Origin of the sequence: uncultured Thiocystis sp. (assembly GCF_903866365.1) — a bacterium.
Classification (GTDB): Bacteria; Pseudomonadota; Gammaproteobacteria; order Chromatiales; family Chromatiaceae; genus Chromatium.
The window spans coordinates 1-57,671 of the sequence record NZ_CAIPNF010000054.1 but is presented as its reverse complement, the minus strand read 5'-3'; the positions used below and the strand labels follow the sequence as shown (position 1 = coordinate 57,671).

44 protein-coding genes, 1 tRNA gene and 1 pseudogene (1 of these 46 running past the window's edge) are annotated in these 57,671 nt (G+C 62.7%); 30 read left to right on the top strand and 16 right to left on the bottom strand.

Annotated elements, in window-relative coordinates; all coding sequences use genetic code 11:
* The 3 genes in view from QZY07_RS03285 to QZY07_RS03275 are tightly spaced (at most 58 nt apart) and all read left to right on the top strand, a layout consistent with a single transcriptional unit that may run on beyond the window.
* Positions 1-658 carry the 3' portion of a diguanylate cyclase gene (locus QZY07_RS03285; protein ID WP_295399687.1) on the top strand. The gene continues 263 nt to the left of window position 1, outside the view, so 658 of the gene's 921 nt are visible here — the last part of the coding sequence; its start codon lies beyond the left edge, outside the window; the stop codon is at positions 656-658.
* 31 nt (positions 659-689) lie between these two features.
* The gene (locus QZY07_RS03280; protein WP_295399686.1) at positions 690-2,174 is read left to right on the top strand and encodes a cobyric acid synthase; all 1,485 of its coding nucleotides are present in this window, start codon (positions 690-692) and stop codon (positions 2,172-2,174) included.
* Positions 2,175-2,232: 58 nt separating this feature from the next.
* Complete coding sequence (locus tag QZY07_RS03275) at positions 2,233-3,864, top strand: c-type cytochrome (protein WP_295399684.1); 1,632 nt, start codon at positions 2,233-2,235, stop codon at positions 3,862-3,864.
* A 60-nt stretch (positions 3,865-3,924) separates the two neighbouring features.
* Here the strand turns inward: QZY07_RS03275 and QZY07_RS03270 are convergent, their stop codons facing one another.
* The 9 genes from QZY07_RS03270 to QZY07_RS03230 all read right to left on the bottom strand — a co-directional run bounded on the left by QZY07_RS03270 (position 3,925) and on the right by QZY07_RS03230 (position 17,406).
* On the bottom strand, positions 3,925-4,227 hold the full coding sequence (locus tag QZY07_RS03270) for a PTS transporter subunit EIIB (protein WP_295399682.1): 303 nt from the start codon (positions 4,225-4,227) through the stop codon (positions 3,925-3,927).
* Positions 4,228-4,363: 136 nt separating this feature from the next.
* The gene (locus QZY07_RS03265; RefSeq protein ID WP_295399680.1) at positions 4,364-6,175 is read right to left on the bottom strand and encodes a retron system putative HNH endonuclease; all 1,812 of its coding nucleotides are present in this window, start codon (positions 6,173-6,175) and stop codon (positions 4,364-4,366) included.
* A 233-nt stretch (positions 6,176-6,408) separates the two neighbouring features.
* Positions 6,409-7,092, bottom strand: coding sequence for a hypothetical protein (locus tag QZY07_RS03260; protein ID WP_295399678.1), 684 nt, complete (start codon positions 7,090-7,092; stop codon positions 6,409-6,411).
* A gap of 23 nt (positions 7,093-7,115) precedes the next feature.
* Positions 7,116-8,054, bottom strand: a complete 939-nt coding sequence (locus QZY07_RS03255; RefSeq protein ID WP_295399676.1) for a hypothetical protein — start codon at positions 8,052-8,054, stop codon at positions 7,116-7,118.
* The gene (locus tag QZY07_RS03250; protein ID WP_295399674.1) at positions 8,047-9,774 is read right to left on the bottom strand and encodes a DUF3696 domain-containing protein; all 1,728 of its coding nucleotides are present in this window, start codon (positions 9,772-9,774) and stop codon (positions 8,047-8,049) included. Before QZY07_RS03250 ends, QZY07_RS03255 begins: the two co-directional genes overlap by 8 nt.
* A 91-nt stretch (positions 9,775-9,865) precedes the next feature.
* Positions 9,866-11,380, bottom strand: a complete 1,515-nt coding sequence (locus QZY07_RS03245) for a sigma-54 dependent transcriptional regulator (RefSeq protein ID WP_295399672.1) — start codon at positions 11,378-11,380, stop codon at positions 9,866-9,868.
* A 58-nt stretch (positions 11,381-11,438) separates the two neighbouring features.
* A complete protein-coding gene (locus QZY07_RS03240; RefSeq protein ID WP_295399670.1) occupies positions 11,439-13,520 on the bottom strand; it encodes a PTS transporter subunit EIIC in 2,082 nt (693 codons plus the stop codon).
* Between the two features lie 22 nt (positions 13,521-13,542).
* Positions 13,543-16,074: a phosphoenolpyruvate--protein phosphotransferase gene (gene ptsP, locus QZY07_RS03235; protein ID WP_295399668.1), complete on the bottom strand. Its 2,532-nt coding sequence runs from the start codon at positions 16,072-16,074 to the stop codon at positions 13,543-13,545.
* A 24-nt stretch (positions 16,075-16,098) separates the two neighbouring features.
* The gene (locus QZY07_RS03230; protein ID WP_295399666.1) at positions 16,099-17,406 is read right to left on the bottom strand and encodes a carbohydrate porin; all 1,308 of its coding nucleotides are present in this window, start codon (positions 17,404-17,406) and stop codon (positions 16,099-16,101) included.
* A gap of 311 nt (positions 17,407-17,717) precedes the next feature.
* On the opposite strand from QZY07_RS03230, the gene surE reads away from it, so the two are divergent.
* From surE to QZY07_RS03180, 10 genes are all read left to right on the top strand, one after another.
* Positions 17,718-18,467, top strand: a complete 750-nt coding sequence (gene surE / locus QZY07_RS03225) for a 5'/3'-nucleotidase SurE (protein WP_295399664.1) — start codon at positions 17,718-17,720, stop codon at positions 18,465-18,467.
* Positions 18,468-18,616: 149 nt separating this feature from the next.
* Positions 18,617-19,444, top strand: coding sequence for a peptidoglycan DD-metalloendopeptidase family protein (locus tag QZY07_RS03220; RefSeq protein WP_295399662.1), 828 nt, complete (start codon positions 18,617-18,619; stop codon positions 19,442-19,444).
* A gap of 31 nt (positions 19,445-19,475) precedes the next feature.
* Entirely contained in the window at positions 19,476-20,489 is a 1,014-nt protein-coding gene (gene rpoS / locus QZY07_RS03215; protein WP_295399660.1) for an RNA polymerase sigma factor RpoS, read from the top strand.
* A gap of 259 nt (positions 20,490-20,748) precedes the next feature.
* Positions 20,749-22,182 carry a cytochrome-c oxidase, cbb3-type subunit I gene (ccoN, locus tag QZY07_RS03210; protein ID WP_295399658.1) on the top strand — a complete coding sequence of 478 codons (1,434 nt, stop codon included), beginning with the start codon at positions 20,749-20,751 and terminating at the stop codon, positions 22,180-22,182.
* Positions 22,183-22,199: 17 nt separating this feature from the next.
* On the top strand, positions 22,200-22,949 hold the full coding sequence (ccoO, locus tag QZY07_RS03205) for a cytochrome-c oxidase, cbb3-type subunit II (protein ID WP_295399656.1): 750 nt from the start codon (positions 22,200-22,202) through the stop codon (positions 22,947-22,949).
* Positions 22,942-23,157, top strand: coding sequence for a cbb3-type cytochrome c oxidase subunit 3 (locus QZY07_RS03200; RefSeq protein WP_295399654.1), 216 nt, complete (start codon positions 22,942-22,944; stop codon positions 23,155-23,157). Before ccoO ends, QZY07_RS03200 begins: the two co-directional genes overlap by 8 nt.
* Positions 23,144-24,040, top strand: coding sequence for a cytochrome-c oxidase, cbb3-type subunit III (gene ccoP / locus QZY07_RS03195; protein WP_295399652.1), 897 nt, complete (start codon positions 23,144-23,146; stop codon positions 24,038-24,040). The genes QZY07_RS03200 and ccoP overlap by 14 nt, the downstream gene beginning before the upstream one ends.
* A gap of 347 nt (positions 24,041-24,387) precedes the next feature.
* On the top strand, positions 24,388-25,815 hold the full coding sequence (ccoG, locus tag QZY07_RS03190) for a cytochrome c oxidase accessory protein CcoG (protein ID WP_295399696.1): 1,428 nt from the start codon (positions 24,388-24,390) through the stop codon (positions 25,813-25,815).
* A 14-nt stretch (positions 25,816-25,829) separates the two neighbouring features.
* Positions 25,830-26,339, top strand: coding sequence for a FixH family protein (locus QZY07_RS03185; protein ID WP_295399650.1), 510 nt, complete (start codon positions 25,830-25,832; stop codon positions 26,337-26,339).
* A 32-nt stretch (positions 26,340-26,371) separates the two neighbouring features.
* The gene (locus QZY07_RS03180) at positions 26,372-26,593 is read left to right on the top strand and encodes a UPF0175 family protein (RefSeq protein WP_295399695.1); all 222 of its coding nucleotides are present in this window, start codon (positions 26,372-26,374) and stop codon (positions 26,591-26,593) included.
* A gap of 37 nt (positions 26,594-26,630) precedes the next feature.
* Here the strand turns inward: QZY07_RS03180 and QZY07_RS03175 are convergent, their stop codons facing one another.
* Complete coding sequence (locus QZY07_RS03175; protein WP_295399648.1) at positions 26,631-27,044, bottom strand: PIN domain-containing protein; 414 nt, start codon at positions 27,042-27,044, stop codon at positions 26,631-26,633.
* Positions 27,041-27,295, bottom strand: a complete 255-nt coding sequence (locus QZY07_RS03170) for a hypothetical protein (protein WP_295399647.1) — start codon at positions 27,293-27,295, stop codon at positions 27,041-27,043. The genes QZY07_RS03175 and QZY07_RS03170 overlap by 4 nt, the downstream gene beginning before the upstream one ends.
* A gap of 297 nt (positions 27,296-27,592) precedes the next feature.
* Here QZY07_RS03170 and QZY07_RS03165 point away from each other — a divergent pair, with 297 nt between their 5' ends.
* From QZY07_RS03165 to QZY07_RS03150, 4 genes are all read left to right on the top strand, one after another.
* Positions 27,593-27,910 (top strand): hypothetical protein, encoded by a 318-nt coding sequence (locus tag QZY07_RS03165; protein WP_295399646.1) that lies wholly within the window; start codon positions 27,593-27,595, stop codon positions 27,908-27,910.
* A 19-nt stretch (positions 27,911-27,929) separates the two neighbouring features.
* On the top strand, positions 27,930-30,467 hold the full coding sequence (locus QZY07_RS03160) for a heavy metal translocating P-type ATPase (RefSeq protein ID WP_295399645.1): 2,538 nt from the start codon (positions 27,930-27,932) through the stop codon (positions 30,465-30,467).
* 79 nt (positions 30,468-30,546) lie between these two features.
* The gene (gene ccoS / locus QZY07_RS03155) at positions 30,547-30,747 is read left to right on the top strand and encodes a cbb3-type cytochrome oxidase assembly protein CcoS (RefSeq protein WP_295399644.1); all 201 of its coding nucleotides are present in this window, start codon (positions 30,547-30,549) and stop codon (positions 30,745-30,747) included.
* Positions 30,748-30,780: 33 nt separating this feature from the next.
* Entirely contained in the window at positions 30,781-31,707 is a 927-nt protein-coding gene (locus QZY07_RS03150) for a sulfotransferase (RefSeq protein WP_295399643.1), read from the top strand.
* Between the two features lie 33 nt (positions 31,708-31,740).
* Here QZY07_RS03150 and queG read toward each other — a convergent pair whose 3' ends face one another.
* Positions 31,741-32,790, bottom strand: a complete 1,050-nt coding sequence (gene queG, locus QZY07_RS03145; protein WP_295399693.1) for a tRNA epoxyqueuosine(34) reductase QueG — start codon at positions 32,788-32,790, stop codon at positions 31,741-31,743.
* Between the two features lie 146 nt (positions 32,791-32,936).
* On the opposite strand from queG, the gene QZY07_RS03140 reads away from it, so the two are divergent.
* From QZY07_RS03140 to mutL, 4 genes are all read left to right on the top strand, one after another.
* Positions 32,937-34,436 carry an NAD(P)H-hydrate dehydratase gene (locus QZY07_RS03140; RefSeq protein ID WP_295399642.1) on the top strand — a complete coding sequence of 500 codons (1,500 nt, stop codon included), beginning with the start codon at positions 32,937-32,939 and terminating at the stop codon, positions 34,434-34,436.
* Positions 34,436-34,906, top strand: a complete 471-nt coding sequence (gene tsaE, locus QZY07_RS03135; RefSeq protein ID WP_295399641.1) for a tRNA (adenosine(37)-N6)-threonylcarbamoyltransferase complex ATPase subunit type 1 TsaE — start codon at positions 34,436-34,438, stop codon at positions 34,904-34,906. The genes QZY07_RS03140 and tsaE overlap by 1 nt, the downstream gene beginning before the upstream one ends.
* A gap of 211 nt (positions 34,907-35,117) precedes the next feature.
* Positions 35,118-36,539 carry an N-acetylmuramoyl-L-alanine amidase gene (locus QZY07_RS03130; protein WP_295399640.1) on the top strand — a complete coding sequence of 474 codons (1,422 nt, stop codon included), beginning with the start codon at positions 35,118-35,120 and terminating at the stop codon, positions 36,537-36,539.
* 42 nt (positions 36,540-36,581) lie between these two features.
* Positions 36,582-38,432 carry a DNA mismatch repair endonuclease MutL gene (gene mutL, locus QZY07_RS03125; protein ID WP_295399691.1) on the top strand — a complete coding sequence of 617 codons (1,851 nt, stop codon included), beginning with the start codon at positions 36,582-36,584 and terminating at the stop codon, positions 38,430-38,432.
* A gap of 101 nt (positions 38,433-38,533) precedes the next feature.
* Here the strand turns inward: mutL and QZY07_RS03120 are convergent, their stop codons facing one another.
* Both QZY07_RS03120 and QZY07_RS03115 read right to left on the bottom strand, forming a co-directional pair.
* Entirely contained in the window at positions 38,534-38,719 is a 186-nt protein-coding gene (locus QZY07_RS03120) for a hypothetical protein (protein ID WP_295399639.1), read from the bottom strand.
* A 69-nt stretch (positions 38,720-38,788) separates the two neighbouring features.
* Positions 38,789-39,460 carry a Bax inhibitor-1/YccA family protein gene (locus QZY07_RS03115; RefSeq protein WP_295399638.1) on the bottom strand — a complete coding sequence of 224 codons (672 nt, stop codon included), beginning with the start codon at positions 39,458-39,460 and terminating at the stop codon, positions 38,789-38,791.
* A gap of 215 nt (positions 39,461-39,675) precedes the next feature.
* Here QZY07_RS03115 and QZY07_RS03110 point away from each other — a divergent pair.
* The 8 genes from QZY07_RS03110 (at position 39,676) to QZY07_RS03075 (ending at position 52,974) form a co-directional block, all read left to right on the top strand.
* A tRNA-Ser gene (locus QZY07_RS03110) sits at positions 39,676-39,763 on the top strand.
* 192 nt (positions 39,764-39,955) lie between these two features.
* Positions 39,956-40,657, top strand: coding sequence for a response regulator transcription factor (locus QZY07_RS03105; RefSeq protein WP_295399637.1), 702 nt, complete (start codon positions 39,956-39,958; stop codon positions 40,655-40,657).
* Between the two features lie 349 nt (positions 40,658-41,006).
* Positions 41,007-42,236: an EAL domain-containing response regulator gene (locus QZY07_RS03100; RefSeq protein ID WP_295399636.1), complete on the top strand. Its 1,230-nt coding sequence runs from the start codon at positions 41,007-41,009 to the stop codon at positions 42,234-42,236.
* Positions 42,237-42,450: 214 nt separating this feature from the next.
* A complete protein-coding gene (locus tag QZY07_RS03095) occupies positions 42,451-47,319 on the top strand; it encodes a PAS domain S-box protein (RefSeq protein WP_295399635.1) in 4,869 nt (1,622 codons plus the stop codon).
* A gap of 142 nt (positions 47,320-47,461) precedes the next feature.
* Complete coding sequence (locus tag QZY07_RS03090) at positions 47,462-48,406, top strand: response regulator (protein ID WP_295399634.1); 945 nt, start codon at positions 47,462-47,464, stop codon at positions 48,404-48,406.
* Positions 48,407-48,472: 66 nt separating this feature from the next.
* Positions 48,473-51,463, top strand: a complete 2,991-nt coding sequence (locus QZY07_RS03085) for a PAS domain S-box protein (protein WP_295399633.1) — start codon at positions 48,473-48,475, stop codon at positions 51,461-51,463.
* Positions 51,464-51,526: 63 nt separating this feature from the next.
* Positions 51,527-51,943, top strand: a complete 417-nt coding sequence (locus QZY07_RS03080) for a response regulator (protein ID WP_295399632.1) — start codon at positions 51,527-51,529, stop codon at positions 51,941-51,943.
* A 377-nt stretch (positions 51,944-52,320) separates the two neighbouring features.
* The gene (locus QZY07_RS03075; RefSeq protein ID WP_295399631.1) at positions 52,321-52,974 is read left to right on the top strand and encodes a response regulator; all 654 of its coding nucleotides are present in this window, start codon (positions 52,321-52,323) and stop codon (positions 52,972-52,974) included.
* 47 nt (positions 52,975-53,021) lie between these two features.
* Here the strand turns inward: QZY07_RS03075 and QZY07_RS03070 are convergent.
* Positions 53,022-53,150: pseudogene (locus tag QZY07_RS03070) on the bottom strand (agmatine deiminase); the annotation flags it as partial.
* A 27-nt stretch (positions 53,151-53,177) separates the two neighbouring features.
* Positions 53,178-53,945 (bottom strand): metallophosphoesterase family protein, encoded by a 768-nt coding sequence (locus tag QZY07_RS03065; RefSeq protein WP_295399630.1) that lies wholly within the window; start codon positions 53,943-53,945, stop codon positions 53,178-53,180.
* Positions 53,946-54,158: 213 nt separating this feature from the next.
* Here QZY07_RS03065 and smc point away from each other — a divergent pair.
* The coding region (gene smc / locus QZY07_RS03060; RefSeq protein ID WP_295399629.1) for a chromosome segregation protein SMC at positions 54,159-57,671 on the top strand (3,513 nt) is incomplete at its 3' end.

The following is a 57,671-nucleotide window of genomic DNA, read 5'->3' as shown; positions in this document are numbered from 1 at the left end:
GACCGCCGTCTCCGAGGTCATGGACGCCACCCGCGGCTTCGCCGCCGGCGCCGTGGATTACATCACCAAGCCCTTCCATCCGCCGATGGTCAAGGCGCGCGTGCGGCTGCACCTGGATCTGAAGAGCAAATACGACCTGCTCGAATCCTATGCCTTCATCGACGCGCTGACCGAGGTCAATAACCGCCGCCGCTTCGATCTGGTGCTGGAGGACGAATGGAATCGGGCGCGGCGTTCCAAGCGTCCGCTGTCGCTCATCTATCTGGACGTGGATCACTTCAAGCCCTTCAACGACACCTACGGCCATGGCGCGGGCGACGACTGTCTGCGCCGTCTGGCGGCGGCCATGGCGGGCGCGCTGCACCGTTCGGGCGACTTCATCGCGCGGCATGGCGGCGAGGAATTCATGATCCTGTTGCCCTACACCGATCCTGAAGAGGCCCTGGCCATCGCCCAACACCTGAACCAGATCATTGACGGTCTGGCCATTCCTCATGTCTCCTCGCCGGTGGCCGCGCGGGTGACCGTCAGCATGGGCGTGGTTTCGGTGGATCCGGACGCCAAACTGAGTCCTCGCCAGATTGTCGACGCCGCCGACCGGGCGCTCTATGCCGCCAAGCATGCCGGCCGTCATCGCATCGAGCAGGTCGCGATTTGAACCGCGGTTCACTCGAAACCGAGCGACAGCCATGACCGCGCGGACCCTGATGGTCCAGGGCACCACCTCGGACGCCGGCAAGAGCGTGCTGGTCGCCGGACTGTGCCGTGTCTTCGTGCGCCGTGGTCTGCTTGTCGCGCCCTTCAAGCCGCAGAACATGGCCCTGAACAGCGCCGTGACCGTCGACGGCGGCGAGATCGGCCGCGCCCAGGCGGTCCAGGCCCAGGCGTGCGGGATCGCCCCGACCGTGGACATGAATCCGGTTCTGCTCAAGCCCAACACCGATCGCGGCGCCCAGGTCATCGTCCAGGGCCACGCGGTGGGAAACATGGACGCGGTCGCCTATCACGACTACAAAGGCATCGCCCGTTCGGCGGTGCTCGACTCCCACGCCCGTCTGTCGGCAGCCTATGACCTGATCCTGGTCGAGGGCGCCGGCAGCCCGGCCGAGATCAATCTGCGCGCCAACGACATCGCCAACATGGGCTTCGCCGAGGCGGTCGACTGTCCGGTGATCCTGATCGCGGACATCGACCGGGGCGGGGTCTTCGCGCATCTGGTCGGCACCCTGGCGCTGCTCTCGCAGAGCGAACGGCGGCGCGTCGCGGGCTTCGTCATCAATCGCTTTCGCGGCGACCTCGCGCTGTTGCAGCCGGGACTCGACTGGCTGGAACGCGAGACCGGCAAGCCGGTGCTCGGCGTCCTGCCCTATCTCCAGGGCTGGCATCTGGAGGCGGAGGACGCGGTCGCCACCCAGCAAGTCGAAAAAGACCGCGCTGCACTGCGCGTGCTGGTCCCCGTGTTCCCCCGGATCAGCAATCACACCGATCTCGATCCGCTGCGCCTGCACTCACAGGTCGATCTGCGCTATGCGCGGGCCGGAGCGCGCCCGCCGTCCGCCGATCTCATCATCCTGCCTGGATCGAAATCGGTGCGCGCGGATCTGGACTGGCTGCGGCGTGAAGGATGGGAGTCGGCCATCGCGCGTCATCTGCGCTACGGCGGTCGGCTGATTGGCATCTGCGGCGGTTTTCAGATGCTCGGAACCCGCATCGAGGATCCGCTAGGTCTGGAGGGCGAGCCCGGTTCCAGTCCCGGTCTGGGGCTGCTGGATCTGGAGACGCGCTTGGCGCCGGAGAAGATTCTGGCCAATGTTCGCGGACGCCTGACGCTGGAACAGGCGTCGGTCGTTGGCTATGAGATTCATGCCGGCGTCACCGCCGGGGCCGCGCTCGACCATCCCGCCGCGATCTTGAGCGATGACGGAATCACGCGCGCCGACGGAGCGATGTCGGCGGACGGACAGATTCTCGGCACCTATCTGCACGGTCTGTTCGAGTCTTCCACAGCCTGCGCGGCGCTGTTACGCTGGGCTGGACTCAGTGTCCGCGAGACCCCCGATTATCAGGCTCAGCGCGAGTCCGCAATCGATCGGTTGGCGGACGCCATCGAGACACATCTGGATCTGGAGCGGATTGCATCGCTGACGAAGGAGGTCGGCGATAATGTCGGTTAGATTAGCGTTGCTTCATCTCACGCCATCGAACGCGCCCAAACGGAGAATCTCCAACGCGATGTTAGTCCGCATACAGTTCGCGATCCTCATTCTGCTGATCAGCCTCGTGACCGCGGCCTCTGCCGATGACGTCGCCAAGCGCTTGGTCACCCTGGGCGACCCGGCGCGCGGTATCGAGCCCTGCGCCACCTGTCATCAGGCGAATGGCGGTGGCAGCGAGTCGATCGGCGCGCCGCGCCTGGCGGCGGTGAATGCTTTCTACCTGGCCCAACAGATCGACAATTTCAATGACGGCAACCGCAAGCACTCCATCATGCAACCCTGGGCGGAGTTGCTGACCGACGCTGAAATCGCGGCGCTGAGCGAGTACTTCGCGGCATTGCCGCCCGCCAGCAATGCCAGGGTTCCCGCCGATAGCGATCCCAAGGACGGCGAGTGGCTGGCGCTTGATGGCGACTGGACCGAACGTCGGCTGCCCGCATGCGGGCAGTGCCACGGCCGGCTGGGTAGTGGGGTCGGCCAGCATTTCCCCGCGTTGGCGGGTCAGCCCTACAGCTATCTGGTCCGACAGATGGCGGCCTGGACCACCGGCGAGCGCACTGGCGATCCGCTCGGCATGATGGGCGCGGTCAACGCCAAGCTGTCGGTGGCCGAGATACAGGCCGTGGCGGCCTTCTATGCGTCGCTGCCGGTCGCGGACAGCGCCGTCGCATCGGGCGCGAGCTCGCCGGGGTCGAGCGCGACGGCGATGTCCCCGCCACAGCAGAGTTCCGAGCCGGCACCGATGGCTCACAAGAAGCCGCTGCCGCATCAAGGCGAGGTACCCTCTGGTCGCCTGCCTGGTAAAGCCGGGCATTTCAATCCGCCGGCTCGCGGCGACAAGCCTGGCGACGCGTTCGGCGAGGAGGTTGCCCTCGGCGAACGCATCTTCACGCAGACCAACAGCCACGAGATTTCAGGCAAGTATGTCGGCAATCAACAGACCTGCGAGGGCTGCCATCTCGACGCTGGCAGACTCGCCGACGCGGCGCCGATGTGGGCCGCCTGGGTGGCGTATCCGGCGTATCGCAGCAAGGACAAGCAGGTCAACACGATCACCGAGCGCATCCAGGGCTGCTTCAACTATTCCATGAACGCGCAGGCATCGGAAGTTGGCCATCCACCGGCCGCCGAGAGCCCCGTCATCCATGCGCTGGAGAGCTATCTGTATTGGCTCGCCACCGGAGCGCCCACTGGCGACAAGGCGATGCCCGGCCGTGGCTATCCGAAACTGGCCGAGACCGAGCAGGGTTTCGATCCGCAACGCGGCGCGGCGATCTACGAAAAGAACTGCGCGATTTGCCATGGCGCCGACGGCACAGGTGGCGATGCCAGCGACACGATGGTCTTTCCGCCGCTGTGGGGTGCGCGGAGTTACAACTGGGGCGCTGGGATGCACAGGATCGACACCGCCGCCGCATACATCAAGACCAATATGCCACTCGGAAACTTCCTGGAACTGACCGACCAACAGGCATGGGACGTAGCCGCCTTCATGAACGCTCATGAGCGCCCGCAGGATCCACGATTCGCCGGTGTTGTCGCGGAGACCGCTGAGCAGTTCCATGGGAGTCAATTTGACTACTATGGCAAGCGCGAGGGAGCAGACGGAAAGCTACTTGGCACATCGTCGCCGGGTTCTGCTCAATAGCGTGGCGATCGAACATGGCGCCCGCCGACCAAGTTGCCGGCGGGCGTCCCCTTCGCTGGCTTATCCCGCCATCGCCGCCTTCATCTCCGCCGCATACTGATCGGCATTCAGGCCGACCAGCAGATGCAGGACGTTGTCCGGCAGCCGCAGGATGCCCTGGACACCCGCTGCCGCCAGGGCCGTTTCATCGAGACTCGCGCCGTCGCTGACCCTGACCCGCACGCGGGTCTCGGCGCAGGCTTCGGCGACCTGGACGTTCTCGCGCCCGCCCAGGCCGGCCAGGATGGCGCGGGCGTTCTGTGGTGCCAGGGCGACGCGGGCACGTTCGGCCATGCTCGGGTTGCGTCGCTGGTCAGAGGTCATGATGAAATCCACTCATTGGCTGGCTGTCTTGGCCCGATCTGTACTCGGAAGTTTCCTCACTCCCTATCCGACTTCTGCCGTCTCGTCGGCGTTGCCGGGAGCGCTGATCAGGCCCCACTTCCTCGCTTGCCCAACATTAAAGCAGTTCCGGGGCTTCATCTCGAAGAACTTGCTCGGCGACACGGCCGAAAAACTGCCGGGTCGCGGTGAAGAATGGACTCAGGCGCCCATTCGTCGGCAGCAAGTCGACCGCCGCAAGGTGATAGACATTTTGATCTTCGTCGATGTGCTGTTGCAGCAGCTTGTCGAGTTCGTCCCACCACCGCCGGCGACGGTTGACGAGGAACGGGCAGTTCAGGTTCAGCAGATCCCTGGTATAAAGCGCCCGGTCGCGATCCGCCGAATCGAGTCCGAGAGCAGGCTCCACGCGCCCGTCGGAGAGATAGGCGAACAAGCGCGGGCAGTCGGGATCAAGACACGACACGAACAGCGCGCTGTCGTATGTGCTGCGCTTGGCATGTCCACCAAAGACCTCTGCGGCAGGGAGTGCCTTGAGGTCGCTGTCGGCCAAGGCGCTGGCCACCAGATTACCGTAGAGAAAGGTCTCCGCGGGGAACTGGCTCTTTGGCCTGAGGTGCTCGATGTGATAGCCGAATCCCTCCGGCTCGGCTTGGATCTCCGAATAGGCGCACAGCCTGTACTGCTCGCGGAGGAGTTTTTCCATGAGCGCGGGCTTATGCCGTCGAAAGCTCCTCCAGCGTTCCAGCACGTCGCTGCTGATCTCGCCGTAAGAGGCGGCGAGCGGCTCGCTGGCGACATATTGTCCCTCGGCCGTTCGTCCCAGGGTGCGAATCTGTTCCTTGTGGATGGATGTCAGCACTTGCGGACTGTGCGTCGTCACAATGAATTGGATCTTCGGAAATGCCTCCCGCAAACTGGCGATGACAACCTGTTGCCATTGCGGGTGGAGGTGCATGTCGATCTCGTCGATCAACACGATTTCATCGGTTTCCAGCGGTGCGCGGATGCCTAGCGCGGGGTTCAATTTGACGCAGCGATAAGCGATATCGCCGACCATGGCGATCATGTTGCGCTGACCGTCGCTGAGTTGATCCACTTTCAGTTCGCCAAATTCCGGATGGGACATGACCAGGGTTTGGTTGCTTGGGCTGTATCGCAGCCCCGTCCAACCCGAGCCGCTCATCATCCGGTCAACCGATGTGGAAACCGCTTTCAGGATTTCCCCATGATTCGTTGAATCGAATACGCCATGAAAACCCTGGCGTTCGAGCGTCTTGGTCTTATGTTCGAAATCGGCGGCGAAATTGAAAAAGAACCAGTCCAGGAAAGAGCTGTAATCCGACGTGGATTCCAGGCAACCATGGTAGGCATAGGTGCGCGAGAACAGCGCGTTTTTCTGCTTACGCTGGAGCCTAAGTTTGCGCTGCTTCCAAAGCCGGCCGGTCCCATAATATGCAATGACTGGCAGCTTCAAATCGGAGTGGTCGTCCTCGCTGTCGTGCTCATCCTGGAGCCTGATCCGGGCCTGATAAGCCGTCCCGATTTCAGCCAGGGGCTTGGCGTCTCTGATTGTCGTCTTCGACCCGCGACTGACCTTGTCGCGCGACCGCGACCAGACGACCTCCCGTCCGTCGATCACCGCCGTAGCGGAGATCACCGAAGGCAGCCGAGGCTCCATAACCATGGGAGCCGTCGCAGCGACTGGACGCATCGTCACATCGTCGATTTCGATCCCGGTCCCAGACTGCGTCCCGCTCACCACATCGAAGGCGCTGGCGTAAGGCCACAAGGCAATGCGGATCGCATCGAGAATCGCGCTTTTCCCTTGACCGTTCGGCGCGACCAGGACTGTCAGAGACTCATCCAGCGCAATGGTGAGTGTGTCGAAACAACGATAATTCGTCAGCGACAACCGAGTCAGTTTCATACGAGCGATCTCTGGCTGTCTCCACGGGCGCGTTCAGAATTCTTTGTCATATTTCGTGGTAGGCCGCCGGCTTGCCTCTGGATGATTCGGTTGATCGCGCAATAGAGCGCCTTCGGCAGAAAGGTCTTGCCGGTCCCGTGTCGCCCGATCACGAGATTGATCGGGGCCAAACCGCGCTAGGCGAAATCGGCCAACGGGCCGAAGTTCTTGATCTCGATTGATTCGATCATCCGTCACCCCTCTTGCTCGGCATCACGGTCCTGGCGTAGGTACACGATGAAGGCATCTTCCTGGATCCCGAAGGTGCCGAGCAGGCGTCGTATGTTGTCGCGAATCAGATTCGCGGAAAGATTGGTCTCCTCCACTACACCCCGCCCGTAATAACCCGGTCCGCGCAGGTCAGTCGCGTCTCGTGAGAAATACTTTCTCCCCTTGGAGCTTGTGAAATCAGTGTTATCGGGCAAAGCGTCGAAAACGTCTGGCTTCAGCGTCGCGAGATATCGGCATAGGGTCTCGTGGACCTGGGACCAGGTGTTTGTGCCATCGAAGGGCACCCCGTTCAGCGTGAATACCACCGGGCGCTTATAGCGGAAGTCTTCCTCCAGATTGTGCGGAATGCGACGATCAAGCGCGGCGATGATGCGCTCGCGCCGCTCTCTTTCTTCCGCAGACGCAGGGGCATGGGGTGCCTCGAAGGTTGAGACCTCCGTGAAATCTTCGACAAGACGCGACAGACGTGCCGAGGCGGCCTGGAACTCGTTGACCGCTCCATTGAAGTCGATCTTGAATTGTGCCCCTTTGGTAACAGCCTCGCTGTCGTTGTGGTCGATGTTGAGCCAGATGTCATCCGACAACGCGAGTAGATCCTCGCCGACTGCTTCGAGGTTGGTCAAAATGCTTTGGATGCGCTCGTGCATGATCCATGCTTGTGCCATAGAGGTTATTCTGTTGCTCCGATCGGAAACTGAAACTTCAAATCCCCCGGACGAACAGCAGGGTCAAAATCGCGTTGAATCTTGTCTCGGTCTACGCTGCTCAGTCGCGCCCAAGTCGTCCTCTGTTTGGTCAGCGTCGTGTCGAAACCTGCTTCCGCGAGGATGCCTATCAAGTCCGTAATCAAGAATCTCGCGTGAAAGTCCTGCCAGAAATGCACTTCAGCGCGGAGCCCAAAAAATTTTAGCTTCTCGTCCAACGGCTTGAACAATTCCGTGCCCTGGGGCTGTGAGAGAATTCTCCTATGACGCCCGTCTCCGAGACAGAAGCTCCGATGCAATTCTATTCGCGGTCTGGGCATTCTCCTCTGCAAGGGCTCCAGTAAACGAAAGAACTCACTGTAATTGTTCGTCGGATCAAGATTGGGATCGATGAACATCAACGAATTTGCACAATCAAGAATCTTCTGCAGCGCGCCCAAGAAGGACTCCGTCGTCCTTTCGAGCATGGCCGAGCAACTGCGAGCCTGCCACCAATTGCATCCAGGAAGCTTCTCTATGGAGGCAATCATTGGCTCAGCGTTGAAATTCCGTTTCTCCGAATATGTCACGATAACTCCCGTCAGAGGTGACTTCAGGTGGCTTGCCAATGCTTCCTGACACCAATCCACCGCGTTTGGGGAACTGCCGCTTGATTGTCGAGGAAAGCTTCGCAGCCGATTCCGTTGTTTGAGCTTCCGCAGTATCTCCTTCGCAAGACGATGAGACGATCCCAAGCGAGTTGGTTCGGAACACCACTTCGACCAATCGCCATCACGCAAATCTCGGACGAGTGCGTCGTTGTATAGCACGTCCTTGAGATACGGCAGGCACATATCGATATAGTCAGGCCGCGAGTAGCTCGAACGATCAAACACATCTGGCGTAAGCACGTATTCGTCAATCATCTCCGAACTGCTCCCGCAAACCTTCTTCGAAGAAGCCGCCCGGCCAAGCCTTGACCAGTTCCCCTGCCTCGTTCAGGGGCATCTGTCGAACGACAGTGCGGTCGCTGATGCGTTCCACGAACAGAACGGAAACGTCAGTAGGCTTCACCGCCAGCGGCCCGATTTGCCGCCCCGAGAAGGTTTCTCGCATGCGCCTCATCACCCTGAGCATCAGGTGCTCGCTGTGGGTTTCAAGCAAGAATACCTTCTTTCGATCTTGAGCCTGCGAAATGAACAGATCCGCCATTCTTACCTGAAGTGCCGGATGCAAATGAAGCTCAGGCTGTTCGATGCTGACCCAGTGCTCCCCAGTGATGGAGCCCGATTCATGATAGAGAGCAGCAACAATGACCGGCAGTAACTGAGAAAGACCGACGCCGACATCGTGCAAAGAAAGTTCGGCGCCAGAATGTTTATCTCTAAGGACGACTCGCGAATGGACCGGAATGTCTGCGAGTGCTATTTCCGCCTTTGCTCGTACATCTGTCTCTGATTCGATCAGACTCATGATTGGATGATCGACAGGAATATCGCGATACTTGACGACATCTATACTGTAACCAGAGTCAAGGCGATCAGGTCGAGATAACCACGCGTTCACATCTGAAATAAATTCATCGCTGGCGTTTTTGATAACTTCCCAAGCTACTTTGCCATTAGACCAAAGTGTCTCGACTCCAGATGACTGAAATGGTTGAAAACCCCTCTGCCTCGATGGTATGTCGCGGAGGGGGCCAAGAAAAGCCGAGTGATTCAGGAGATCATTTAATGTTGCCAGTGGGGTAAAAAGACCATCAGTAATGATGATGCACGCAATCTGATATCGGATCATCTCCAAGTCAGAGTCATCAGCCAATCTAGGCAAGCTTTTTCTCACTGCTAAACGCATTCTTGAATCTGCATCTCTGATTGCGCTCTTCTGATCTACTATTCCGAACGGAAACGGCTTTCCATCCCAAGGCGCTTCATTATTCTCTGTAACGAAATCCTCAAGCGCGGTGTTGGAATTATCCCCCGCGTATTCCTCAGGAGATACATTGCCGTCGAGATCCGCATCTTTTAGCCAGGCATCGTATCCAGTTTCATTGCCAGCAGACAGCGTTACGTACTGAGGATCGACGTTAATCATTAAAGGATGACAGAAGTTCAAGAAAGAAACCTGCGCTTGATCATCCGATGGTGAGTATGTAATATTTCCAAATAGAACCCCGTTCAGAGAAGATCGATAATCCGAGATATACGCCATTGACCTGGATGTGTCGTAACGAATGCCGAATGAGATTGTCGCGGTCTTGATTCCAGAAAGACTTTCCGCCGGTACGGCATTATGAGAACTGAATGCATAGAATTGTTCGCAAGCGCGATCAAAGTAACCCTCAAGATCATGACTTAGCTGGGCAGCAGGCAGCTCCATTTCGAATGTAAAACGAATAGTCTTACTTAGATCACGATCATTAACGCAATCTCGAAAACTTCCCAATTCAAGGCCCCGCCGCGCTGCGAGATCGAACGGGTCTAAACCAGGTCGATCTAGAATCGTGTTTGTCAATTGAAGCGCCTTGATGATCGTGCTCTTGCCTGAGGAATTCGGTCCAAAGAGAAGAGTCAGTGGCGCAAACTCGATCCGCACCGGCTCGCGGATGCCTTTGAAGTTTTCGAGGGTGAGGGCCTTGAGAATCATGATGGTGTCCGTTGTTGATCGTCGCTCTCAGCGCTTGATCGTATCAGTGTCGGATGCTTGCTTTGGCCAGCTTACAGCAGAAGTCGTGCCATCACGGCTCGACACCGTGCCGCTTGAGCCAATTGGTCAGTGTGGTCGCGTTGCCGAAACCGAGGAGCTTGGCGGCGCGGGCCTTGTTGTTGCCGGTCGCCTGCATGGCCGCGTCCAGATAGTGTCTCGCCACCTGATCGATGAGCGAATTGAGATCAATGCCTTGACGGACATCGCGGGCGAGGATCAGATCGCTTCCCGCGCTGTCGCCGGGGCTCGGCAGCAGGGCGTCGCGGGCGTCGTCGGCATCGATGATCGGCCCTGGGGTCCAGACAGCGGCGCGGCGCAGTGTGTTGAGCATCTCGCGGACATTCCCCGGCCATGGGTGTTGGAGCAGACGTTTTCTTGCGGTAACCGAAAGATTCTTCGGCTCATAGCCGGGCTCGCCGATGCTCTCACGGTTGACCTGGTCGAGCAGGCGATCGAGCAGCAGGGCGGCGTCCTGGTCGCGCTCGCGCAGCGGCGGCAGGTGGATCACGGCGACCGCGAGGCGGTAGAAGAGATCCTCGCGGAAACGCCCGGCGCTGACCTCCTGGATCAGACTGCGGTTGGTGGCGGCGATGAGGCGGACATCGACGCGAATCGGCGCGGTGGCGCCGACCCGGGTGATCTCGCCTTCCTGCAAGGCGCGCAGAAAGCGGACCTGGGCCGGCTTGGGTAGTTCGCCGATCTCATCCAGAAACAGGGTGCCGGTGTCGGCGGCCTCGAAGACCCCCTTGCGGGCATTGGCGGCGCCGGTGAAGGCGCCCTTCTCGTGGCCGAACAGCTCCGACTCGATCAGCTCGGGCGCGATGGCGCCACAGTTGAGGGTGATCATTGGCCGGTCATGGCGTGGGCTGGCCTGATGGATGGCGCGCGCCAGCAGCTCCTTGCCGGTACCGGATTCGCCCTCGATCAGGACCGGGATCGAGCGCAGCGCGACCCGTCGGGCACGGGCGATGACCCGCTGCATGACCGGGCTGTGGTGGATGATGGCCTCGAAGGCCGGCGTGGCTGGCGGGAGGCCGCTGGTCAGTCGGGTGAGTTCCGCGTCCGGCCGGCGGAGCAGGTCCGGGATGAAGTCGGCGGAGATCTGGAATGGAACCGCGACGGTGCGGACCCCGTGCTGGATCGAGGATTCGATCAGCGCCGCCGGGACGCGGGTCTTGGCGAGGATGATCCAGACCGCGGCCATGGCCGGGGTGCCGGGGCTCAGATGGAAGGTCAGGTGATCGGCCTGGCCATCCAGGTCTGCCGCCGCCTGGGCGGCGACGGTCCGCGCGTGTCGGTAGATGGCGTCGAAATCGGTCGGGCTCGGCAGCACGACGGGATGTGGAGTGATCCGCGCGCTGGTCCGCGGGCGGAGCCAATCCAGATAGGCATCCGCCTCTCCGGCCGTGCCGTCGCAGAGTAGTTCGAGCCGGTCGAAGCGCCCGGTCGCCAAGGCTTGGGCGACCGGTCCGATGCCGACCTGGTCGCTCTCGGTAACAGCCCGAAGATCCGTGCGGCCGAGCCAACTGATGAGGATGCTGTCCATGACCGGATAATACGTCAGGGCGTCCAGCCCTGACGGCCTTCGCGCACGACCCTTCCACTCACCCCGCCATGGCGGCCTTCATCTCCGCCGCGTACTGATCGGCATTCAAGCCGACCAGCAGATGCAGGACGTTGTCCGGCAGCCGCAGGATGCCCTGGACACCCGCCGCTTCCAGTGCAGGCTCGTCGAGCGTCGCGCCGTCGCCGACCCTGACGCGCACGCGGGTCTCGGCGCAGGCTTCGGCGACCTGGACGTTCTCGCGCCCGCCCAGGCCGGCCAGGATGGCGCGGGCGTGCTGGGGCGCCAGGGGATCGCGATGACGCGGCTTGAGGTCATCGCTCTTGTAGCGCACCTGCGGCGCGGCGGCGCCCTCCGGCAGCTCGGCCTCGGGTCCGGCGGTGCTCAGATACTCCTCCATGTCGGTCTTCAGGTTGTCCGATTTGGGTCCGAAGATGGCCTGAAGATTATTTCCGACCGTGACCACGCCGGCCGCGCCCAGTGCCTTGAGCTTGCCCGGATTGGCCTTGCCCATGTCGGCGACTTCCACCCGTAGCCGAGTGATACAGGCGTCGAGTCCTAGGATGTTGCTCTTGCCGCCGAAGCCAAGCACCAGCTCCTTGGTGAAGTCGTCCGCGATGACGGACTTGATATCGGCCATCTCTGGGGTTTCCGTCTCGCGCCCCGGTGTCTTGAGATCGAACTTCAGGATCAGCACGCGGAAGATGACATAGTAGACGGCGGCGAAGATCGGTCCCAGGATCAGCACCACCCAGGGCCGGATGTCGTTGACGTAGTAGAGCGCATAGTCGATGAAGCCGTGGCTGAAGCTGTAGCCCAGACGGGCGTCGAGCAGATAGGTGACGAGATAGGCCACGCCCACCAGCACGGCATGGACCACGTACAGCAGCGGCGCGACGAACAGGAAGGCGAACTCCAGCGGCTCGGTGATGCCGGTCAGGAAGGCGGTCAGTGCGGCGGAGCCCATGATGCCGGCGACCCGCGCCTTGTTCTCGGGCTTGGCGCACTGGTAGATGGCGAAGGCGGCGGCGGGCAGGCCGAACATCTTGAAGACGAAACCGCCGCCCAGGATGCCCGCCTCGTAGTCGCCCGCGAAAAAGCGGCTGATGACCCCGTGGACGGTCTTGCCGGTCTCCGGATCGACATAGGTGCCGACCTCGAAAAAGAAGGGCACGTTCCAGATGTGATGCAGGCCGAAGGGCAGCAGCATGCGTTCCACCACACCGTAGATTGTGACCGCCGCCGCCGGATTGCCGTAGGCCGCCCAGTCGCCGAAATCGCGGATGGCCGCGCCGATCGGCGGCCAGATGACGGCGAGGACCGCCGCCAGCCCGATCGCCGCGAAGGAGACGACGATCGGCACGAAGCGCTTGCCGGCGAAGAATCCGAGATAGGGCGGGAGCGAGATGCGGTAGTAGCGGTTGAACAGGAAAGCGGCGATCAGCCCGATGAGGATGCCGCCGAAGACGCCGGTGTCGATGGACTCGATGCCAAAGATCTTCTTGATCTCGGCGCGGCTCTTGGCCGGCGGAAAGGCGACCATCTCGCCCCGGCCCGCGTCATAGAGCGCGATGGCGCCTTGCTCGCCCATGCCAGACTGGAGTGCGAAGGGCACGCGCGCGCCGTCGCAGACCAGCGTCTCGTCCTTGACCTCATCGGCCCTGAGTTTCTCCAGCGTTCGCCCATCCTTGTCGAGACACTGGAAGCGCGCTCGCTCGCTGTCGTACTCGACATAGATCGCCTTGCCCGCCTCGCCGCTGATCCGCAGCGGTTCGACGGGGGCCGTCAGACCGATGAATTGCAGACCGATGACGCCCAGCGCCGCCAGCATGACAAAGTAGCCGACAGTGGCCGCAAGTGCCGCCACGCCGTCGTTCTTGGTGAAACCCAGGACCACGCCGATGGCGAAGATCAGCGGCAGGATCATGAAGATGGCGTCGCCGGAGGCGGACATGACCCGCCCGATCTCGGCGACCCAGGGGGTGCCTGCCTCGCGGGCGATGGAAGCCCCGACGCCGAGCAGGATGCCGGCGACCGGCAGCACCGACACCGGCAGCATCAGTGCCTTGCCGATCTTTTGCAGACCACCGAAGGTCGTGCCCCAAACGGATGAAATGCTCATGGTTGCGTCTCCCGTGGTCGGCTCAGTCATCGCTCTGGACCAGGGCGCGCACCTCGGCGGCGGTCCCCTGAGCCAGTGCCTGTTGGGCGAGGGTCTGGCACTCGGCGAAGGTGCGCGCGCGGACCGCGGCCTTGATGGCCGGGATCGCCGGGACGCTGACCGAGAGTTCTTTCACCCCGAGTCCGATCAGGATCGGCACCGCCTGCGGATCGCTCGCCATGCCGCCACAGACGCCCACCCATTTGCCCTCGGCCTGCGCGCCTTCGACCGTGAGCGCGATCAACCGCAGAATCGCCGGGTTCATGGCATCGGCCTTGGCGCCGAGCTTGGGGTGCCCGCGATCCATGGCGAGCCCGTACTGGGTCAGGTCGTTGGTGCCAATGGAGAAGAAACTCACCTCGCGGGCGAACTGCCGCGCCAGCACGGCGGTCGATGGCACCTCGACCATGATGCCCAGCTCAACGTCGCCGGCGTCCGGGAGCTTGGCCCGTTCTTCTTCCACCAACCCCTTGACCGAGCGGATCTCGTCCAGGGTCGCAATCATGGGGAACATCATGCGGATGATCCCGGTCTTGCCGGCCCGCAGGATGGCGCGAACCTGGGTACGCAGGATCTCCGGGCGGTCGAGTCCGATCCGTACCCCGCGAATACCGAGCATGGGGTTTTCTTCCCTGGGCATCGGCAGATAGGCCAGCGGCTTGTCGCCGCCCACGTCCAGGGTGCGGATGATCAGCGGATGGCCGTTCAGTGCCGCCGAAATATCGCTGTAGATCTGGGTCTGTTCGTCCTCCGTCGGGGCGGTGGAGCGGTCGAGATAGAGAAACTCGGAGCGCAGGAGTCCGACCCCTTCGGCCCCCAGGGTCATGCCCTTGCGCGCGTCCTCGAGCCCGCCGATGTTGGCCACGACTTCGATGTTGTGACCGTCGCTGGTGGTCGCCGGCTCGAAGGCGGCGGCCAGATCGGCGGCCTTTTTCGCGGCGATGCGCGTTTTGGCTAAGACGATGCGGTCGATCTCCGCCGGCTCGGGATTGATGCGCAGATGGCCCCGGCCGCCGTCCAGGATCACCTCCGAACCATTCGGCAGATCGAGCGCGCGGGGTTCGATCCCGGCCACGGCGGGGATGTCGAGCGCTCGGGCCAGGATGGCGACATGCGAGGTCGCTCCGCCACTCACGGTGGCGAAGCCCAGCACCTCCGCCGGGTTGAGCTGGGCTGTGTCCGACGGGGTCAGCTCCTCGGCGATCAGGATGGAACCGGCGGGGATTTTCGGCTCCTCGACCGGTTGGCCGGTGAGGAGGCCAAGGACGCGTCGGCCCACATCGCGCAGATCGGCGGCGCGACCGGCCATGACCTCGTTTTTGAGCCTGGACAGACGCTCGGCATGGGTCGTGTAGGCGCGCTGCCAGGCGAAGGCCGCGCCCTTGCCCTTGGCGATGGCACTCTCGGCGATGTCGATCAGATCCGGATCGCCCAGCAGTTCCTGATGCGCGGCGAAGATGGCCGCCTTCTTGGCGTCCGACTGCGCCTTCAGTTCGGTCTGCAACGCCTCCAGCTCATTCTTGCCCCGGTCGAGTGCGTCTTCGAGCCTGCGCCGCTCCTGGCGCGGGTCGGTGTCGCCAGTCTCGGGAACCTGGATCTCCTCGCGGCGCAATTGGTAGACCTTGCCGACCCCCAGACCGGGAGACGCGGCCACGCCCAGCAACAGATTCGGATCGTCCGACAGCGGCCTTGGGGCCGGGGCCTTGGCCGGATCGGGTTCGGTGGTGGCCGGGGCCGGGGCGGGCCGACTGCCCTCGTCACCGAGTCCGGCGGCCAGCTCCGGCGCCAGGGCGTCGATGGCCGCCTGGGAATCCGGACCCTCCGCGATCAGCACCACCTTGTCCCCCAGGGCGATTTCGAGCCCCATGATGGAGGTGACGCTCTTGGCGTTGGCCTGATCGTCGCCGCGCTGGAGCAGAATTTTGGACGCGAACCCTTTGGACAGGTTGGCGAGCACGGCGGCCGGACGGGCATGCAGGCCGGTTGGGTTGGGGATCAGGATCGCGTCGGAGGTCACGCGCTTGCCCGCGATCTCGGCGGCGGCGCCGGCGCCTTCCGCCAGGGTCAGCGTCAGACAGGGATCCTGACCGCCCCGCACCCGTCCGCTGGCCTGGACCATGTCGACGACCGATTCGCCATTGGTCACGATCATCAGGGTTAGAAGGCTCTTGGCGCGGGTGGCCAGGAAGTCGGCGTCGAAGGCGATCAGCGCATCGCCCGTGGCGACCTGCTGTCCCAGCTTGACCTTTGGGGTGAAACCCTCGCCCTTCAGCGTCACGGTATCCAGACCGATGTGCATCAGGATCTCGACCCCTTCGCCGGTGGTCAGGGTCACGGCATGGCCGGCGTGATGGATCTGGCTGATCGTCCCCGGACAGGGCGCCGTGAGCACCTGACTCAGGGGGTCGATCGACAGTCCATCGCCGACCATTTTCTGTGAAAAGACCGGGTCCGGAACCTGTTCGAGTGGAAGGATGATCCCGTCCAGGGGCGCGCGAAGCTCAAGTGTCAGCACTGCGTTTCTCCTGTGGATGGACGATCAGAATTGCACGCTCACCTTGGCGCCGATGACCAGTGCGTTGTCGATGTCGCCGGTCGCCGCCGGGCGGATAACATACTGAAGATCCGGCTGAATGGCGATGCCGTGGCCCAGCACGAACTTGTGATTCAGCTCGATCACCGCCTCGTAATCCTTTTTGGCCAAATCCTGGGCGTTGCGCGCCACATTGACGCGGTCGCCGAACCAGCCGCTGGTGATCGCCAGCCCCGTGGTGTCCCTGGGACGCGCGCGGAAGAGTCCTTCATAGATCAGGCCGGTGTTGACGTACCAGGTCATGGGATTGACGTCGTCGGTCAGGCTGAAGACGACCGCCCCGAAGCCCGAGAGTCCGCGATCGGCGCCGGCGCTCTCGCGGTAGAGCATCTGGTCCGCCAGCACCCAGCCCATGGCGTTGCCCGTTTCGGTGGCGTTGTCGAGCCGCCCAACGTTCTGAAATTCGCCGGTCATGTAGTAGCCGCCGATCTTATAGACCCCCGGCAAGGCATCCTTGGAATCGCGGTTGACGTGATAGTGAATCTCGCCTGCCAGGGTCACACCGTTGTCGCCGAAGCCCCAACTGGTGCCGTGATCGTTGTGGCTGGGACTCGTCGGGTCGCCCTCCTTGCCTTCGGGGTCGCCGTCGTAGAGGGCCGCCTGAATGGTCCAGCGTCTCGCCGGAGTATCATAGCGCGCCCGCGCGCCCCAGGTCGCCAGCGGATAAGCGGTGAAGGTGAAGGGATTCTGCAGGAACACTGGTTTGGGACTGCCGCAGAAGGAGTTGTTGAGGAACTGACAGTAGAGCGGCGAACGCAGAAAGTCGTCGTTCGCGATCAGACGCCCATAGGCGAGGTTGAGTCGGTCGTCGAGCAGGCGGGTGTTGAACTGAACATTGGCGAGCTTGACGTTCTGGCCGCCATAGAGTTCCTGGACGGTGAAGAGGTTGCCGCCCTCTGACGGCGCGACGAAACGCTCGGAGACGCTCAGACCGTCGCGCTTGGAAACCTTGATCAGCAGGTCGGTCCCGCCGATGCCCAGGAGGCGCTCCAGGTCGAAACCGAGATCCAGGCCGAGGTTGTCGGCATAGGTTCCGCCTTTCACCTCGCCGCCGGAGACATTGGCCATCGGCTCGGCGGTATAGCCGAGATTGAGGGTCACGCCCTGTTCCTTCCAGTGATCGCGCGCACCGCCCCAGTTGCCGGTGAGATAATCGCTATTTGGAAAGTCGGTCGCCGCGACCATCGGCGCAGCCAGGGCCACGGCAATCGTCAGTGTTGCCAGATCACGCTTGAGAGGTGGAAAGTCGGCCATTTTTGATGTGCTCCATATGATTTGAACTCAAGGGTGGCGCGGAGTGAGGCGCCGCTCGGGAAGCGTGTCGATGCTCCGGGATCTTTTCCCAATGGGAAGAATAGCGTCCTGACCTGTTGTGAGGTTGGATAGTCGCGTTCTAATCCCGCACGCTCGGCGATTCGATTCCGACCCTGTTGCTCCGTTGAAATTCTGGCTGACGGTTTCCTGATATCAGCGTGTGTGGCTGCCGACGCGGGCGGGATGCTCGCCGACCTTCAATTGGGTATGATCGCGACATTGTCCCCGCGCATTGATCAGGTCGCGTCTCTATGAAGATCCTTGTCAGTAACGACGACGGATATCAATCGCCGGGCTTGATTGCGCTTGCCGACGCGCTCGAACAACTCGGTGAGGTGGTGGTGGTGGCGCCGGAGCGCGACCGCAGCGGCGCCAGCAACTCGCTGACCCTGGATCTTCCGCTACGGGCAACGCGGATGGCGAATGGATATATCCGGGTGGATGGAACCCCGACCGACTGCGTCCATCTTGCGCTGACGGGTTTGTCCGAAACCGATCCCGATCTCGTGGTCGCGGGGATCAATCATGGACCAAATCTGGGCGATGACGTGCTCTATTCCGGCACGGTCGCGGCGGCGACCGAGGGGCGCTTTCTTGGACTGCCGTCAATGGCGGTGTCCATTGCCTCTCATGAGCCCCGGCACCTTGAGACGGCCTCCAGAGTGGCCGTGCAGTTGGTTTCCCGACTCTGCGTGAATCCGCTGGAATCGAGCATCATCCTGAATGTGAATGTGCCGGATCGGCCTTACGAGGATCTCAAGGGATTCGTGGCAACCCGGTTGGGGCATCGACACAAGGCAGAGCCCGTGGTGATGGCGCGGGATCCCCGCGGTCGGACGATTTACTGGGTTGGACCCGCGGGGCCGGAGCAGGATGCCGGGCCGGGAACGGATTTCGATGCCGTGCGCAATGGGTTCGTGTCGATCACCCCGTTACAGGTCGATCTGACCCGGCACGCCGCGCTAGAGACGCTTGGCCACTGGTTGGCGGCACGCGGGTGATGGCGAGTTTCGCGCCTTTGCTGACGGGGATTTCTTGATCGCAACGCAACCGCGCGTATGAATGATTGCGTGGTTTTGACGCATTGGCCGGATTGCCATCAATGCATGACCGCTGGATCAGACGCGGTTCAGTCAGGATAAATGGGTTCATGGGTGTCGAAAAAAGGCTTGTTTTGCTTGCCCTTTCGATGGTGTTCTGGGGGTCGTTCATCCTTGGCGGCTGCAGTTCCACGACCCCCGCGCCAGTGTATGGCTGGAATTGGCAGGGGCCGGCGCCCGACGGTTTCTACCGTGTGCGCAAGGGCGACAGTCTGAGCATCGTCGCGCAGCGACTCGGAATCGGTGCACGCAAACTTGCGAAATGGAATGGACTCAAGTCGCCCTATCTCATCTATGCGGATACCTTGCTGCGCGTTGCGCCGCCGGATGCCGCAACTCACGGACGGTCCGCAACTCCCGGACGAATTGCCAAGAAAGCGGTGATGCCAACCGGAAAACCGGATGCCACTCCAGGATCGCCCCGCAAGAGTGGCGCGAACTCCGTGGCCGCCGTTGCGAGAGCTACGCGCTCAGAGCCCCCCAGCCGCCGACCCGAGTCAACCGGAATCGCTTGGGAATGGCCCTTGAGCGGTCCGCTGCTTCAAGGGTTCCAAGCCAGCGACCGGACCCGCCAGGGTATCCGTATCGGTGGGCGCGCCGGCGAGCAGGTCAGAGCCAGCGCGGACGGTTGGGTGGTTTACAGCGGCGGTGGACTCAAGGGTTATGGCAACCTTATTATCATCAAACATAATGACCGATATTTAAGTGCATACGGCTTCAACCGCTCGCTGTTCGTCAAGGAGGGGGATCCCGTGACACGCGGTCAGGCGGTGGCGGAGGTTGGTCAGGGGGCCGAAGGGACCCATTTACTGCACTTCGAGGTCCGCCGCGACGGCACGGCCGTCGACCCGATCGCTTACCTGCCCCCGCGAAACTAAGCCCGTCCTAAATGAACGGAGGGAGATGTGGATGCCAATCGTCGAAGACCTGGAGGCAAACGAGAATCCGATCGAAGTCGACAGCGAATCGCTGTTGCTGCTCAATGAGGATTCCGAACCGATCATGGCCGAGGCGGTCGAGCCCGACGAGGTCGATGTTCCTAGCGTCGATGTGATTGCGCCAGCCAGCGAACGTTTCAGTTCGGGGGATGGCGATTTCGATGCTACCAGGCTCTATCTCAACGAAATCGGCGAATCCAAACTCCTGAGCGCCGAGGAGGAAATTTATTTCTCGCGCCTGGCCCAGGGAGGCGACAATGCCGCGCGCTCGCGCATGATTGTCAGCAATCTGCGGCTCGTCGTGAAAATCGCCCGTCGCTATCTGAACCGCGGCTTGCCGTTGCTCGATCTGATCGAGGAAGGCAATCTGGGGTTGATCCGAGCCGTGGAAAAATTCGACCCGGAACGTGGGTTTCGCTTTTCCACCTATGCGACCTGGTGGATTCGCCAGACCATCGAGCGGGCGATCATGAATCAGACCCGCACGGTGCGTCTCCCGATTCATGTCGTCAAGGAGATCAATATCTATCTCAAGGCGGCCCGCAGTCTTGGACAGCGGCTCGATCATGAGCCAACCACGGAGGAGATCGCTAACCTGCTCGACAAGCCCATCGGCGAAGTCAAGCGCATGCTGGGGCTGAACGAGCGCATCTCCTCGGTCGACACGCCTTTCAGCAAGGATGCCGACAAGCCATTGCTGGATATGCTGGAGGACGAGGCGGCCGGCGATCCGTCCGATCATATCCAGGATACCGATATCCAGGCCAATCTTGAACATTGGTTGGGGAAACTCAACGACAAGCAACGTGAAGTCGTGGAGAGGCGCTTTGGCTTGCACGGTTATGAATATTCGACGCTAGAGAGCGTCGCCCAGGAACTGGGCGTCACTCGCGAGCGCGTGCGTCAGATCCAGATGGACGCACTCAAGCGTCTGCGGGATATCCTCGAAAAAGAGGGGTTTTCGGTCGACTCCTTCTTCAAATAATCCGCAGCGTTTCCTCACGCGCCAGGGATGTATGTCGTCCAGCGCGGCTTATCTTCGGTCTCGCCAACTCGTCGAACAGATCTTCGTCCATGGCTGGTTTTATGGGGGCATTCGCCTTGCTGCGTATTGACTTTGGATAAGCGATCCAGTGTGATGCAGTTTGCGACGCCCAGGGAACGAGGCCTTTGAACCCGACGGCCGGAATGCCTTATAACCTTAAATTACATACTGTTTTCCCTGATGTTCCCTGGGAGGGTCTATGCAAGCCAGTCTGGAGCAGAAGTATAACTTCGATGTTGTCCGCTGGTTCACGATCATGGCCGTTGTCTACCTGGTGGTGGGCGCGTCCGTCGGGGTCTATATCGCGTCGGAACTGGCCTGGCCATTCCTGAATTTCGATAGTCCCTATATCTCCTTCGGACGCCTGCGTCCGGTGCATACCAACGCCGTCATCTTCGCCTTCGGCGGCTGTACCTTGATGGCCACCGCCTTCTATAGCGTACAGCGCACCTGCGGCGTGCGGTTGTGGAGCGACAAGATGGCGCGCTTCACCTTCTGGGGCTGGAACGCGGTGATCGTGCTGGCGGTGCTGACCCTGCCGTTCGGTCTGACCCAGTCCAAGGAATATGCCGAGCTGGAATGGCCGATCGACATCCTGATCGCGGTCGTCTGGCTCTCCTTCACCATCAACTTCATCATGACCATCGCGACCCGGAAGTCGTCGCACATCTATGTGTCGAACTGGTTCTTCCTCGGCATGATGATCATGATCGTCTATCTGCATGTCGTGAACAGCCTCGCCATCCCGGTCGGCCTGTTCAAGTCCTACTCCATCTTTTCCGGGGTGCAGGACGCCATGATCCAGTGGTGGTGGGGACATAACGCGGTCGGCTTCTATCTGACCGCCGGCTTCCTCGGCATCATGTATTACTTCGTGCCCAAGCAGGCCGGGCGTCCGATCTATTCCTACCGACTCTCGGTCATCCACTTCTGGGCGCTGATGTTCGGTTATGTCTGGCTCGGCGCGCACCATCTGCAATACACGGCGCTGCCCGACTGGACCGGCTCGCTCGGCGCCGCCGTGTCGATCGCCATGATCATTCCCTCCTGGGGCGGTGCCGTAAACGGCATGATGACACTCTCGGGCGCCTGGGACCGGCTGCGGACCGACTATGTGCTGCGTTTCCTCATCATCGCGTTGGCCTTCTACGCCATGTCCACCTTCGAGGGGCCGGTGATGGCGCTCAAGACCGTCAACGCGCTCTCGCATTACACCGACTGGACCATCGGCCACGTACACTCGGGCGCGCTGGGCTGGGTCGCGGGCGTCTCCATCGGGGCCATCTATCACCTGATGACACGGCTTTATCACACCGAGATGTTCTCGGAGCGGCTGATCAACTTCCATTTCTGGACCGCGACCATCGGCACCGTCATCTACATCGTCGCCATGTGGGTCTCGGGCATCATGCAGGGTCTGATGTGGCGCGCCTACGACGAGTACGGCACCCTGGCCTACACCTTCGTCGAATCGGTCGACGCCATGCATCCCTACTACGCCATGCGCGCGATCGGCGGTGGCATCTTCCTGCTCGGTGCGGTCGTGATGCTCTTCAATGTGCTCATGACCGTGCGTAAATCCGCCGTCGAGGGCAGCCTGACCAAGGCGCGCGCACTCGCGGTTGCCGCCTGATTCCTGGGAGTAGCGAGATGGCGAATTATCCGAAGACGAAGGTCAAGAGCTTTCAGGAATGGTTGGAAGTCAACATCTGGGGGCTGATCATCGCCACGGGACTGGTCCTGTCGGTGGGCGGCATCGTGGAGATCGTGCCGCTCTTTTTCATGAAGGAGACCTTCGAGCACGCCAAATTCCCCGAGATCGTCTGGGATGGTGCCGGCAAGGAGGTGATCGCCGCGGTCGACGACGCCGGCAAGACGCAATGGAACTGGAAACCCGGCGACGGCGTGCGGCCTTACACCGCCGTCGAGCTGGCGGGGCGGGACATCTTTCAGCGCGAGGGCTGTTATCTCTGTCATTCGCAGATGATCCGACCCTTCCGCGACGAAAAGGAACGCTACGGCCATTATTCGCTGGCCTCGGAGTCGATGTTCGATCACCCCTTCCAATGGGGATCGAAACGAACCGGTCCAGATCTGGCGCGGGTTGGTCAGAAATATTCGGACGAATGGCAGCGTCAGCATCTGCGCGCCCCGCGCTCGCTGGTCCCGGAATCCGTCATGCCGGGCTATCCCTGGCTCGACGAGTCCTATCTGAGCGCGAAAAAGATGCAGCGCCACATGCGCGGCCTGCGCACGGTCGGCGTCCCCTATTCGGACGCCGACATCGCGGCCGCGCCCGCGCTGGTCGAGGGCAAGACCGAGATGGACGCGCTGGTGAGCTATCTTCAGTCGCTTGGCACCATGGTCGCGCTCGATGATTCCAAGGTCTACCGTGAATAGCCTGCTTGAGTATTTCGACACTGACTGGCAGGCGATGACGACCAACGACTGGATCGGCACGATCCTCACCGTCGTCATCTTCCTGCTGATGATCGTGGCTTATTTCCAAGTCTTTCGTCCCAAGAACCGGGATCGTCTCGAAGCGCGCAAGCACATCCCGTTCGACGAGGACGACGACCAAAGCGGAGACAGCGATGGCGGAAAATAACCCCTTTCCCGGCGAAAACAACACCGGGCACATCTGGGACGACAATCTGCGCGAGCTGGAGAATCCGCCGCCGCGCTGGTGGATGATGGGATTCTGGGCCTCGATCCTCTTCGTGGTCGGTTACACGATCCTTTATCCAAGCTGGCCGGTCGGTCAGGAACCGACGCCCGGCATCATGGGCTGGAGTCAGATCAAGGAATACGAAAAAGGTCTGGAGCAGGTGGCGGCCATGCGCGCCCAGTTCGAGGACCGGATCGGCGGTATGACCGCCGATCAGATCATTGCCGATCCGGGCCTGAAGCAATATGCCGTGGCCTCCGCGAAGGTGCTCTTTGGCGACAACTGTTCCGCCTGTCATGGCAGCGGCGGACAGGGGAATCCCGGTTATCCGGTGCTGGCCGACGACGACTGGCTCTATGGCGGCAAAACCGCCAAGATTGCCGAGACCATCACGGGCGGGCGCAAGGGCGTGATGACGGCCCATCGCACCATCCTGACGGAGCCTGAGGTGGAAACGCTGGCGAACTGGGTAGTGCAGATGAGCGAGAGCGCTGGGGCCGGCGGCAGCGAAGAGGGTTGGGCACTGTTCAGGACGAAAGGCTGTACGGCCTGTCATGGTCAGCAGGCGAACGGTCATGTGGTCGATCTGCCAAACGGCGAGTTCGTGACCGTCGGCGCCGCGAACCTGACGGATGGCATCTGGCGCTTCGAGCCGGGCGGTTACGACAGCGCCAAGCATACGATTCTCAACGGCGTCAATCAGACCGGACTCGCGGAGACGCGCAATGCGGTGATGCCCGTATTTGGTGCGCAGGGCAAGTTGAGCGAGCAGGACATCAAAAAGCTGGTGGTCTATGTCCACGAGCTGGGCGGCGGGAAATAGGCGATTCCCCTGTCTCTTCGACGGGTAGGGGTGCGTGACGATATTGAAGTGCCGCGATGCAGAGGCGGATAACCATAAATCCTGATGTCGCTTCTGATAACGCGGCGTTCAAGCCTGCTGGGGGATCCTTTGATCCCCCTTTTTTTATGCTTTAAATCGAAGGCAAATCAGACGCTTATATTTTTGAAAAGACATGGTCAAAGCTTCTTTGTCAAGGTAACCTGTGGGCAGAACCAATGGGCCTGAACCGCGTCTCGCCACTTGCCGCCGATGACCGCGAGACGGGGATCACTGAAACCAACGCCTGTCATGTTAGACAGGGTTCAGCCGTGAAGATGGTCAAGTCGATGAGTCATCCCGATGTACCGCACTCCGCCGTCGACGCACTCTATGAAGAAGCCGATCGCTGGCAGATCAACACCGGCGGTCAGACGATTCATGCCAAGCGGATCGCCGGGCGCTGGCGGACCATCAAATGGCTGACGGCCTCGGTCTGGCTGATTTATCTGCTGGGGCCTTATCTGCGCTGGGAAGGCCGTCAGGCGGTGCTGTTCGATATCCCGAATCGTCAGTATCATATTTTCTCCGCGACCGTCCTGCCGCAGGACTTCTGGATGCTCTCGCTCCTGCTGCTGTTCTTCGCGATCCTGCTGGCCGTCATGACCGCGCTGGTGGGGCGTGTCTGGTGCGGATTCTTCTGCTTCCAGACGGTCTGGACGGATATTTTTACCTGGATCGAGGAAAAGCTGGAAGGACCGCCGCCCGCGCGCCGTAAGCTCGATCAGGCACCGATGAGTCTGGACAAGCTGCGTATCAAGGCCATCAAACACGCACTCTGGATCCTGATCGGCTTCCTGACCGGCTTCAGCTTCGTTGCCTGGTTCACCGACGCCCCGACACTCTGGCGGGCTTTTTTCGTGGGCGAAGCCAGCGGCACGGTCTATGTGACGGTTGCCCTGTTCGCGGCGGGCACCTATATCCTGGCGGGCTTTCTGCGCGAGCAGACCTGCTTCTGGCTTTGTCCCTATGCGCGCATTCAAGGGGTGATGCTGGACCGGACCACCATCGTCCCGACCTACGACGAGCAACGCGGCGAGCCGCGCGGTCGCGTCAAGCGCGGCGAGACCGAGGACCATCGCACCACCGGCGACTGTGTCGATTGCAATCAGTGCGTCGCGGTCTGCCCGACCGGGATCGATATCCGCGAGGGCCAGCAGGAGGGCTGCATCACCTGCGCGCTTTGTCTCGATGCCTGCGATCAGGTGATGGACAAGGTCGGGCGACCGCATGGCCTGATCCGCTACGCCTCGCTCGACGAACTCGAAGGGCGTCCGACCAAGGCATTGTTGATGCGGCCCCGTGTCTGGGTCTATGGCGCCATCCTGTTGCTGGCCCTCGCGGGCATCGTTTACGGCTTTACGGCGCTGGCACCCATCGAACTCAAGGCGCTGCATGAACGCGCCCCGCTGTTCGTCCTCTTGAGCGATGGCTCGATCCAGAACAAATACACGCTGAAGATCCTGAACAAAGTGCCCGAGCCCCTGTCGGTGACGATCAGCGTCTCGGGGCGCGATGACATGACGCTGGTCGGTGCCGAAAAACCCGTCATCGCCGAGCCGGGCGGGGTGACGCCAACGGTGGTCTTTGTCAAGATCCCCAGGCGATCACTCGCCGCGGAACAACAACCGATCGTTTTTCATGCCGAGGCAACACGTTCTTCCGGCGCTCTGATCGAGACCGAACGCGAGAGCGTCTTCGTTGGTCCACGGCAATAAAGGTACAGATAAACATGACCACGCAAGCCAAATTGACGAACACCCCGGCCCTACGTAATCCCTGGATCATCGGCTGGCTCGGGCTGGTGGCCACGGTGCTGATCGTGAATCTCATCATGGTTTATTTCGCGGTCTCCACCAATCCGGGGCTGGTGAATGCCGACTATTACGATCGCGGTCAGGATTACGAACAGACTCTGGTCTCGCGTCAGGCGCGCGATCCCAACTGGACCCTGCGGGCCGATATCCCGAAGCCACTGCGAGTTGACGAGGCGGACATGATGCGGGTCGTTCTGGTCGACAAAGCCGGCCAACCGGTCGAGGCCGACGCGGTCACTTTCCATGCCTATCGCCCCTCGGACGCCGCGCGCGACTTCTCCCTGCCGATGACGCGCGAGGACCGGGGGCGCTATGCCGTCAAGGCCGCCTTCCCGCTGATCGGCGTCTGGGACACCCTGATCGCGGTGCAATCCGGCGCGGATGAGTACAGCATCGGCGAGCGGGTGACCGTGGACGGCAATTGACCGATCCGGGTGGCCATGACTGACCGGACGAAATTGTCCATGCCACCCACCTGACTCCGTCGGAGATCAAGCGCGAGTTGGCGATTCTTCTCTTCGAGCAAGACCGTCTGACGCTGGCGCGGGCCGCTGCGCTGGCGGACATGCCCTGGCTGACCTTTCAGCACCTGTTGGCCAGTCGAGGCATTTCGCCTCACTACGATGTCGCCGAGTTCGAGCAGGATCTGATCGCATTGCAGCAAACGGAAATGCCCTGAGAGGGTGGTCAGCAACACCTCGCCGATCATCACGCTGCTATAACAGCAGATTCGTAAACGGCTGGGTATTTTTCCAGCGGTAAGCGTGAAAATCTCGGCGATCCGTGCTGAGAATACGCCCGTGATTCAAGGCTTCAGCGAGTAGAACCAGAGAGGCGTCGGCCAAGTCCATTGGTAAATCGGCATAGGCATTCATGAGTTTATCCAGGCGTTCGGCATGAGACAGGTGGAGGTCGAAAACCGTGAAAACGCCTTGCCGATAGAGCTCGATAAATTTAAGTTGCGCGATCGTCCCTCGGCGCTGGAGAAGTAAATGACAAACCTCCGTCATGACCGGCCACGTGGAGATCAAGGGCTCTTGTAGCGCCGCGAAGGTTCGCAAGGCCAAGGTGTGGTGGTCGTCGCGTGGATTCCCCAACGCAACCCAAAAGCCTGTGTCGGCGATGATCACCGTTTGTTCGACCAATCGAGTCTGTTTTTATAGGTCGCGGAAAAATCGGGCTCCGCCTCGAAACTGCCGATAAAACCGATCTCTTTCGCCTTGTTTAACGCCTCCTGGCCGATCAGGACATGTGACGGCGACATGCTTTCATGCACGAGCGGCGACACGATCACCTCGACTTCCTGACCGGCAAACTCGACTGCGGGAAGATGCAACATACCATCGGCGGCAATACGGGTTGTCAGATGCAGGCTTTTCATCGGTTTTCGACCTTGTATTGACAAAACGTCAGGATTTTCCGTGTGTCGCTCGCCTCCCAAAGGAACAGCGCGGCGTAGAGAAAAGGCAATACCTTGTCTCTACCCACCAGCCAGCGCCAGCAGTTCCCCGGCATCGACATCGGTGTCTGCTGGGGTTCGTTCCTCATCCCAGCGACGGCCCTGAACTTCGTCGGTTGGGTTGGCGCGGCATGATCGACGAACTCTCTGAATGCAACAGCGTACACTAGTACAGCATTGACCGCCGCTGGATTGCGATTTTTTAACCGAATAAAAGACATGAAAATGATCAAGTTCGATCTGCCCATCGATGGCGTGAAAGTGAAGAACATCGAGGAATTGCGCGAGCATTTCACCATTGAGATTCTGGATCATTTTCGCAGCGGTTTGCTGGGCAAGTGGCTGGCTTCGCGCCGGTTGCAGGATGAGTTGGCGGCGGTGCAGGCGCTGGATAAACTGGATGATCATGCATTGCTCAAGGGGTTGTGCGGGGTGTTTGGCGTGGAGGCCGATGATCTGGTAATTGCCGAGATATTGAAAGAACCTGCCACCGCATCGAGCGGAAATCTATTGATGAAGATCAAGCCGGCGTCGTGAAGACAAGAAGGTCTACAAAATGACCCTGGCCGAACCAGCCGCTGTCTGCTTTCACTGCGGCCTGCCGGTCACGCCAGCGACGCAGGTGATGGCGCCTATGATCGCCGGACAGGCGCGCGCCTTCTGCTGCACGGGCTGCCGGGCGGTGTGCGAGGCGATCCATGCCGCCGGTCTTGAGGGGTTTTACCGGCGCACCCCGGCGGGAGACGTGTTCGGCCCGCCGCCGGATCCGCCGAAAAATCTCGCACTCTATGACCTGGACGCCGTTCAGGAAGAGTTCACCGATGTCGCCTCGAAGGCCCGCGAGATCAATCTGCTGGTCGAGGGCATCCACTGCGCGGCCTGTGTCTGGCTGATCGAGAAGGGGCTTGAAACCCTGCTCGGCGTGGAGGATGCGCGGGTCAATCTCACCGGGCGGCGGCTGCGCGTGCGCTGGGACAACGGGCGTCTGCAACTCTCGCGCATTCTCCAGCGGCTGGCCGACATCGGTTACGCCGCCGCCCCCTTCGATCCCGACTCCGCCGATGGCGCGTTGAGCCGCGAGAACCGCAGCCTGCTGTTTCGCCTGGCCTGGGCCGGGTTTGCGATGATGAATCTGCTGTGGATCTCCATCGCGCTCTACAGCGGCGCCGACCGGGGCGAATTCCGCGAACTCTTCCACTGGATCGGCTTTCTGCTGGCCACGCCGACCATCCTCTACTCCGGCGCGCCCTTTTACCGAGGCGCCTGGTCGGGTCTGCGCGGCGGTCATCTGAGCATGGATCTGCCGATCGCCATCGGCGTGACCGTCACCTATCTGTATTCGCTCGCCGTCACCCTGGGGGAAACCTTTGGCGGATCGGCGACTGGCGCGGTCTACTGGGACACGGTCGTCAATTTTCTCTTCGTCATCCTGGTCGGTCGCTATCTGGAGGCGATTTCGCGGCGGCGCGCGGTCGCCGCGACCCAGCGTCTGCTCGATCTCCAGCCCAAGGTCGCGACTCGTCTCCGGGAGGGCGAGGAGGCCGTGGTTCCGGTGCGTTCGCTCCAGATCGGCGAAACCGTGCTGGTGCGTCCCGGCGAGCGCATCCCGGTCGATGGCGAGGTGATCGCCGGCCAGGGCAGCGTGGACGAGTCGATGCTGACCGGCGAATCGCGCCCGGTCTCCAAGATCCAGGGCGAACGGGTGTCGGCGGGAACCATCAACGGGGCTGGAGTTCTGACCGTGCGGATCACCGGTCTGCTGCGCGAAACCGCGCTCGGGCGCATCATCCGGCTGGTCGAAGAGGCCCAGGCCAGCCGCGCGCCTATCCAGCGTCTGGCCGATCGTATCGTGCCCTGGTTCGTGGCGGCGACCCTCGGGCTCGCGGCACTGACCTTTATCCTTTGGATGGGCACGGATATTGAGTTTGCGCTCATGGCCGCGACCGCCGTGCTCATCATCACCTGTCCCTGTGCCTTCGGCATGGCGACCCCGATGGCGATTGCCGTGGCCTCCGGGCGCGGCGCCGAACGCGGCATCCTCGTCAAGAATGGCGCGGTGCTCGAACGGCTGTCCTCGATCCGGCATTTCGTGTTCGACAAAACCGGCACCCTGACCGAAGGCCGGCCGGTGGTGGTGGGCGCCTCGCTGCTTGTCGTTCCGACGACGCAGCCCGTCGCGGCCTGGCGCGAACTGGAGTGGGGCGGGGAAACCGTTCCGACCCTCACCGACGACGAGCATCGGTTGCTGCGCCAACTCGGCGCGCTGGAGCGACTGTCCGAGCATCCGGCGGCACTCGCCATTCTGGAACTCTGCGCGCGTGCCGACATCGGTCTTGCCGGCGTGGCGGTGGATGCGGTAGAGGTCGCGCCTGGACTTGGGATTGGCGGACGGGTCGAGGGGGCGCGGGTCGCGATCGGCAGCCGAGACTGGCTGATGCGCAACGGCATCGTCATGGCGCCGGCGGAGCGCGAGGAACGCGCGGCGAGGGACGATGAAGCGGGCCAAATCCATTGCGCCGTCGACGGCCGCGAGGTGCTCCGGCTGCGCATTCAGGACCGGCTGCGACCGGGTGCCGCGTCCCTCGTCGGACGCTTGCGCGGGCAGGGCATCCGCGTGACCCTGCTGACCGGCGATCGCCGCGCGGTCGCGGAGCGCATCGCCGCCCAGCTTGGCGATATCGATCTGATCGCCGAGGTGCTGCCCGAGGATAAGGATCGCGTGATTGCGGATTTTCAGTGCCAGGGCCAGCGGGTCGCGATGGTCGGCGATGGCGTCAACGACGCCCCGGCGCTGGTGCGCGCCGATGTCGGCATCGCCATGGGCAGCGGCACCGATGTCTCCATCGCGAGCGCCGACATCGTGCTGATGTCGAGCGAGCTGGAACGGGTCGCCGAGGCGGCGGAACTCTCCCGGCGCACGCTCCGGGCCATCCGCCAGAACATCGGCATCTCTATCCTTTACAATCTCGTCATGGTGCCGCTCGCCATGGCCGGGTTCGTCACGCCACTCATCGCGGCCGTCTCGATGCCGGTCAGTTCGCTGGCGGTGATCGCGAATTCGGCGCGGATTCGTGCATTCCAAAAAACCGCTTGAGCGATCGGGAAATCGCTCAAGCGGTTTTTGGCATCGGTTTGGGAGGATGTTGTGTTTCCCTCAGAGATAGGTTGAAGCAATGGACGTGATCTATGGTTTGATACCTGGCATGTTGATTCTGGGGATCGCCGCCGTCGCCGTCCTGTTCTGGGCCGCCCGGAGCGGGCAGTTCGATGATCTCGATGGCGACGGGCAGCGGATCCTGATGGACGAGGATGAACTCGATCAGCCTCGCCGCCCGGATACCGAGCACGACCATCGTGCGGAAAAGGACGATTGAGTCAACGTTTGTGCCAATAGGACTTCTTCGGTTATGAAAAATGTAGTGCTTTTATCGTCGTCGTATTCCGGCTCAACACTCTTAAGTATGCTGGTGTGTTCACATCCGAATGTGATCGGGTTCGGCGATACTTACAATTATCAGTTCGTCGACCTTGACGATACGCGCTGTACCTGTGGCGCGAGTCCATCCTATACGTGTCCGATACGGCTTGAAATCGAAAACCGGATGCGGACTTCAGGGGCAGACTTTGAATGGCTGACATCCAATCCAACGCCTATTTTCGATTTTCTGCGCACCAATAGAAACGCCATCAGTCTCTCCAGAAAGGCGGCGTGGGTTCCTCTCTTTCGGTCGCTACCCGATTCGGCGAGATTGCGGGTACTCTCCGATTATTATCGTGAAAATAAAATTTTCATGGCTGCGTTAGCGAAAATCGGTGATTACAGCCATTACTTCGACGGTTGTAAAACCCTTTTAAGATTAGAACTCTTGCGCACGATATTCCCGGAGACCAAGGTTGTTCACCTGATTAAAAACCCCAATGCGTATCTTCATTCGTTCCTCAAGCGAAAACAGCGTCACGATCATGGCATCGTCAACGGTTGGTTCCGATACAACGCGAGCGCCCACGAATATCGAGAGATTCTGGGTCCGGAAAACTATCTGCTGGTCACCTTTGAGGAGCTGACGAAAAAGCCGGAGCAAGTGCTTCAGGAAATTGATCGATTCATGGGCGTGCCGGAACGAGAAGGATCCGTCGAACAATGGATGGACATGGGAAAAATCCATGTGATTGGCAGCGAAACCAAGAACTTTTTCAGACAGGTCGACGAGAAAGCGCCGAAGTGGAAAACGGATCTCAACGCCGGGCAACTCGCTTACATCAAAAAACGTGTCGCCGAAACAAGCTGGTTGCATCCCGTCTTCCCCGACATGAGTTCGATCCACCCGCATTGATCGCGGCGACGGTTGACCGGCCATTGCGTGGCATCACCCATTGCGCTGGTTCAATCCCCATTGAACATGCTCCCGCACGAGCGGATTCGGGTGGTTGACCTGTAAGCGAAGCGCGTTTTTCGCCTCGGGAGCGTTCGGCGTGTTACCGAGCGCGACGGCCAGGTTACGCAGCCATTGCGCATGGCCGATCCGCCGCATCGCCGAGCCCTCGGTGCGTCGCAGAAAGGTCGCCTCATCCCAGGCGAAGAGCTCGATCAGGGTCGCGGTATCCAGGCCGTGACGAGGACGAAAATCCGTCTCGGCCGTGGGCGTCGCAAAGCGATTCCAGGGACAGACGAGCTGACAGTCGTCGCAGCCATAGATCCGGTTGCCGATCAGTGGGCGCAGCGTCTCCGGGATGCTGCCGCGATGTTCGATGGTCAGGTAGGAAATGCAGCGTCGCGCGTCCAGTTGGTAAGGGGCGACGATGGCCCGCGTCGGGCAGATGTCCAGACAGGCATGACAACGGCCGCAATGATTCTGGATTGGCGCATCGCTGGGGAGCGGCAGGTCGGTGTAGATCTCGCCGATAAAAAACCAGGATCCGGCGCGCGGATGGATCAGGTTGGTGTGTTTCCCGATCCAGCCCAGCCCGGCCTTTGCGGCCAATGGCTTTTCCAGCACGGGCGCCGAATCGACGAACGCCCGATAACCGAAGGGTCCGACGTCCGTCTGGATCCGCTCCGCGAGGCGTTGCAACCGTTGTCTCAGAACCTTGTGATAATCTCGCCCCAGCGCATAGCGGGAAATCAAGGCGCGCGCCGGATCGCCCAGCGCCTGCCGCGGGGCTTCGGGCGACTCGGCCAGATAATCCATCCGCGCCGAAATGACGCTTAAGGTGCCTGGCACCAGCTCCGCCGGGCGCGAGCGCCGGACGCCGTGTCGTCTCATATACTCCATGTCGCCCTGATATCCGGCAGCGAGCCAGGCGAGCAGATGCGACTCGGCTTGTTCAAGATGGGTGTCGGTGATGCCGACCTGCTGGAATCCCAGTTGCCGGCCCCAGCTTTTGATGCGAGTTGCCAGTGTCCGAGCCGAAGCGATCGGTTCGGCAAGGTGGCGGGGAGACAGCGGGGCCTGGGGGGTGGGCAATTTCACGTTTGCTCCGGCGTTTGACCGCGACCTGCATCAGGCCGCCTGATTGACATGCGAGAGCCCAAATCGGAGTGCTTGATCGAATGATACGCTTGATGCCAGACAGGAATCGCCTTCCTCATGCGCTCTATCGCACCGAGCAGATACGTCACCTGGAGCGTATCGCGATCGAGGAATATGGCATCGCCGGACTCGAATTGATGAACCGCGCCGGGGCCGTCGCCTATCGGATGCTCCGCGCCCGCTGGCCGCAGGCGCGGCGGCTGACCGTCCTGGCGGGTGTCGGCAACAATGGCGGCGACGGTTTTGTCGTCGCCCGGCTGGCGCTCGCCGATGGCCTATCGGTGCGTGTGCTGCAACTGGGCGAGACGGAGCGTCTGCGCGGGGAGGCCGCCGAGAGTTGTGCGGCGTATCGTGCCGCAGGTGGCATTCCTGAAGCGTATCGGGGATGTCCGCGCGATGCCGATCTGATCGTCGACGCCTTGCTCGGGACTGGCCTGGAACGCCCGGTCGAGGGCCTCTGGGCGGAGGCCATCCAGGCCATCAACGACCAACGAGCGCCCGTGCTCGCACTCGATCTCCCCTCGGGGTTGCAGGCCGATACCGGCCGTGCGCTGGGCGTGGCGGTGCGCGCCTCGGCGACGGTCAGCTTCATCGGTCTCAAGCCGGGGCTGTTTCTCGGGGATGGGCCGGACTGTCGCGGCGACCTGCGTTTCAGCGCGCTCGACATCCCGGCCGCGGTCTATGCGCGCGAGATCCTCTCGCTACGTCGCATCGATTGGGACCAGCAGAGGCGGTCGCTCGGACCTCGTCCGCGCACGGCCCATAAGGGCGACTGCGGGCATGTGCTGATCGTTGGCGGCGCCCCCGGCATGTCGGGCGCCGCGCGTCTAGCGGGCGAGGCGGCGCTGCGCGCCGGGGCCGGACTGGTCACGGTCGCCACGCATCCCGATCACGCGGCCTGGCTCAACCTGAACCGTCCGGAGCTGATGGTGAGCGCAGTGACTGGACCGGAAACGCTGGAACCCTTGATCGCGCGGGCGGATGTCGTCGCGATCGGGCCTGGATTGGGCCGCGCGGACTGGGGCAGGCGGCTGTGGCAAAGCGTGCAAGACAGCGCGAAACCGCTGGTGGTCGATGCCGATGCGCTCAATCTGCTCGCCGAGACGCCGGCGAGGGGATCGGATTGGGTGTTGACGCCGCACCCCGGCGAGGCCGCGCGGCTGCTCGGGGTCTGCGTGTCGGAGGTGGAGCAGGATCGTCCGCGCGCCGCCCACGAACTTCAGCGGCGCTTTGGCGGCGTGGTGGTGCTCAAAGGCGCCGGTACCCTGATTCAGGGCGATGCGCCGCGTCCGCCGGCGGTCTGTAGCGACGGCAATCCCGGGATGGCGACGGCGGGTTCGGGCGATGTGTTGACCGGCGTGATCGCGGCCCTGCGCGGCCAAGGGTTGGACGCGGAGGATGCCGCCCGCGCCGGGGTCTGTCTGCATGCGGCGGCGGGGGATCGCGCGGCCTTGCAGGGCGAGCGTGGACTGATCGCCGGCGACATCGTCGATTCTTTACGGGCGGTCGGCAATGGCATCGAGGAGGCTTGATGGAGATTCGCTTAAAGGATCCGGAGGCCCAGCTTGCCTTTGGCGCGCGTCTCGCCGCTTTACTGCCACCGGCCTGCGTGATCTATCTGGAAGGCGATCTTGGCACCGGCAAGACGACCCTGACGCGAGGCATCCTCCGGGGGCTCGGTCAGCGCGGTGCCGTGCGCAGTCCGACCTATACCCTGATCGAGCCGTATCAGGTGTCGAGCGGTCCGGTCTATCACCTGGATCTCTATCGTTTGGCGGATCCGGAGGAGTTGGAATACCTCGGACTGCGGGATCTCATGGGCGAGAACGCACTCTGGGTGATCGAATGGCCGGATCGCGGTGTCGGGATGTTGCCGGCGGCCGATCTGCGGATCATGATCGAGTCTCTCGCCGAGGGACGCCGCCTGACGCTGTCGGGCGGGACCGCAGAAGGTCGCGCGATCGTCTCCGCGCTGATCGATGCGGAGAATGCCGGCGCGTGACAGAGGTTGCACATTGGCGACAAACCCTGAAAACGAGTTGAGAAAAGGCTCCTAATCGTCGGATTCATCTTGGAAAGATATCCGCGCAACTGCTATCTTAATAAGACGGCGTCCGGGATGACCCGCCTTGTCGGGGCATCGGCCCGGCCTCGCCCGAACCAGCAAGCGTCGTCGCTGACGCGGTTTCTTGAGATTGCACCGAGACGGCACCGTGAACAGGCTCATCGTCCTTCTTCTGCTACTGATCTCCTTGCCCGTCGCCGGTGATCCGGCGTCGGTCGAGTGCACGGGCGTCTCGACCGAGGCGGGGAAGACACGTCTGATTCTTGCGACGACGACCTCGGTTTCCCATCAGGTCTTTACCTTGGATGGCCCGGATCGGGTGGTGATCGATATCGCGGACGCTCATCTGGTCGGCAAGCTGCCCGAGGCCACGACCCAGGATCCGACCCTGATCGGTCTGCGTAACGGCGTGCGCAATCAGGCGGATCTGCGCATCGTCCTCGATCTCAAGCATCCGGTTCGGATCAAGAGCTTTTCAACGCCATCCGCGGATGGCAATGGACAGCGGCTGTTTGTCGACCTGATCCCGAAGGGGAACGCCAACTCAAGCGATGACCTGCACCGAACGACCGCTTCAACCGCAACGGCAACTTCTCCGACGGCGCCCAGGACGGGTGTCTTGCGGACCGCCGTCATTGCGATCGATGCGGGACATGGCGGAGCGGATCCGGGCGCGCTCGGACCCGCGGGCACCCGCGAGAAGGATGTCACCCTGGCGATTGCCCGCAAGCTCGCCAGCCTGGTCGATAAAGAGCCGGGGATGCGTGCCCTGATGATCCGCGATGGCGACGATTTTATCGGTCTGCGTCAACGCATCCAGAAGGCGCGGGAGCACAAGGCGGACGTTTTCATCTCGATTCATGCCGATGCCTTTAACAATACCGATGCGCATGGTTCTTCCGTCTACACCCTGTCGAATGTCGGCGCGAGCAGTGAGGCGGCGATGTGGCTGGCCGACCGGGAGAACAGCGCGGACCTGGTCGGCGGTGTCGACATCTCGGCCAGCGACGATCTACTCGCGACCGTGCTCCTGGACATGACTCAGAATGCCACCATCGAGCACAGCACCGAGGTGGCCAGCGCGGTGCTTTCCTATCTGGGAGCGGTCGGCGACATGCACCGGAAAGACGTCCAGCGGGCCGGTTTCGTGGTGCTGAAATCACCGGATATCCCGTCGTTGCTGGTCGAAACCGCGTTTATTTCAAACGCGGACGAGGAAAAGCGATTAAAGAGCAATGCTCATCAGCAGCGGCTCGCCCAAGCCATTCACGCGGGCGTCAAGGCATATCTCAAAAAATACCCGCCACGGGGACTCCAGACCGTGGCCTCGGTCGCACCCACAACGGCGGGTTCGACGCGCTCGGCCAGTACCAAGGTACCCTTGATTCAGGCCTCGGCGAGCAGTCGCCCCACCGAGACGCGCGGGTATGTCGTCAACTCGGGAGATACCCTGTCCGGGATCGCCAAGCGCCTTCGGGTCAGTCTGTCCTCGCTGAGGGCGGAAAATGGACTTGAGGAAGGCGATATGATTCACGCCGGTCAGGTTCTCGCGATTCCCAAGGATTCCTGAGCGAACGTGCCGCGCACCGCCGGGCCTGTTTTCAGCGGTTTCATGTTCAGTCCGATCCGTCTCCTCTCCAGTCATCTCGTCAACCAGATCGCCGCCGGCGAGGTCGTCGAGCGTCCCGCCTCCGTGGTCAAGGAGTTGATCGAGAACAGTCTGGACGCGGGCTGCGGACGCATCGACATCGAGGTGGAACAGGGCGGGGTCAAGCGTCTGCGGGTGCGCGACGATGGTCGCGGCATCCCGCGCGATCAGCTCGCCCTGGCGCTCGCGCGGCACGCGACCAGCAAGGTTGCGGATCTGGCGGATCTCGAAGCGGTCGCCACGCTCGGTTTTCGGGGCGAGGCGCTGCCCAGCATCGCCTCGGTGAGTCGTCTGACTCTGACCTCGCGGGCCGCGCTTTCCGAGGCTGCGGCGGATGACGATGGCCGCGCCTGGGAGGTCACGGTCGGTGCCGACGGACAGGTTGAGGATCCGCGTCCCGCCGCCCATCCGGTGGGGACGAGCGTCGATCTCCGCGACCTCTTTTTCAATACGCCCGCGCGCCGCAAATTTCTGCGCAGCGACAAGACCGAGTTCGGTCATCTGGAACAGGTCGTTCGCCGCATTGCCCTGGCGCGACCCGACATCGGATTCCAGTTACGCCATAACGGGCGTTCGGTGCTGGACCTCGCGGCGGCCAACGGGAATGCGGCGGGCGTCCTGAATCGCCTGGACCGACTCTTGGGCAACGGCTTTTCCGCCCAGTCGCTGGCGCTCGACGAATCGGCGGTGGATCTGCGGCTGCATGGCTGGGTCATGCGTCCGGCCTTTTCGCGCAGTCAGGCCGATCAGCAGTTTTTCTATGTCAACGGGCGCATGGTCCGCGACAAACTGGTCACGCATGCCGTGCGTCAGGCATTCAGCGACGTGCTGCACCATGGCCGCCATCCGGCCTACGTGCTCTTTCTGGAGATCCCGCCGCGGCTGGTCGATGTCAACGTCCATCCGGCCAAGCACGAGGTGCGCTTTCGCGAAGGCCGGCAGGTGCATGACTTCCTGTTTCGGTCGCTGCAACGTCGTCTGTCTCAAGGAACCCTGGGCGCGTCGCCGGCCTCCGCCGGTACCTTCGGCGGGTTGTCAGCGCCCGCGGGGGAGGGCGAGCGGACTGAAGCGGATGTCCGCGTGGCCTCCCGGCCATCGCGCCCGTCGACGCTGTCGCTCGGCATTGGCGATACGCGCGGGCGCTATCGGGCCGATCAAGCCTTTCAGCGACCGCTGTCCGACGCCGGCTTGCCCAACACCGCAACGCCTGTCCCACATGGCGACCCCGAGATCCCGCCGCTCGGCTATGCGCTGGCGCAGCTCAACGGTGTCTATCTGCTCGCGCAGTCATCCGACGGCCTCATCGTCGTGGATATTCATGCCGCGCACGAACGCATCGGTTACGAGCGGCTCAAGACCGCCTGGAAGGATGGACGACTGGTCCGTCAGCCACTGCTGCTGCCACTGACCGTCCAGGTCAGTCCACGCGAGGCCGACTTGCTGGAGACTCAGTCGCGCACGCTCGACCGTCTCGGTCTGACGATCGAGCGGCTCGGCGTGGACAGCCTGGTGGTGCGGGAAGTGCCGGCCCTGTTGCGGCAGGCGGACATGGAGCGCCTGGTGCGCGATCTACTCGCGGATCTGGCCGAGCACGGTCGCAGCGGGCGGGTCGACGAGGCGATCGACGCCGTGCTGGCGACCATGGCCTGTCATGGCGCCGTGCGGGCCAATCGTCGCCTGACCCTGGACGAAATGAATGCGTTGCTGCGCGAGATGGAAGCGGTCGAGCGGATCGATCAGTGCAACCACGGTCGTCCGACCTGGGTCCGGGTCAGTCACGACGAGTTGGATCGGCTGTTTTCGCGCGGACGCTGACCGGTATCGCCGCTGCATAGCCGTGTCTGCTCGGATGGACAAACGCTCCGCGCGATAGAGTGACCGTTGAAATGCGCGCGAGTTTGGGGGTTTGTCCGCTCTCAGCGGACCGCCATGATCAACACGATAACAAACAGAACCACGGCGCCAAGCGGCAGGATAACCGCCTGCCAGTCGCCTTTCTGAGCCTTGGGGCCATTCTCCTGCCAGTGCTTGTAGACGGGCCAGAGGTAGAAAAGCATCAGCACCAGCAGCGCGGCGGCGGCGATCTTCAGGAACAATTCCATGCTGTCCTCCAGGGTGAAATAAAAACCCCGGCGCGGGGCCGGGGTTTTTGGTCATGCGTCAGCGGTCGTTCAATCGTCGCCGCCCATGATTCCGAGAATCTGCAACAGGCTGATAAAGATGTTGAAGATGCTCAGGTAGATGCCATAGGTCGCCATGATGTAGTTGGTTTCCTCGCCCCGCGCGATCCGGCCCGTGTCGAACAGGATGAAGCCGCTCATCAGCAGAATGATGGCGGAGGAGATGGCCAGCGACAGCGCGGGCATCTGCAGGAAGAGGTTAGCGATGATCGCGATCATCACCACCATCATGCCAGCGAAGATGAAGCCGCCCATGAAGCTGAAATCGCGCTTGCTGGTCAGGGCATAACCGGACAGACCCAGGAAGATGGTGGCGGTGCCGCCGAAGGCGAGACCGACGGTTTGCGGTCCATTCGGCAGGGCCAGATACTGGGTCAGGATGGCGCCGAGTCCAAAGCCGAGCAGGCCGGTGACCAGGAAAATCACCCCGATGCCCGACGCGGAATTCGCGGTTCTGGGCAGCACGAAAATCCCGAGCACCATCGAGACGATCACGGACGCCAGATAGGTCCATGCCGGCATGGCCAGCGCAATGGACAGCATGGCGGTCAGCGCGCTGAATCCCAGCGTTGCGGACAGCAGCAGATAGGTGTTCTTGAGGACTTTGTTGGCCGAGATCGCCCCTTGGGCGTCACGGACGACTGAAATACCTGGATTAGCCATGTGGTTCATTCCTCGCTTGAGCAAATAACGATTGGGTGGTGACCGAGTATGAGACCCGTCGATACGGGTGCGGTTCCGAAAGCATACCTGATGATTCAGCCGGCGCAAGACATCATCGATGTTGGGCAAAGGCTCGGCGTGCGGTATGATGCAATGCTTAAACTATGGGCGATTTGGATGGAGCCAAGGGTTTCCCTTGAGTTTTCGCAATGCCCGGAGAGGTGGCTGAGCGGTCGAAAGCGGCGGTCTTGAAAACCGTTGACTCGCAAGGGTCCGGGGGTTCGAATCCCTCTCTCTCCGCCAAATACAAAAAACAATTTCACTTCAATCGCTTGAGTAGATAAGCTTTAAGCGCCAGAGAATAATCACTCATCACTGCGACAGAGATCCTCGCGCCATTACGCCCGGGATCGTCCTCTGTTGCCTTTGTCGCCTCTGTCAAATCGATCCCCGCCCGAAGCTTGCGTGTCGAAAGCGCGTCCATTCGAGATCGCTGTGTCGTCATCGATCAACATCATTATCGTCGAAGACGATCCGCTCCTGGCCAACGTCATGCGGCGCTGTCTGGAAGCCGATGGATACCAGGTCGCCGTCGCCACCTGCGGGACCGAATTGCGTCTCCAGTATCGCTCGCATGGCGCCGAGCTGGTGCTGCTCGATCTCAATCTGGGCGCCGAGGACGGAATGGATCTCGCCCGCGAACTGGCCGCGACGACGACGGTGGGGCTGATCATCGTCAGCGGACGCGCCGATCTGCGGGATCGCGTCGAGGGACTCGACGCGGGCGCCGACGACTATCTCATCAAGCCCGTGGCGCTCGCCGAGCTGCGCGCGCGCGTCCGGGCGGTGCTGCGCCGCCACGGTCAGGCCCTGGAATCCGATGGCCGGTTGCGGGCCGGGTCGGCGACGCTGGACTTGCGGACACGCCGGCTCTGCCACGAGGGCGGCGAAGACGTCTTTCTGACGGAAACCGAGACCCTCATCCTGGCCGAGTTGATCCGCCATCAGGAGCGCTCGATCAGCCGCGCGAGTCTTCGGCGGGGAACCGATTGGAGCCCCCACGATCGTTCGGTCGATGTCCATATCGGGCGCATCCGGCGCAAGTTGCGGGAGGCGAACCTTCAGGAACTGACGATTCTGCCGATGCGCGGTCACGGGTACCGGCTGACCGTCGAGCCATCACCCGCGATCCCGTGACGTTTTCCAGGACGCGTAACCGTTTTAGCCCCTGCTGGGAACGAGGGCGTCCCGCCCTCGTTTCAGCCTGACGTGGAGGGCGGGACGCCCTCGCTCCAAGGAAAGGGCTAAACGCATACCGGCGCGCAGGCGCGCATCCGGAACGGATTTCACGCTTTCAAGACCCTTTACAAACCTTTACTTGCCTTTGTCGCTATCCGGCAGATGTAATATGGATCGAGAAGCCTGACCATCCGCCGGTCGGTGTCATTGTGTTCGCGTTTTATGCGGGGCTTGATGCGCACCGACCGCGCCGGCGCCCCCATCCTGTTCGATCTTTTCGCCGCCCCTTTTTTGGAGATCGGTCTACATGCATATTCTGTATCTCGATGACGAACCTCGCATGGAGTCCACGTTGCGACGTTTGGTGCAGCGTCAGGGACATCGCTTCGAGTTCTGCACATCGATCAAGGCGTGCAAGACCGCCGTGGCCGCCAAGGTGCCGGATCTCTTGCTGCTCGATCTCGGATTGGGGCAGGAGAGCGGTCTCGATGTGATCGAGTGGCTGGCCGATGAACAGATCGCTTTGCCGGTCGTGTTCCTGTCGGGATACGGCGACGATCTGCTCGACACCGCGCAGCGGATCGCGAAGGCGCGCGGCGTTGAAATCCGTGGCCTGGTCTCCAAGGCGCTGCTGGCGAGCGATCTGCTGCCGCTGCTCGATCCGCCGCCCGTGCTTCCGCCCGCCGCCCAGCCTCCCGAGCGCCAGCCCGGCCCGGCCGACGCCTCGCTCATCCGGCTGGATGCCGCCATGCTGGCCGAGCGCATCGCGGCCGGCGGCGTGGAGCCGGCCTTTCAACCCATCGTTTCCTTGGTGGATGGGAGTCCGTGCGGCGTTGAGGTGCTGGCGCGGTTGCGCCTGGCGGACGGTTCCCTGATGAACGCCGCCGACTTCATCCCGCTGGCCGAGGCAACCGGTTTGATTACGCCGATGACGAAGGCGCTCTTGCGTCGGGTCATCGCCCTCAAGGAGCGGCTGCGGCCGCTGGAGCTCAACTTTCTCGCGGTGAATCTGTCGCGCGTCGCCCTTGAACGGGGTGAGGTCAGCGACCTGTTGCAACCGCTCGTGACCGGACTCAAGGACTGCTGTCGCGTCACCGTGGAGGTGGCTGAAACCACGGTCTGTCACGACCGGCGCTTGTTACAGACCGCCGCCGCCCAGATTCAACTGCTGGGCGCGTCGCTGGCGATCGACGATTTTGGCACCGGTTACGCCTCCCTGCGCGACCTCGCGGAGTTTCCCGTCAATACCCTGAAAATCGATATCAGCTTCGTCTCGGAGATGTTCGTCTCCATGAAGGCCATGACCGTCCTGCTGGCGATCATTGGGCTCGGTCAGCGTCTCGGCCTGAAGATGATCGCCGAGGGCGTCGAGACCGAGGCCCAGCGCGACCTGCTGTTCAGCGCCGGGCTGGAATTCGCCCAAGGGTATCTGTTCGGCCGACCCGGCGAGCTAGCGGCGATCGAGCGGCTGGTCGCGGCGTCGCGCTTGAGCGCCAGCGCCTTCGACGCCTTCGACGTCTGCGATCTTCAGGCTTGAGCGATAAGGCGATTTCCAGGAAAGCGCCGATCCAGAGGGTATCCCTTCGTGGAGAGCATGAAGCCGTTCGCCGCCTCCTGCAGCCGTTCGTGGCGATCCTGAGCGGCGCCGCAGGGTCGCACGATGAACGGCGTCAGCGCCGAGCCTGAGGATTCCCCGTTCGTCCCCTTCGACAAGCCCGGACAGGGTTTACGTTTTTTCACGGAGGATCTTGATGACTACCCCCCATCCTGGACCCGAGGTCTCGGCCAGCGCCGCGCGTCGCGCACTCTTCACGGCTCTGCTCGCGGGCGCGGCGGTGGCCGCGAATGCCTTTCCGCTCTCGCTGTTTTTCGGGGTCGAACTGCTGTTTGGCTCCGTGGCCGCGCTGCTGGCGCTGGTCTGGCTCGGGTTTGGCCCCGCCCTGCTGGTCGCCGCCGCGGGCGGGGCTTACACCCTGTTGCTGTGGGGTCATCCCTATGCGCTGATCATCTTCGTCGCCGAAATCGTGGTCATCGGCGGGCTGCGCGCGCTGGCCCGGCGGCGCGGCCGACCAGCGCTGCCGCTGGCCGTCGCCAGCGTGGCGTTCTGGCTACTTGTCGGCGTACCGCTGGTGCTGTGGTTCTATCGTCTCGGACTCGGCTTGAACGGGTCGCAAACCCTGCTGATTGCACTGAAACAACCGCTCAACGGCATTTTCAACGCGGCCCTGGCGAGCTTGATCCTGCTGCTGGTCGTGCTGGTCCGCCAACCGCGCAGCGGGGTGCCGATCGTCGATTTCCACTTCGCCACCCTGCTGGCAGGCATCCTACTGCCGGGGCTCCTGATCGCCTTCGCCGACAACCGGCTGTTTACCGCCGAGCTGGAGACGCGGCTCGGCCAGCGGCTTCATCTCTTTGCCCACCTGGTGGCACGCGAACTCGACGCGATGCCGCCCGCCGAGTTCGCCACCGCTCCGACATCCCCCGCGCTGAATGCCTTACGTCGGCTGTTCGGCGCGGATCTGCTGGGGTATGAAGAGCCGCAAGTCCGCCTGGCGCCAGCCAGCGACGTCACGCCAACCGATGGCGTGGCGCGTCTGCACCTGCCCGACCATCTGACGGGACAGGGTTCGCGCATGAAACGCTATCGCGAGGCGCATTACGAACTCGCCTTGCCCCATGCCGGCGGTGCCTTGATCGTCTCGGTCAGCGCGGCCTCGCTGATCGAGCGCTCCCAGCGAGCAGTGATGGAGGCGATGCAAACGCTGACGCTCCTGACGCTGATCGCCCTGCTCGTCGCCTGGATCGGCAGCCGCCATCTGTCGCGCCTGCTGCGGCATCTCAACGCCAGCGCGCACGCGCTGCCGGCGGCCCTGCGCGAGCGCGCGCCCTGGATCGCGCCGCCGCCCAGCCTGTTCGTCGAAACGGACCAATTGGCGACCACGCTGACCGCGATCGCCAACTCGCTGGACGCCAGCTTCCGCGCGCTCGACCGCGAGCGACTCAATTTCCGCGCCTTTTTCGACAGCATGGGCGATCTGATCTTCGTGATGACGCCCGAGGGACGGATTCTCGCGGTCAATCCGGCGGTCGAACGCACGCTCGGGTATCGCGCCGAGGCACTGACGGAGATGACGATCATGGCGCTGCGCCCGGCGGAGCGGTGTCAGGAGTGCGAGGCTTGTCTGGCTCTGGTCACGTTGCGAGTAGGTATGCGCGACACCTGCGCTCTGCCCTTGGTGACCCGGGAGGGCGACCGGATTCCGGTCGCCGCGCGAATCTGGCGGGGGCAATGGAATGGCCAGGACTGTCTGTTCGGTGTCTGCAAGGATCTCAGCGACGAACTGGCGGCACGCGACGCGTTGCGCGCCGAGCGCGATCTGTTCTCCGCCGGGCCGGTGTTTACCATCATCTGGGGCGCCAGCGAGGATTGGCCGGTGCACTTGGTTTCCAGCAACGTGGCCGACATTCTCGGCTATCCGCCCGCAGAGATGATGGCCGACACCTTCCGGTACGCGGCGTTGATTCATCCGGACGATCTGGCGGGGGTTGTCGCGGAGACCGCGGGGCATATCGAGCAGCATCGCGATGGCTTCGAGCAATCCTATCGGCTCAGGCTTGACACCGGCGAGTATCGCTGGTTTTACGCCTTCACCAAGCTGGTGCGCGACGCGCGGGATCGGGTGGTCGAGATTCGCGGCTATTTGTTCGACCAGAGCCATCTCCGGAACGCCGAAGAGGCGCTCGCGCGCGAACGCCAGCGCCTGACCAATGTCATCGACGGTACCCGCATGGGCACCTGGGAACGCAACCTGGAGACCGACGAGGTGGTGTTCAACGAGCGCTGGGCTGGGATCTGCGGCTATCGGCTCGCGGAGTTGGCGCCGACCTCGCTCGCGACCTGGCGGCAACTGGTACACCCCGACGATCTCCTGGTCAGCGAGGAGCGAGTGGCCGCGCACCTGAGCAGTCAGTCCGACCACTATGTCTGCGAACTGCGGATGCGCCACCGCGACGGTCACTGGGTCTGGGTGAGCGCCGAGGGACGCGTGGTCACGCGCGATGCCATGGGTCGGCCACAGATCTTCGCGGGCACCCATAGCGACATCAGCGAACGCCACTCCGCCAAGCTCGAACTGAAACGGCGCGAGTCGCTGGATCGCCTGCTGGTCGATCTGGCTGGCGAACTGGTCAACCTGCCGCCGGCTGGACTCGATGCCTGCATCGCGCGTTCATTGGGGCACTTGGGGCATCATCTCGACCGCGCCTTTGTGTGTCTCGTCGACGAACGGACCGACACCCTGAGCAAGACTCATGAATGGACGGCCGCCGACGTGGCGCCACGGCGCGCGCACGGCCAGGGGATGGCGCTAGCGGGTTTCCCGGCCATCCTGCAACAACTGCGCGCCAATGCGACGGTGAGTCTGCCCAATGTGCCCGAGCTGTCCGCCGACTGGGTCGACGAATGCGCCCGGCTGGCGTCTCCGGAAACGCGCTCGCTGTTGCTGATGCCCCTGATCCACGGCGGTCGGTTGCTGGGGATCGTCGGTCTCGACGCGGTGCGCCTGCCGCATCGCTGGAGCACGAACAAGCGCGATTTTCTGCGGGTGTATGCCAATCTGCTGACCAGCGCGATCCAGCGCGAGCGCACCGATCGCGAACTGCGCGAGAGTCTCGCGCATTACGATCGGCTCGCGGAACAGACCCGCTCCTTTGCCTGGGAGGTCGACGCGCAAGGGCTTTACACCTATGTCGGTCCGCTGGCCGAGCCGGTGCTCGGGTGGCGACCGGGCGAACTGGTCGGAAAACGCCATTTCTACGAGCTGGCGCCCGCCGCCGACCGCGCGACGCTCCAGCAGCAAGGGCTCGCGGTCTTCGCCCGTCACGCACTGCTGCAGGATTTCGTCAATGTTGCCGAGCACCGCGACGGACGCCGGGTCTGGCTGCTCACCCACGGCCAGCCGTTTTTCGACGCGGATGGCGCGCTGCTCGGCTATCGCGGCGCCGATCAGGACATCACCGAGCGGCAGGAGTCGATCGACCGGCTCGCCGCCAGCGAGCGGCGTCTGCGCACCGTCTTCGACCATGCGCCGATGGCGATCGCGATCGGCGACGGTGAAAGACGCCTGAGCTACGCGAATCAGACGTTCGCCACCCTGGTTGGGCGCGACCTCGCCGGGGTGCTCGGTCGCTGCGTCGATGAGATGAGCCATCCCGAGGATCTCGCCGAGGAGTTAGGGCGCTTCATGGCGCTCCTCTCGGGGCAGCACCGTGGCTACCGGATGAATAAACGCTATGTCCGTCCGAATGGCGAGGTCGTCTGGGGCGATCTGCGGGTCACGCTAATGCCAACGGTCGAGGGCGAGCCGCCGCTGGTGGTCGGCATCGTCGAGGACATTACCGAAAAATTGGCGACCCAGGCCGACAACCTGCGACTTCAGCGCGACCTGGAGACCGCCCGCGAGCGCGAGACCATTGGTTATCTCGCCAGCGGCATCGCGCACGATTTCAACAATCTGCTCGGGGTGATCGACGCCAACCTCTACTATCTGGACGATACGCTGCGCGGCGAGGGCACCGACCCGGAAGTCGCCGAGATCCTGGGCGAGACCCGGAGCGCGCTCGGGCACGCCAAGATCATCACCGCCGGGATGCTCTCGCTGAGCCGGGCGGGCGGGATTGCGTGCGAACGGGTCGCGCTGCGCCAGGTGTTCGACGAGCTGACGGCGATCCTGCGGCAGTTGTTGCCGAGTTTCCTCGATGCGCGGATCTGGACCGAGGACGGGCTGTTCGCGTCCAGCAATGGCGCCTTCCTGCAGGCGGCCCTGCTCAACCTGGTACTCAATGCCCGCGATGCGATGCCCGACGGCGGCCAATTGTCGCTGGAAGCCTGCCGGGTGAGCGCGGCGCCCGTGCTGGCCCCGCGTCTGGGCGAGCCGCCGCCCGGCGCGCATCTCGAAATCCGCGTCAGCGATACCGGCCACGGCATGCGTCCCGAGACCCTGGAACGCATCTTCGAGCCGCTGTTCTCGACCAAGGCCAAGCAGCGCGGCCATGGACTCGGATTGTTCATGGTGCAGGAATTCGTCATCCGTACCGGCGCCGCGCTGGCGGTCGTGTCGCACCTGGGCGAGGGGAGCGAGTTCCGCCTGTTGTTGCCCATCGACGCGAGCGAACCCGTCGCGCCGTCCGCGCCCGTGGCCAGGCCGATCGTGCCGACCGCGGTCGCGGGGTTGCGGGTGCTGCTGGTCGAGGACGATCCGCGGGTGCGCGAGTCGGTCGGTCGGCTGTTGACGCTGCAAGGCATCCGGTTCGTCGCCGCCGAGCACGGCGCGGCCGGTCTGGAGCGCTTGCGACAAGCGCCGGATGTCGACCTGGTGCTGTCGGATATCGCCATGCCGGTGCTCGATGGGATCGACCTGTTCCGCACTCTCGCGCGCGAGCGCCCGGACTTGCCGGTCATTTTGATGACCGGCCAGGATTTGCAACCCCATCGTCTTGAGGCCGTGGAGCGATGGCCATTGATCCTGCCAAAACCGCTGGATCCCGACCGGCTCATGCGCGCGATCGGCGAGGCGTGCCGCCATGCCGCGTCGGGGCGGGAGGCCGCCCGAGACCCGTGAGGCGATTGCCGGAAAAGGACCTCCCGATGGAGGGGCGACTTAAGTCGCCCGTACAAGACTGAGTTGGGAAACTGATTCCCGAAAATCGCCTTATACCGATGAAACGCAGAGCGTGCCGCGCGCCGCCGAGTGAGGAAGAACCATGACAAAAATCGTCAACTCCATCTTAATCGTCGACGACGATCCGCACCAGTTGCTGGCCACGCGCGTGATCATGCAGCGCTTCGGCTTCGAGGTGATGACCGCCGCCGATGGCACCTCGGGGCTGGAGCGGGCGAAGCAGGACCGGCCGGATCTCATCGTCTGCGATATGCAGATGCCGCACATGAACGGCATGGAGTTACGGACGCTCTTGGCCGACAATCCGCAAACCGCCGATATTCCCTTCATTTTCGTCACCGCCAGAACCTATGCGATCGACAAACTCGCGGGTCTGTCCAAGGGCGCGGACGATTACATCACCAAGCCGTTTCATCCTCAGGAACTCAACGAGCGGGTGCGGGCGGTGTTGCGCCGCCATGAGGCCGGTCGCCGTCAGGGTTGTCTCGAGGCGGCCGACCAGACCGAACGGGTGCTGCGCTTTCTGTACGAGACGCGGCAACTGGCGGGGAAGGAGGCCCAATGCGTTGAGCGCATGATGTGGACTAACGCGCTCGATAAACACTGGCAGATGAACAGCCGCGCGCAGGTTGAAACCCGGCTCGACAGTCTGCAAGGAAATGCCGTGTTCCCGCTGGTTATCGTCTGCTTCAGCCTGACGGGATTGAGCGCGCTTGAGGTTAGGACGGCCGGTGATGTGCTCAACCGAATCGTGGAGAGTCTGTATGAGGCATTGGGCGGCGGCACCCTGCTGTTTCGGCTCGGCGTGGAACACTTTGGCGTGCTGTTGGCGCACAATGGCCTGAAGGTTCGCTTGCTTGAAACGACCCTGCGCACCGCGTTGGCGGCGCAGCGTCAGACGCTGGGCTCGGTCGCGCCAAGGTTGCACCTCGTCACCGCCACCGCCCGGGAGGGCGATCGCATCAGCGCGATGCTGGGCGAGGCCGAGCACGACCTGACACTGAATATCGCTGAGTCAGCGACCTGATTGATGCGTCATGCCCCCGGTGCCAGCGGGCACGCGATGACTGACCCTTGCCGGAGCGAACCACCGATGATCGAGAACACTGACTACCGGCATGAAAAGGAGAAACTCGAACAGGAGCAGAGCGAGTTGGTCGCCCATCTGCTGGGCGCGATTCCCGATCTGGTCTGGCTGAGAGCGGCCCCGACGGAGACGAGCGACCGCCCGCGACCGGGCGCGCTGATGCCGCCGGCACACACCGACGGATTGATCGCGACCCTGCTGGATGCCATTCCCGACCTGGTGTTTTTCAAGGATCTTCAGGGCGTCTATCTCGGCTGCAATACGATGTTCGCCGCATTTGTCGGACGCCCGCGCGAGGACATCCTGGGAAAAACCGATGTCGACCTGTTCGAGCCGGACGTCGCGGCGGCATTTCGAGGGTTTGACCGACGCATGCTGGAGACGCTGGAATCCCGCCGCAACGAGGAATGGGTCACCTTTCCCGATGGCTGCCGACAACTGCTGGATACCCTGAAAACCCCGTATTGGGGGGACGATGGCAAGCTGGCCGGGTTGCTCGGCATCAGCCGCGACATCACCGATCGCTGGCACGCGGAGGAACAACTGCGCGAGAGCGAGGCTAACTTTCGCGCCTTTTTCGAGAGTATCGACGACCTGATCTTTGTGGCCACGCCGCTGGGTCGGATTCGCTATCTCAACCCGTTCGCCGAACGCACGCTGGGTTTTCGCGCTGCGGATCTGACGGGGCTCTCGCTGCTGGATCTCCATCCCGCGGGCCGTCGCCAGGAGGCCCGGGACATCCTGAACGCGGTGCTCGCGGGCCAGCGCGACCGTTGTCCGCTGCCGTTGGTGACCCGGGACGGCCGGCTGATTCCGGTCGAGAGCCGGATCTGGCACGGTCAATGGGATGGCCTGGACTGCATCTTTTGCGTCAGCAAGGATCTGACCGCTGAAATGGCGGCCAAGGCGGACATCGAACGGGAGCGGCGGTTGCTCGCCGGCATCCTCGCGGGGACCCATGCCGGAACCTGGGAGTGGAACGTGCGCACCGGCGAGCTGACCCTGAACGCGCGCTGGGCCGAGATGATCGGCTACACCTTGGAGGAACTTGCGCCTCACACCATCGAGACTTGGGCGCGTTTCGCCCATCCCGACGATTTGCAGACCAGCTCTCGGCTGCTACAACGGCATTTTCGTGGCGAGCTCGATTATTACGAATGTGAATTGCGCATGTGTCACAAGGATGGACGCTGGATCTGGGTGCTTGACCGCGGCAATGTGGCCGAGCGGGGGGCGGAGGGCGAGCCGCTGTCCATGTTCGGAACCCATCAGGACATCACCGAGCGCAAGCAGGCCGAGATCCTGTTGCGGGAAAAGACCGAGGAACTGCTGGCGTCCAATCTTCGGCTCCAGGACGCGAACGATCGCGCCAACGCGCTGGCGCTTCAGGCGCAAGCGGCCAATGCCGCGAAAAGCGACTTCCTGGCCAATATGAGCCACGAGATCCGCACCCCGATGAACGGCGTGATCGGGATGACCGGACTCCTGCTCGACACCCCGCTGAACGAGGAACAGCACCGTTACGCCGAGAACATTCGCGCCAGCGGCGAGGCGCTGCTGACCCTGATCAACGATATCCTGGATTTCTCCAAGGTCGAAGCCGGCAAGCTGGATCTGGAATGCCTGGACTTCGAGCTGTCCGGCCTGCTCGACGACTTCGCCGCCACGCTGGCGCAGCGCGCCCAAGAGAAGGGTCTGGAGTTTCTCTGCGCCGCCGAGCCGGCGGTGCCCACGCGCCTGCGCGGCGATCCGGGCCGGTTGCGCCAGATTCTCGTCAATCTGGTGGGCAACGCGATCAAATTCACCCCGAGCGGCGAGATCGCCGTGCGCGTCGCGCTGGCATCCGAGGATGAGCGGGAGGTGCTGCTGCGCTTCGAGGTGCGCGATACCGGTATTGGCATCCCGCCGGACAAGCTCGGCCTGCTCTTCGATAAGTTCAGTCAGGTCGATGCCTCGACCACGCGCCAGTATGGCGGCACCGGGTTGGGCCTGGCCATTTCCAGGCAACTGGCCGAACTCATGGGCGGCACGATCGGGGTGGCCAGCGAGGCGGGGCAGGGTTCGCTGTTCTGGTTCACGGCGCGGCTGGCCAGGCAGGAGGGCATGGCCACGGAGCCGCGTCCGCAGCTCGATCCGCGGGACGTGCGCGCGCTGATCGTCGATGACAACCTCACCAGTCGCGACCTGCTGAGCGGTCGGCTGCGGGCCTGGGGCATGCGTCCGGAAACGGTCGCGGATGGCCCGGCGGCGCTTCAGGCGCTGGAACGCGGAATCGTCGAGGCGGACCCCTTCCGCGTGGCGCTGATCGACCTGGAGATGCCCGGCATGGACGGCGACGCCTTGGGCCGCGCCATCCGCGCCGATGCGCGACTGGCCGGGCTGCGCATGGCGATCCTGCCCTCCTTGACCCTGCGCGGCGATCCGCAACGCTTCGAGGCCAGCGGTTTCGCGGCCTATCTGCCCAAGCCGGTGCGCCAGCAGGAATTGTGGGATCTGCTCTCGGTGCTGTTGAGCGACGCGCCCCGCTCGGCAGCAGCGCGCATCGTCACCCGTCACGCCGCGCGCGAGCAGTCGTGGGAGGCCAGCGCCGAGCGTTTCGCGTCTGGCGGGGCGCGCATCCTGCTGGCCGAGGACCATCCGGTCAATCAGCAACTGGCCCTGGGCATTCTCAAGAAGCTGGGGCTGCGCGCCGATGCCGTGGCCAATGGCGCGGAAGCGCTGACCGCCTTAGCCAGCATCCCTTATGATCTGGTGCTGATGGACGTGCAGATGCCGGTGATGGATGGACTGGAGGCCGCGCGCCACATCCGCGATCCCGGGAGTAATATTCTCGATCATGCCATTCCCATCATTGCCATGACTGCCAATGCGATGCAGGGCGACCGCGAGCAATGTCTGGCGGCGGGCATGAGCGACTATGTCGCCAAGCCGGTGCGCCCAGCGGCCCTGGCCGAGGTCTTGGAAAAATGGCTCGGCACCGGGGAGTCCGGGATCTGAACCGCGTCCGGCATTCGCCCCGAGCGACTCGACCAACGATTCATGCAGGCAGGAACAAACATCATGTTGGAAATCGCCAAAAAAGTGTTGCTGATCGACGACGATCCGCATCAGTTGTTCGCCGCGAGCCTGATCGTCAAACGCTTCGGATTTGCGGTGGTGACGGCCGGCGACGGCGCCTCGGGGCTTGAGCTGGCGAGGACCGAGCGGCCGGATATCATCGTCTGCGATATTATGATGCCTGGTCAAAATGGCTTTATGTTGAAGTCATTACTTGCCAAGGATCCGCTCACCGCCGAGATTCCCTTTATCTTTCTCACCGCTCGCACGCTTCAGGCCGACAAGCTCGCCGCGCTCGAACATGGCGTGGATGACTACCTGACCAAGCCTTTTCATCCCGAGGAACTGATCGGGCGAATTCGTGCGGTGCTGCGCCGCTATGACGCGGGTCGCCGCCAGGGGCGAACCGAAGCCCCATGAGCGACCGTACTGCCATGAAAAGCCAATTGCAAAATCGCGCAGTGCAGGGATGATGCGTCCCGCAGGGATCGCAACAGCGGGGGGAAGAGCGGGTGTCGCCAGCGAAAGGCTTTTCAGTGGTAGACGCCAGTCGGCGAAGTCACCCGATGGCCGGAAAACCGGATCACTCCATGCCGCCAGAGCGGAATATGACGTAGCACACGGAAAGGGGCAAGCAACAGCCGTTCTTGCCCCTCGCCCGGCTTGGGCTCCACCGCTACCGGCAATTTTGCAATGGGCTCATCAGACGAAGATTTCATGTCATCTAGTCTGGCACTTGGCCACGGATTCGGCAGGCGCATTGAGCGGTATTGGGGTTAACACTTGGAGAGAGCGTGATGTCTGAGCGCCTTGATCTGATCCCGGTCGAAAAGGATGAACTGTTCTTGGAACAGCCGCTGCCCTACGATCTCTATGACCGTAATGGCCTCGCGCTGATGAAAGAGGGCGATATCCTCACCCTACATAAGAGCCGCGATCTGCTCAAGGACAGTTGGCGTTCGCGCGGCTTGCAGGATCCACCGAGACCTGAACCGATACTCGGCCCATCCACCGAAACGCCCCGGATATGGCAACCGAAACCGATGAGCGCGGCACCCTGTATTCGCCGCCCGCTAACGGAGGCGAAGGTGCTCATCGCGGAGGATATGAAACTGTCGCAGAAGCTATTGGTAAACATGCTCAACCACGAGCGTATCTATAAAATCGAAACAGCAGATGATGGCAATAGTGCAGTCAACAAATTCCGCGCCCGTCATTTCGATCTGGTGTTTCTGGATATCGATATGCCAGTCATGGATGGACTGAGCGCACTCGCGGAAATGAAGGCGTACAAACCATGTATCTTTATTACTCTTGTCAGTGCGAGTGCCACCTCGGAAAACGTCTTAAAAGGGAAAGAATTTGGGGTCAACGCTTTCCTCGTCAAGCCCATTAGCGGACTCTCAATTGAGCGTATCCTGAAGATGTACAGGAAGGACTGCCCGCCCTGACGGATCAGCGAGCGGCAGTCGCGCGTCAGGATGTCGCGTTCAGGGAATCGGTCGCTCTGGATTGACCGGGCCTCGACATCCGCCGGATCGTCATCGACCGGGAGCAGCACTGCGTCGTTGACGAGCAGGACGTTGGCATCGCCCGCCGGAAGCCGCGCGCCGTCCTCGTCCAGCATCATTCGATGAAACTCCTTTCCTGTATTTCACCGCGTGTCGATGAACTCCCGCTCCTCGCCATCGAGCACCAGGCAGCAAAGTCGTCCGGTGGCAAATGCTCCGGTGTCGATGCCGATTCGGTTGTGTCGGATCTCAGGCTCATCGCAGATCTGATGACCGTGGACGATAAAATGCGGATGGGATTTCGTAAATTTCAGAAAATCCTTCCGGATCCAAAGTAAGTCGTGCGCGGATTGATCCTGGATCGGGATGCCGGGTCGAATGCCCGCGTGGACGAAAAGATAGTCTCCCAGCAGTCGACAGGGCTCCAGTCGATCGAGAAAAGCGAGATGATGCTCCGGCGTGTTGACGGTCAATTCATGCGCCATCTGGTTCACGGCTTTTGGTGTGTCGGCGCGATCGGTGACAACGCCATAGGAGCCTAGGGTTGCCAGGCCGCCATAATCGAGCCAGTTGGAATAGGCATCCGGTTCTCGCATGAAGCCTAGCAAGGCGTCTTCGTGATTCCCTCGGAGATGAATCGAAGTGAAGCCTGGGAGTGGTCGCGTGCTCAGTTGTTCCAAGACCTCGCGACTTTGGGGGCCGCGATCGACGTAGTCGCCAAGATACACGACGATCTTTTCTGCTTGGGGATAACCCGCCGCATCCGCCAGAATCCTGTCCTGCAAGTCAAGCAGCAGGTCATATCGTCCATGGATGTCGCCGATCGCGTAGATCCGCGTACCCTCCGGCGTGCGCGGAGGTTTCGGAAGTTCCGAGCAGTGCGTGCGCTTTTTCTTGAAGATCGCTAGCATAAGGCGGACGATTCTACCTTGTTATCTTTCGGTGTATGCAGTCATGATCGAGTGTTCGTTCGACACGATTCGAAAACTCGATCCGTTGCAGAGGACGCTGTCACACCAGGCATCGACAGCGCTTCCGGATCCTGAAGAATACCTCGCCTGAGTCCTTCATTCGCCGCAATGACAATTCACTTTACGTCTGACATCGCCTGGCAGTATTGAGACATGAGACTCGAAAAGATCCGGCTGGCCGGATTCAAGTCGTTCGTCGATCCCACGACGGTCGCGTTCCCGAGCAATCTGGTGGGCGTCGTGGGGCCGAACGGTTGCGGCAAATCCAATGTGATCGATGCCGTGCGCTGGGTGATGGGCGAAAGCTCGGCCAAGATGCTGCGTGGCGAGTCGATGGCCGATGTCATCTTCAACGGCAGTACCGGGCGCAAGCCGGTGGGCGTGGCCAGCATCGAACTGGTGTTCGACAACAGCGACGGCGGCGTCGGCGGCGAGTACGCAGCCTTCAATCAGATCGCGGTCAAGCGTCAGGTCTCGCGCGACGGTCAGTCCGGCTATTTTCTCAACGGCTCGCGCTGCCGGCGGCGCGACATTCAGGATCTGTTTCTCGGCACCGGTCTGGGTCCGCGCTCCTACGCCATCATCGAGCAGGGGATGATCACGCGGATCATCGAGTCGCGCCCGGAGGATCTGCGGCTCTTTCTGGAGGAGGCGGCGGGGATTTCCAAGTACAAGGAGCGGCGGCGCGAGACCGAAACCCGCATCCGGCACACCCGCGAGAATCTGGACCGACTCGACGATCTGCGCGAGGAGGTGGGCAAGCAACTTCAGCATCTGGAACGCCAGGCCGCCACCGCCGAGAAATACACCCAGCTTCGGGCTGACGAGCGGCGTCTGGATCAGGAGTTGAAGGCGCTGCGCTGGCGCGCGCTGGACGCGGAGATTGAGCGCCAGGAGCGTTTGCTGGCCGAGGCGGAAAACGCCACCGAGTCCGGGATCGCGCGGCAGCGTCGCCTGGAGGCGGACATCGAGGCGCGGCGCGAGGATCAGAACGCCGCTTCGGACAGTTTCAACGAGGTACAGGGGCGTTTCTATGCCGTGGGTGCGGAGATCGCGCGGGCCGAGCAGGCGATCCAGTTCGCTAACGAGGCGCGCGGTCGACGCGAGGCCGAATTGGTCCGGCTGGAACAGGAGTTGTACGAGGCCGAACGTCATCTGGAGCGCGACCAGACGCGCCTGACCGAGATCGCGCGCGAACTGGCGCGCGACGAGCCCGAATGGCAGGCGGCCGAACAGGCGCTGGGCGAGGCTGCCGGGGTCTTGATGACCGCCGAGGATCAACTCAAGGTCTGGGAGTCCGAGTGGGACACGTTCAATCAGGCGGCGGCCCGCCCGGCCCAGCAGGCGCAGGTCGAGCGGGCGAGCATCAATGCGCTGGAACAGCGCGTCGGGCGCGATCGGGAGCGTCTGCGCCGCATCGAGGAGGAGGCCGCGCGGCTGGAGGCGGGCGATGTCGCGACGCGGATCGAGGAGCTGAGCGAGCGCGAACTCGGGTTGGAAGAGCGGATTGGCGAGGTCGAGTCGCATCAACAGGGTTGCGCCGAGGATCTGGAACGTCGTGAGTCGGCGCTGCGTGAACTGGCCGACGAACTCGACCGGCTGCGCACGGGACTCCAGGAGTCGCGGGGACGCCTGGCCTCGTTGACTGCCTTGCAGGAGGCGGCGCTCGCCGACCGGGATGGCGAGCGCGCCGCCTGGCTCGCGCGTCAGGGGCTCGCGGAGGCGCCCCGTCTGGTTGACCATCTGGAAGTCGACGCCGGTTGGGAAACGGCGCTGGAGACCGTGCTGGGCGATGCGCTGCGGGCGGTGGGCACGACCGGGCTGGATCGGCATGGCGCGGCGGCCGAGCCGCTGCTGCCGGGGTTGGTGCTGTTGGATACCACGCCGGACATTGGGGACAGGGACCAGGGGCAAGGGGCAAGGGAGCTTGGCGCGGCGCGGTCGGACAATCCGGTCGACATGCTGGCGTCCAGGGTGCGCGCGCCCTGGTCGCTGGCGAGTCTGCTGGGGGGCGTGCGGGTTGCCGAGGGACTCGCGGACGCGCTCGATGCGCGCGAGACCCTGGGGCCGGGCGAACGTCTGATCACCCGCGCGGGCGTGCAGGTCGGTCGCAACTGGTTGGGCGCGCCCGCGACCGAGGACGGCGGCGGCGTGCTGGCGCGGGCGGATGCCGTCAAATCGCTGCGGGGCGAGATCGTGGATCTGCTGGCGGATGAAGCGGCCCTGTTGGCGAACGCGGAGCAGTGGCGCGCGGCGCGGGCCGAGGCGGAGCAGTCGCGTCTTGCCCTGGATCAGCAACGCACGGCACTGGAGCGCGAGCTGTCCAGTCTGCGGGCCGAACTCAGCAGCGCGCGCACCCGTCGCGAGCATCAGCAGGAACGTCTGCGGGCGCTGGCCGACGAACGGCTCGAACTCGATCAACAGACCGCCGACGCCATCGCCGAGATGGAAGAGACCCGCGAGCGTCTCCACGAACTTCTGACCGAGGTCGACGCGCTGGCCGAGCGGCGCGAGTCCATGGTCCGGGAGCGCGACCGTCTGCGCTCGGCGGTCGCCCAGGGGCGCGAGCGCGAGCGCGCCTGCCGCGAGCGGAGCCAGGGGCTACGGGTCAGCGTCGAATCCAACCGGGCCGCGCGGGCGGCGACCCAGCAGAGTCTGACGCGCGCCGACGCGCAGCAGACCCAACTGAGCGAGCGGCGCGACGAGTTGCAGGATGCCTTGGAGGAAGACGTCGAACCGCTGCTCGAACAGCGCGAACGGCTCGACGAACATCTGGCGTTGCGGGTCGAGGTCGAACAGGCGCTCGGCGATGCCCGCAACCGGCGCGAGTCGCTCGATGCCGAGGTGCGCGGGCTGGAGCAGGAGCGCCTGCGGGTGGAGCAGGGGGTTCACGCGAATCAGCGCGGCCTGGATGCCCTGCGGCTCGAACGTCAGGAGCGTCTGGTGCGGCGGCGGACCCTGGAGGAACAGCTTGCCGAGTCGGACACCGTCCCGGCGGCGGTGCTGGAGTCCATGGACGATGCGGCGCGCGCGGCGAGCGCGGCCGAGGATGGCGAGACGGTGTGGCAGGAGGAACTGTCCAAGGTCGGCGCGCGCATCCAGCGCCTGGGCGCCATCAATCTGGCCGCGATCGACGAATTCAAGGAACAGTCGCAGCGCAAGACGTATCTGGATGCCCAGCACGAGGACATCACGCGCTCATTGGAGACGCTGGAGCAGGCGATTCGCAAGATCGACCGGGAGACGCGCCACCGCTTCAAGGAAACCTATGACAAGGTCGATCAGGGATTCCGGGAGCTTTTCCCGCGTCTGTTCGGCGGCGGACAAGCCTATCTGACACTCACCGACGAGGATCTTTTAGAGACCGGGGTCAGTGTCATGGCACGGCCGCCGGGCAAGCGCAATTCGACCATTCATCTGCTCTCCGGCGGCGAAAAGGCGCTGACCGCGGTCGCCCTGGTGTTCGCTATTTTCCAGCTCAATCCGGCGCCCTTCTGCATGCTCGACGAGGTGGATGCGCCGCTGGACGATGCCAACGTGGTGCGCTTTTGCGAACTGGTGCGCGCGATGTCCGAGCAGGTTCAGTTCATCTTCATCAGCCATAACAAGGTGACGATGGAGATTGCCGACCATCTGCTGGGGGTCACCATGCACGAGCCGGGCGTC

Excerpts from the sequence above, each read along its gene's own strand:
- tsaE (WP_295399641.1), top strand. The coding sequence starts at position 34,436 with ATGGAGATTCGCTTAAAGGATCCGGAGGCCCAGCTTGCCTTTGGCGCG.
- ccoN (WP_295399658.1), top strand. The coding sequence starts at position 20,749 with ATGCAAGCCAGTCTGGAGCAGAAGTATAACTTCGATGTTGTCCGCTGG.
- QZY07_RS03230 (WP_295399666.1), bottom strand. The coding sequence starts at position 17,406 with ATGGCCGACTTTCCACCTCTCAAGCGTGATCTGGCAACACTGACGATT.
- mutL (WP_295399691.1), top strand. The coding sequence starts at position 36,582 with ATGTTCAGTCCGATCCGTCTCCTCTCCAGTCATCTCGTCAACCAGATC.
- QZY07_RS03075 (WP_295399631.1), top strand. The coding sequence starts at position 52,321 with ATGTCTGAGCGCCTTGATCTGATCCCGGTCGAAAAGGATGAACTGTTC.
- ccoP (WP_295399652.1), top strand. The coding sequence starts at position 23,144 with ATGGCGGAAAATAACCCCTTTCCCGGCGAAAACAACACCGGGCACATC.
- QZY07_RS03100 (WP_295399636.1), top strand. The coding sequence starts at position 41,007 with ATGCATATTCTGTATCTCGATGACGAACCTCGCATGGAGTCCACGTTG.
- QZY07_RS03170 (WP_295399647.1), bottom strand. The coding sequence starts at position 27,295 with ATGAAAAGCCTGCATCTGACAACCCGTATTGCCGCCGATGGTATGTTG.
- QZY07_RS03115 (WP_295399638.1), bottom strand. The coding sequence starts at position 39,460 with ATGGCTAATCCAGGTATTTCAGTCGTCCGTGACGCCCAAGGGGCGATC.
- QZY07_RS03090 (WP_295399634.1), top strand. The coding sequence starts at position 47,462 with ATGACAAAAATCGTCAACTCCATCTTAATCGTCGACGACGATCCGCAC.
- rpoS (WP_295399660.1), top strand. The coding sequence starts at position 19,476 with ATGCCAATCGTCGAAGACCTGGAGGCAAACGAGAATCCGATCGAAGTC.
- QZY07_RS03250 (WP_295399674.1), bottom strand. The coding sequence starts at position 9,774 with ATGATTCTCAAGGCCCTCACCCTCGAAAACTTCAAAGGCATCCGCGAG.
- QZY07_RS03120 (WP_295399639.1), bottom strand. The coding sequence starts at position 38,719 with ATGGAATTGTTCCTGAAGATCGCCGCCGCCGCGCTGCTGGTGCTGATG.
- QZY07_RS03140 (WP_295399642.1), top strand. The coding sequence starts at position 32,937 with ATGCCAGACAGGAATCGCCTTCCTCATGCGCTCTATCGCACCGAGCAG.
- QZY07_RS03160 (WP_295399645.1), top strand. The coding sequence starts at position 27,930 with ATGACCCTGGCCGAACCAGCCGCTGTCTGCTTTCACTGCGGCCTGCCG.
- QZY07_RS03065 (WP_295399630.1), bottom strand. The coding sequence starts at position 53,945 with ATGCTAGCGATCTTCAAGAAAAAGCGCACGCACTGCTCGGAACTTCCG.
- ccoO (WP_295399656.1), top strand. The coding sequence starts at position 22,200 with ATGGCGAATTATCCGAAGACGAAGGTCAAGAGCTTTCAGGAATGGTTG.
- QZY07_RS03245 (WP_295399672.1), bottom strand. The coding sequence starts at position 11,380 with ATGGACAGCATCCTCATCAGTTGGCTCGGCCGCACGGATCTTCGGGCT.
- QZY07_RS03275 (WP_295399684.1), top strand. The coding sequence starts at position 2,233 with ATGTTAGTCCGCATACAGTTCGCGATCCTCATTCTGCTGATCAGCCTC.
- QZY07_RS03085 (WP_295399633.1), top strand. The coding sequence starts at position 48,473 with ATGATCGAGAACACTGACTACCGGCATGAAAAGGAGAAACTCGAACAG.
- ccoG (WP_295399696.1), top strand. The coding sequence starts at position 24,388 with ATGAGTCATCCCGATGTACCGCACTCCGCCGTCGACGCACTCTATGAA.
- QZY07_RS03255 (WP_295399676.1), bottom strand. The coding sequence starts at position 8,054 with ATGATTGACGAATACGTGCTTACGCCAGATGTGTTTGATCGTTCGAGC.
- QZY07_RS03280 (WP_295399686.1), top strand. The coding sequence starts at position 690 with ATGACCGCGCGGACCCTGATGGTCCAGGGCACCACCTCGGACGCCGGC.
- QZY07_RS03265 (WP_295399680.1), bottom strand. The coding sequence starts at position 6,175 with ATGAAACTGACTCGGTTGTCGCTGACGAATTATCGTTGTTTCGACACA.
- QZY07_RS03080 (WP_295399632.1), top strand. The coding sequence starts at position 51,527 with ATGTTGGAAATCGCCAAAAAAGTGTTGCTGATCGACGACGATCCGCAT.
- QZY07_RS03220 (WP_295399662.1), top strand. The coding sequence starts at position 18,617 with ATGGGTGTCGAAAAAAGGCTTGTTTTGCTTGCCCTTTCGATGGTGTTC.
- QZY07_RS03165 (WP_295399646.1), top strand. The coding sequence starts at position 27,593 with ATGAAAATGATCAAGTTCGATCTGCCCATCGATGGCGTGAAAGTGAAG.
- ccoS (WP_295399644.1), top strand. The coding sequence starts at position 30,547 with ATGGACGTGATCTATGGTTTGATACCTGGCATGTTGATTCTGGGGATC.
- QZY07_RS03185 (WP_295399650.1), top strand. The coding sequence starts at position 25,830 with ATGACCACGCAAGCCAAATTGACGAACACCCCGGCCCTACGTAATCCC.
- QZY07_RS03150 (WP_295399643.1), top strand. The coding sequence starts at position 30,781 with ATGAAAAATGTAGTGCTTTTATCGTCGTCGTATTCCGGCTCAACACTC.
- QZY07_RS03240 (WP_295399670.1), bottom strand. The coding sequence starts at position 13,520 with ATGAGCATTTCATCCGTTTGGGGCACGACCTTCGGTGGTCTGCAAAAG.
- QZY07_RS03095 (WP_295399635.1), top strand. The coding sequence starts at position 42,451 with ATGACTACCCCCCATCCTGGACCCGAGGTCTCGGCCAGCGCCGCGCGT.
- QZY07_RS03270 (WP_295399682.1), bottom strand. The coding sequence starts at position 4,227 with ATGACCTCTGACCAGCGACGCAACCCGAGCATGGCCGAACGTGCCCGC.
- surE (WP_295399664.1), top strand. The coding sequence starts at position 17,718 with ATGAAGATCCTTGTCAGTAACGACGACGGATATCAATCGCCGGGCTTG.
- QZY07_RS03260 (WP_295399678.1), bottom strand. The coding sequence starts at position 7,092 with ATGCACGAGCGCATCCAAAGCATTTTGACCAACCTCGAAGCAGTCGGC.